The 56276-nt window shown below is 59.0% G+C and carries 60 protein-coding genes and 2 pseudogenes (2 of these 62 running past the window's edge); 10 read left to right on the forward strand and 52 right to left on the reverse strand.

Annotated features, from left to right (window positions below):
• The 7 genes from FY156_00810 to FY156_00840 form a co-directional block, all read right to left on the reverse strand.
• Positions 1-871: the 5' portion of an FAD-binding oxidoreductase gene (locus FY156_00810; protein UXS00131.1), read on the reverse strand. It extends 809 nt beyond the left edge of the window; 871 of the gene's 1680 nt are visible here — the first part of the coding sequence; the start codon lies at positions 869-871; the stop codon falls past the left edge of the window.
• Positions 868-1650, reverse strand: coding sequence for an SDR family oxidoreductase (locus tag FY156_00815; protein ID UXS00132.1), 783 nt, complete (start codon positions 1648-1650; stop codon positions 868-870). Before FY156_00815 ends, FY156_00810 begins: the two co-directional genes overlap by 4 nt.
• A 69-nt stretch (positions 1651-1719) precedes the next feature.
• Positions 1720-2226, reverse strand: coding sequence for a cupin domain-containing protein (locus FY156_00820; GenBank protein ID UXS00133.1), 507 nt, complete (start codon positions 2224-2226; stop codon positions 1720-1722).
• Positions 2227-2235: 9 nt separating this feature from the next.
• A complete protein-coding gene (locus tag FY156_00825; protein UXS00134.1) occupies positions 2236-3432 on the reverse strand; it encodes a hypothetical protein in 1197 nt (398 codons plus the stop codon).
• A 58-nt stretch (positions 3433-3490) separates the two neighbouring features.
• Positions 3491-4945, reverse strand: coding sequence for an FAD-binding oxidoreductase (locus FY156_00830; GenBank protein UXS00135.1), 1455 nt, complete (start codon positions 4943-4945; stop codon positions 3491-3493).
• Positions 4942-5697: a GNAT family N-acetyltransferase gene (locus FY156_00835; protein UXS00136.1), complete on the reverse strand. Its 756-nt coding sequence runs from the start codon at positions 5695-5697 to the stop codon at positions 4942-4944. Before FY156_00835 ends, FY156_00830 begins: the two co-directional genes overlap by 4 nt.
• Before the next feature lie 943 nt (positions 5698-6640).
• The gene (locus FY156_00840) at positions 6641-7243 is read right to left on the reverse strand and encodes a TetR/AcrR family transcriptional regulator (GenBank protein ID UXS00137.1); all 603 of its coding nucleotides are present in this window, start codon (positions 7241-7243) and stop codon (positions 6641-6643) included.
• Between the two features lie 159 nt (positions 7244-7402).
• On the opposite strand from FY156_00840, the gene FY156_00845 reads away from it, so the two are divergent.
• Positions 7403-8329, forward strand: a complete 927-nt coding sequence (locus tag FY156_00845; GenBank protein ID UXS00138.1) for a zinc-binding dehydrogenase — start codon at positions 7403-7405, stop codon at positions 8327-8329.
• Positions 8330-8703: 374 nt separating this feature from the next.
• Here the strand turns inward: FY156_00845 and FY156_00850 are convergent.
• The 26 genes and pseudogenes from FY156_00850 to FY156_00975 form a co-directional block, all read right to left on the reverse strand.
• Positions 8704-8898 (reverse strand): annotated as a pseudogene (locus tag FY156_00850) (hypothetical protein).
• Positions 8899-8967: 69 nt separating this feature from the next.
• Positions 8968-9159 (reverse strand): annotated as a pseudogene (locus FY156_00855) (hypothetical protein).
• A 303-nt stretch (positions 9160-9462) separates the two neighbouring features.
• Positions 9463-11736 carry a DEAD/DEAH box helicase gene (locus FY156_00860; protein UXS00139.1) on the reverse strand — a complete coding sequence of 758 codons (2274 nt, stop codon included), beginning with the start codon at positions 11734-11736 and terminating at the stop codon, positions 9463-9465.
• A gap of 102 nt (positions 11737-11838) precedes the next feature.
• A complete protein-coding gene (locus tag FY156_00865) occupies positions 11839-12150 on the reverse strand; it encodes a hypothetical protein (protein ID UXS00140.1) in 312 nt (103 codons plus the stop codon).
• A 125-nt stretch (positions 12151-12275) separates the two neighbouring features.
• Entirely contained in the window at positions 12276-12581 is a 306-nt protein-coding gene (locus FY156_00870) for a hypothetical protein (GenBank protein UXS00141.1), read from the reverse strand.
• Between the two features lie 88 nt (positions 12582-12669).
• On the reverse strand, positions 12670-12996 hold the full coding sequence (locus FY156_00875; protein UXS00142.1) for a methyltransferase: 327 nt from the start codon (positions 12994-12996) through the stop codon (positions 12670-12672).
• A 74-nt stretch (positions 12997-13070) separates the two neighbouring features.
• On the reverse strand, positions 13071-14177 hold the full coding sequence (locus tag FY156_00880; GenBank protein ID UXS00143.1) for a class I SAM-dependent methyltransferase: 1107 nt from the start codon (positions 14175-14177) through the stop codon (positions 13071-13073).
• Between the two features lie 65 nt (positions 14178-14242).
• Complete coding sequence (locus FY156_00885; protein ID UXS00144.1) at positions 14243-14893, reverse strand: hypothetical protein; 651 nt, start codon at positions 14891-14893, stop codon at positions 14243-14245.
• A gap of 136 nt (positions 14894-15029) precedes the next feature.
• Positions 15030-15857: a DUF945 domain-containing protein gene (locus tag FY156_00890; protein ID UXS00145.1), complete on the reverse strand. Its 828-nt coding sequence runs from the start codon at positions 15855-15857 to the stop codon at positions 15030-15032.
• Between the two features lie 116 nt (positions 15858-15973).
• On the reverse strand, positions 15974-16369 hold the full coding sequence (locus FY156_00895; protein UXS00146.1) for a hypothetical protein: 396 nt from the start codon (positions 16367-16369) through the stop codon (positions 15974-15976).
• A gap of 79 nt (positions 16370-16448) precedes the next feature.
• A complete protein-coding gene (locus FY156_00900) occupies positions 16449-16790 on the reverse strand; it encodes a hypothetical protein (GenBank protein ID UXS00147.1) in 342 nt (113 codons plus the stop codon).
• A 77-nt stretch (positions 16791-16867) separates the two neighbouring features.
• Positions 16868-17479, reverse strand: a complete 612-nt coding sequence (locus tag FY156_00905; GenBank protein UXS00148.1) for a DUF3275 family protein — start codon at positions 17477-17479, stop codon at positions 16868-16870.
• Between the two features lie 56 nt (positions 17480-17535).
• On the reverse strand, positions 17536-18084 hold the full coding sequence (locus FY156_00910; protein UXS00149.1) for a DUF3577 domain-containing protein: 549 nt from the start codon (positions 18082-18084) through the stop codon (positions 17536-17538).
• Between the two features lie 409 nt (positions 18085-18493).
• Positions 18494-18835, reverse strand: a complete 342-nt coding sequence (locus FY156_00915) for a hypothetical protein (GenBank protein UXS00150.1) — start codon at positions 18833-18835, stop codon at positions 18494-18496.
• A gap of 103 nt (positions 18836-18938) precedes the next feature.
• The gene (locus tag FY156_00920; protein ID UXS00151.1) at positions 18939-19304 is read right to left on the reverse strand and encodes a DUF3085 domain-containing protein; all 366 of its coding nucleotides are present in this window, start codon (positions 19302-19304) and stop codon (positions 18939-18941) included.
• A 102-nt stretch (positions 19305-19406) separates the two neighbouring features.
• A complete protein-coding gene (locus FY156_00925; protein UXS00152.1) occupies positions 19407-19625 on the reverse strand; it encodes a hypothetical protein in 219 nt (72 codons plus the stop codon).
• Complete coding sequence (locus FY156_00930) at positions 19622-20434, reverse strand: GTPase (GenBank protein UXS00153.1); 813 nt, start codon at positions 20432-20434, stop codon at positions 19622-19624. Before FY156_00930 ends, FY156_00925 begins: the two co-directional genes overlap by 4 nt.
• 254 nt (positions 20435-20688) lie before the next feature.
• Positions 20689-21714 (reverse strand): hypothetical protein, encoded by a 1026-nt coding sequence (locus FY156_00935; protein UXS00154.1) that lies wholly within the window; start codon positions 21712-21714, stop codon positions 20689-20691.
• Between the two features lie 91 nt (positions 21715-21805).
• Positions 21806-22519 carry an ABC transporter substrate-binding protein gene (locus FY156_00940; GenBank protein UXS00155.1) on the reverse strand — a complete coding sequence of 238 codons (714 nt, stop codon included), beginning with the start codon at positions 22517-22519 and terminating at the stop codon, positions 21806-21808.
• 87 nt (positions 22520-22606) lie between these two features.
• On the reverse strand, positions 22607-23281 hold the full coding sequence (locus tag FY156_00945) for a hypothetical protein (GenBank protein ID UXS00156.1): 675 nt from the start codon (positions 23279-23281) through the stop codon (positions 22607-22609).
• A 136-nt stretch (positions 23282-23417) separates the two neighbouring features.
• Entirely contained in the window at positions 23418-23810 is a 393-nt protein-coding gene (locus tag FY156_00950; protein UXS02971.1) for a hypothetical protein, read from the reverse strand.
• 31 nt (positions 23811-23841) lie between these two features.
• Complete coding sequence (locus FY156_00955) at positions 23842-24087, reverse strand: hypothetical protein (protein UXS00157.1); 246 nt, start codon at positions 24085-24087, stop codon at positions 23842-23844.
• Positions 24088-24422: 335 nt separating this feature from the next.
• Complete coding sequence (locus FY156_00960) at positions 24423-24707, reverse strand: HigA family addiction module antidote protein (protein UXS00158.1); 285 nt, start codon at positions 24705-24707, stop codon at positions 24423-24425.
• Between the two features lie 9 nt (positions 24708-24716).
• On the reverse strand, positions 24717-24995 hold the full coding sequence (locus FY156_00965) for a Killer protein (protein ID UXS00159.1): 279 nt from the start codon (positions 24993-24995) through the stop codon (positions 24717-24719).
• Between the two features lie 135 nt (positions 24996-25130).
• Positions 25131-25688 carry a hypothetical protein gene (locus tag FY156_00970; GenBank protein UXS00160.1) on the reverse strand — a complete coding sequence of 186 codons (558 nt, stop codon included), beginning with the start codon at positions 25686-25688 and terminating at the stop codon, positions 25131-25133.
• A 324-nt stretch (positions 25689-26012) separates the two neighbouring features.
• Positions 26013-27581 (reverse strand): ATP-binding protein, encoded by a 1569-nt coding sequence (locus tag FY156_00975; GenBank protein UXS00161.1) that lies wholly within the window; start codon positions 27579-27581, stop codon positions 26013-26015.
• Positions 27582-27671: 90 nt separating this feature from the next.
• Between FY156_00975 and FY156_00980 the strand changes: the two genes are divergently transcribed.
• From FY156_00980 to FY156_01010, 7 genes are all read left to right on the forward strand, one after another.
• Positions 27672-27821, forward strand: coding sequence for a hypothetical protein (locus FY156_00980; protein UXS00162.1), 150 nt, complete (start codon positions 27672-27674; stop codon positions 27819-27821).
• Between the two features lie 161 nt (positions 27822-27982).
• Entirely contained in the window at positions 27983-28261 is a 279-nt protein-coding gene (locus FY156_00985) for a DUF1778 domain-containing protein (protein UXS00163.1), read from the forward strand.
• On the forward strand, positions 28261-28776 hold the full coding sequence (locus FY156_00990) for a GNAT family N-acetyltransferase (protein ID UXS00164.1): 516 nt from the start codon (positions 28261-28263) through the stop codon (positions 28774-28776). The genes FY156_00985 and FY156_00990 overlap by 1 nt, the downstream gene beginning before the upstream one ends.
• A gap of 167 nt (positions 28777-28943) precedes the next feature.
• Positions 28944-29780, forward strand: coding sequence for an AraC family transcriptional regulator (locus tag FY156_00995; GenBank protein UXS00165.1), 837 nt, complete (start codon positions 28944-28946; stop codon positions 29778-29780).
• 294 nt (positions 29781-30074) lie between these two features.
• Positions 30075-30806, forward strand: a complete 732-nt coding sequence (locus FY156_01000) for an AzlC family ABC transporter permease (protein UXS00166.1) — start codon at positions 30075-30077, stop codon at positions 30804-30806.
• Positions 30803-31114 (forward strand): AzlD domain-containing protein, encoded by a 312-nt coding sequence (locus FY156_01005; protein UXS00167.1) that lies wholly within the window; start codon positions 30803-30805, stop codon positions 31112-31114. Before FY156_01000 ends, FY156_01005 begins: the two co-directional genes overlap by 4 nt.
• Before the next feature lie 306 nt (positions 31115-31420).
• Entirely contained in the window at positions 31421-32296 is an 876-nt protein-coding gene (locus FY156_01010; GenBank protein UXS02972.1) for a hypothetical protein, read from the forward strand.
• Positions 32297-32325: 29 nt separating this feature from the next.
• On the opposite strand, the gene FY156_01015 is transcribed toward FY156_01010, so the two are convergent.
• The 18 genes from FY156_01015 to FY156_01100 all read right to left on the reverse strand — a co-directional run bounded on the left by FY156_01015 (position 32326) and on the right by FY156_01100 (position 54416).
• A complete protein-coding gene (locus tag FY156_01015) occupies positions 32326-34101 on the reverse strand; it encodes a DNA cytosine methyltransferase (protein ID UXS00168.1) in 1776 nt (591 codons plus the stop codon).
• Between the two features lie 550 nt (positions 34102-34651).
• Positions 34652-36673 (reverse strand): DNA topoisomerase III, encoded by a 2022-nt coding sequence (locus FY156_01020; protein UXS00169.1) that lies wholly within the window; start codon positions 36671-36673, stop codon positions 34652-34654.
• 407 nt (positions 36674-37080) lie between these two features.
• On the reverse strand, positions 37081-37524 hold the full coding sequence (locus tag FY156_01025) for a single-stranded DNA-binding protein (GenBank protein UXS00170.1): 444 nt from the start codon (positions 37522-37524) through the stop codon (positions 37081-37083).
• Between the two features lie 43 nt (positions 37525-37567).
• Positions 37568-38527 (reverse strand): site-specific DNA-methyltransferase, encoded by a 960-nt coding sequence (locus FY156_01030; GenBank protein UXS00171.1) that lies wholly within the window; start codon positions 38525-38527, stop codon positions 37568-37570.
• A complete protein-coding gene (locus tag FY156_01035; protein ID UXS00172.1) occupies positions 38524-39054 on the reverse strand; it encodes a DUF3158 family protein in 531 nt (176 codons plus the stop codon). The genes FY156_01030 and FY156_01035 overlap by 4 nt, the downstream gene beginning before the upstream one ends.
• The gene (locus tag FY156_01040) at positions 39051-39872 is read right to left on the reverse strand and encodes a TIGR03761 family integrating conjugative element protein (protein ID UXS00173.1); all 822 of its coding nucleotides are present in this window, start codon (positions 39870-39872) and stop codon (positions 39051-39053) included. Before FY156_01040 ends, FY156_01035 begins: the two co-directional genes overlap by 4 nt.
• A gap of 502 nt (positions 39873-40374) precedes the next feature.
• Positions 40375-41565, reverse strand: coding sequence for a hypothetical protein (locus FY156_01045; protein UXS00174.1), 1191 nt, complete (start codon positions 41563-41565; stop codon positions 40375-40377).
• Positions 41566-41567: 2 nt separating this feature from the next.
• Entirely contained in the window at positions 41568-42128 is a 561-nt protein-coding gene (locus FY156_01050; GenBank protein UXS00175.1) for a DUF2857 domain-containing protein, read from the reverse strand.
• Between the two features lie 11 nt (positions 42129-42139).
• A complete protein-coding gene (locus FY156_01055; GenBank protein UXS00176.1) occupies positions 42140-43864 on the reverse strand; it encodes a ParB N-terminal domain-containing protein in 1725 nt (574 codons plus the stop codon).
• Positions 43857-44114, reverse strand: coding sequence for a type II toxin-antitoxin system HicA family toxin (locus tag FY156_01060; GenBank protein ID UXS00177.1), 258 nt, complete (start codon positions 44112-44114; stop codon positions 43857-43859). Before FY156_01060 ends, FY156_01055 begins: the two co-directional genes overlap by 8 nt.
• Positions 44098-44961, reverse strand: coding sequence for a ParA family protein (locus FY156_01065; GenBank protein ID UXS00178.1), 864 nt, complete (start codon positions 44959-44961; stop codon positions 44098-44100). The genes FY156_01060 and FY156_01065 overlap by 17 nt, the downstream gene beginning before the upstream one ends.
• Positions 44962-44998: 37 nt before the next feature.
• Entirely contained in the window at positions 44999-45211 is a 213-nt protein-coding gene (locus tag FY156_01070) for an AlpA family phage regulatory protein (GenBank protein ID UXS00179.1), read from the reverse strand.
• A 480-nt stretch (positions 45212-45691) separates the two neighbouring features.
• Positions 45692-46591, reverse strand: coding sequence for a LysR family transcriptional regulator (locus FY156_01075; GenBank protein ID UXS00180.1), 900 nt, complete (start codon positions 46589-46591; stop codon positions 45692-45694).
• Positions 46592-47373: 782 nt separating this feature from the next.
• Positions 47374-49377: a CocE/NonD family hydrolase gene (locus tag FY156_01080; protein UXS00181.1), complete on the reverse strand. Its 2004-nt coding sequence runs from the start codon at positions 49375-49377 to the stop codon at positions 47374-47376.
• Positions 49378-49478: 101 nt separating this feature from the next.
• Complete coding sequence (locus FY156_01085; protein UXS00182.1) at positions 49479-51089, reverse strand: ABC transporter ATP-binding protein; 1611 nt, start codon at positions 51087-51089, stop codon at positions 49479-49481.
• Positions 51086-51910: an ABC transporter permease gene (locus tag FY156_01090; protein ID UXS00183.1), complete on the reverse strand. Its 825-nt coding sequence runs from the start codon at positions 51908-51910 to the stop codon at positions 51086-51088. Before FY156_01090 ends, FY156_01085 begins: the two co-directional genes overlap by 4 nt.
• Entirely contained in the window at positions 51907-52854 is a 948-nt protein-coding gene (locus FY156_01095; protein ID UXS00184.1) for an ABC transporter permease, read from the reverse strand. The genes FY156_01090 and FY156_01095 overlap by 4 nt, the downstream gene beginning before the upstream one ends.
• Positions 52854-54416 carry an ABC transporter substrate-binding protein gene (locus FY156_01100; protein UXS00185.1) on the reverse strand — a complete coding sequence of 521 codons (1563 nt, stop codon included), beginning with the start codon at positions 54414-54416 and terminating at the stop codon, positions 52854-52856. The genes FY156_01095 and FY156_01100 overlap by 1 nt, the downstream gene beginning before the upstream one ends.
• A gap of 236 nt (positions 54417-54652) precedes the next feature.
• Here FY156_01100 and FY156_01105 point away from each other — a divergent pair, with 236 nt between their 5' ends.
• Positions 54653-54919 (forward strand): cyclic nucleotide-binding protein, encoded by a 267-nt coding sequence (locus tag FY156_01105; protein ID UXS00186.1) that lies wholly within the window; start codon positions 54653-54655, stop codon positions 54917-54919.
• Positions 54920-54925: 6 nt separating this feature from the next.
• Here the strand turns inward: FY156_01105 and FY156_01110 are convergent, their stop codons facing one another.
• Positions 54926-55816, reverse strand: coding sequence for a LysR family transcriptional regulator (locus FY156_01110; GenBank protein ID UXS00187.1), 891 nt, complete (start codon positions 55814-55816; stop codon positions 54926-54928).
• Between the two features lie 321 nt (positions 55817-56137).
• Between FY156_01110 and FY156_01115 the strand changes: the two genes are divergently transcribed.
• Positions 56138-56276, forward strand: the 5' portion of a protein-coding gene (locus FY156_01115; protein UXS02973.1) for a transporter substrate-binding domain-containing protein. The gene runs 623 nt beyond the window's last position; only the first 139 of its 762 coding nucleotides appear in the window; it begins with the start codon at positions 56138-56140; its stop codon lies beyond the right edge, outside the window.

The raw sequence follows: 56276 nt of genomic DNA on the forward strand, positions 1-56276 counted from the left end.
TCGTTAGGAGCCGCTTGAAACGATTCTCGTCGAGTGCATTCCAAGCAAAATCGATGGCTCGTACGAGAACCGTACTTGGTGGTTCTACAAGTCCGCGCTCGGTGTTTGGAGTGTGGAACCAGTAGCGAGTGACAATTCCGAAGTTACCGCCACCGCCGCCGGTGTGAGCCCACCATAGATCATAAGCAGGATCACTAGGATCATTTGTCGCGATAGTTGTATTGACGTTTCCACGAGCATCTACATGAGTTATCTCGACTGCACGTAGGTGGTCTACGACCAGGCCAAATTGGCGGGAGAGAAATCCGTATCCACCGCCTGCAACATGCCCGCCTACACCAACACTGTGGCATACACCACCAGGAAGGGTGACACGATGATTTCGATAAAGGGAGTCGAATACTTCGAATAGTCGTGCCCCTGCACCGACAACATAGGCATTTCGATCAGAGTCGAAATCAACGATGTTTAACGGCGAAAGATCGAACAACATACGAATTCCATCGTGCGCAATGAAATCGGATGCACAGTGTCCCCCACTGCGCACCCCCACACCGAAACCTCTATTAACAGCCTCTTGCAGGCCTCGTGCCGCATCATCGGCATTCCGCACGAGCTTAACGACATCTGGGTGTCCTACGAACCTGTTGTTGATACCCGACTGGAAGGCTGAGTATCGAGGGTCGTTGGGATAGATTTCTTTGGCGTCGACCGTGGGAGCTATGAAGTTCTCTCGTCTAGGTTGAGACAGAGCGGACCCCGCTGCTGTGATGCCTACACCGAGAGCTGCACCGGCGGCTCCCACAAGAACCGTTCTGCGTGTGACCAGATTGTCCAGTATGCCGTTTAAACCTACGGAATCTTTGCTCATGTGTTCGTACCTCCATCGACAGCGAGAGTGGTGCCGGTGATGTAGGAGGCCTCATTGCTAGCTAGGAAAACAGCAACGCGCGCAATTTCGGACGGCTCGCCATATCGGCCCAGAATCGTACTGGCCCGCTGAAAGTCAGAGGACGGCCCATTTTGGGGGTTCATATCAGTGTCAATTGAGCCGGGAGCAATCTCATTGACCCGAATCCCCCGGGCCGCCATATCGCGGGCGAGGCCTCGGGTGAATCCGGTGATAGCAGCTTTGCTGGTCGCGTATGAACTGAATCCTGCCGTCGGTACGCGTGAACCGAGGCAACTGCCAATGTTGATGATCGAGCCTCCCCGGGGAATGTGTTGAACGACGGTCTGTGTTACGAGGAACGGACCAACGATATTTGTCTGGAATGTTCGCGTGAGGATTTCAGGCGAGATCTCGGTGAACTCGGGCGCGCTCATGTCGGCATATCCGGCGTTGTTCACGAGTACATCGACAGTGCCCCCCAATGCCGTGATCGCCTCGTTGATTGCAAGAGCAATGGTGTCTGCGCGCTCCAAATCCAGATGAACGGCGTGAGCCTGACAACTCGGGGAATTACGTTCAATGTGACGAACAGTGTCCTCGGCTTCCTTCTGTCCATTCCGGTATGTGATCGCTACGTTGTAACCCGCAAGCGCGAATTGCGCGGCGATGGCCGCCCCGATCCCGCGATTGCCGCCGGTGATGAGGGCTGTCCTACCTATAGTGGTGGCGGCAGTCTCGGGGCGTATGGTTTGAGTCATATTTTCACTCCTTTCCTAGTTCGGGTTCGTTGACGTTGTGAGGCGCCCTCCAAGGGCGAATTTTCAGTTTTATCGGCCCGTCTGCGGTGCTGGATGAAGGCTGTATCGCAATCCGATTTCCGCTGCTCTGGCGTTTTCTTCACCAGTAGCTATGGGAATGGGGTAAGCCGCTTTGGCCGGTGTGCCTGCTTCTCTGAAGAACTCCTCTGTTCCGGACGGAGTGAAGAGAAATTGCAGATGAGCCGGTGTAGTGGTGTGGTTCAGAAAGTGGTGTACTGTCCCGGGAGGAATGACAGCAGCATCACCTGCGGCCGCTGTTTCGTGGCGTCCATCCAGTTCGACAGTTATGGCTCCGTCCAAAACAACGATGATTTCCAGCGCATCGACATGAATGTGCGGGGGCGGTCCACCACCCGGCGGCACCCAAGCGTCGGTCACAGAGATCACTCCGCCGGTTACCGCTCCCGGCACGGTTATGGTGTAAACGTCACTACTGAGCCAGACCTGCGTGGCCTCGTTCTGTCGAAGGATCTGTGGTGTCCGAGTCCCAACTCCGTCATTGTTCTTCGTGGTCATCGTGTGCCCCTAGATGATTGGACCGGAGGCTTCGCCCCCGAGGATGCGATTACCAGCAAGGTCAAGAAGTGACTCTTGCCCGACCGCGTGCTGGGCCATGACGTTGAGGTCGCTCAGTCGAGCGCCGAGATCCCCTACTGCCGTGTAGACGGCTTGGGCGCCGAGGAGGTCGCCGGCTGCAATCACGAGGGAGCGAGACGTCTGGAATGAGCGTTGGCGGATCGCCGCAGTAGCGACAAGAGCGGCGTTCCGCTCGTCCGGAGTAGTGCCCGCTTCCTTATAGATATTCCACGCGGATTGCAGTGTGCTGTAGACGGCAGACCGGAGCGCAACCAGTTCGGCGGTGAGTCGTCCGATTGTGTTCAGCACACGGTCGTTGGGATGCTCTCTGGCAGAGCGCAGCTCAGCTGTTTTCCTGCCAACTTCTGAGGCAACTGCCGAGATGGCGCCCACGGCGACGCCAAGTGGGATGCCAGCCATCTTTCGCACAATGGCGTCGTGTGGCCGGTTCAGTGGGCCTTCGACTTTAGGGTCAAGCAGCGTGATGGTGCGTTCGAGTCGGACGATCACGTTGTCAGCGCGGTAATGCTGACTGCCCGAACCTTGCAAGCCCCAAGTGTTCCAAGATTCCTCAATCTTTATATCCGCTTTGTCCAGAATGACGATCCGCCAGGTCCAGTCGTCGGAACCCTCTTTGGTCGCGAAACGGACACCACCGAGAATGACGTCGGCGTGGTCGATACCAGACCCGAATTGCCATCGGCCGTTGACCCGGCAGGTGCCGTTACCCAGGTCGATGGCTGACCCTTGCGGATGAATCCATCCTGCGCTGATAATCCCGGCATGCGGAAATATCTCGGTACGGATCGCAGGCGATAGGAAACCTTGGTAGATTCCAGAATCCATACCGATCATCACGCACCACGCGATGCTAGCGTCGATCGTGGCAAGTTCTTCAAGTGCGCGTGCTTGTGCCGCTGATGTCAGTCCCTTACCTCCCCGCTCGACATTAAGTGCGAGGTCGAACAACCCACCGGAGCGCAAGAGTTCTACACATGCCAGTGGAAGGCGTGCCTTTAGTCGTGCTTCACTTCCATAGCGACGTAGCTGGTCGGCATGGTTTCGAATCCATGCCAGAACTGAAATCAAGCGCTCGTCATCAGCGAAGAAGTAGTCGTCTTGCTGCTGCAAGATCGTATTCAGCATAGGGTTCCTCTCCAGCCCGGTTGAGGGTCTATTAGGTGGCGCGAGTTGGCCAACGTCTTCATCGTGAGTCATTTGCCGAGCTCCTCGTTGCATTCGGTTGCTCGGGGACTTTGTGTTCTGGCTCACGAGAGATTTCTGCATCCAGAATGCGCGTATCTGCCACGTAGCGGTTGGGAGCTAGTACGCCGCAGGGATCGAGCAAGCGTTTGACTTGTTGGGCGATTACGGCGTCAAGGCCTCGGCCGCGATCGGCGTAATCGGCACGTTCATGCCGGCTGTCCACCCGGTAGGGCACATAGCCGGCGGTGACGAGTTCAGAAACGATACGATCGAAGGCAGTATGGGCTGCTGCGGAACCTTGCGTATCACGGTGGAAAGAGATGGCGACTACGAGATCGACTGTGTCATGGTCGAGTACGTTGACGGTTGTGCCCGCACGGGCAGTGCTCCCGACAACACCCTCTCGGACGATTCGGATCGCCTTCTCCACGTCGTCTCCACGCATCGGGACGAAAGGCAACGCAAATATCCAGCCGTTGCCGTGCTCGTCGGCCTCCTCTGTGGAGGCGTTCAACGCGTTGCGGACGATAGTCTCGCTGCTGCGTGTGTCACCGTCATAGAGACGGGCGACAGCTGACATCAGTGGATCATCGGTAACAAGCTCTTTCGACACACGTTGTGGGTCGACATCTTTGAGGGTGTGCCAGAGCACTTCAAGTTTGGCTTTGGCGATCGGCACGGGGCCGTCTATGCAAGTGTGGATAGCAATCCGCGCCTCGCGCGCACCATAGATAGCACTCGATTCTTGGTCGTAAATCTTCGTGACGCCACTGAGTACGCCATCTCGTATGAGGTCTCGCAAGTGGTCGATGATCGTGCGAATGGTCCCTGGTTCGACCGTGAAAGTGACGACTTCCCGCTGTGATGGCTTGGGCCGCAGACGTATGGTGGCGGCAGTAACGATGCCAAAGTTTGACTGGGTGAATAAGTGGAGAGCCGATGGGCCGAGCCCCCAGGGGTTGGCGGCTAGAGAGCCGACCCCTGGCCACCAACCTACAGTACCGACTCGCCCGTCGGGCAGGACGACCTCGATTCCGAGTAAGTCATGGGTTCGCTGCCCATGCAGACCAACGCCCCGGTCCATGATGTTGCCAATGATCGAGGTCTTGGAACTGGATGCCGTGCAGTTCAAGTATCGGCTGCTTCCCAGGAGAGCAGTAGTCAGTTGCTCCTGAGTTACTCCTGCCTCGATGACGGCATATCCCCTGTCTACCTCAATTTCCCGGATAGAGTTCAGGCGGTACAGACTAATTAAGTCGGTCACTGGGCCGGGGGATGACGCCGAGCCTAGTCCCCAGTTGTAACCACTTGATACTACTCTCAGCGGTCGGCTTGGTACTTGGGAGCGAGACTTGATGATTTGCTGAACCTCGTGCAAGGCGGTGGGCTCAAGAATCTCTCCCGGCGCCGAGTATTTGAATTCGCTGACATTGCTGCCCGTGAGGTGGCTCATGGCTGATACCTCCAGACACGTAGGTGGTCTGCCTTGAGTGCTACATACGAGTGCTCGTCGTCGAAGGACCCATCAGCGTTGCGCAATCGAGATCGTCGAACGGACTCTAGGCGGTAGCCTGCCTTTAGGGCTGTAGATACGGAAGCGGCATTGCCCGGCTTGATGCCAAGTTCGATCCTCTGAACGCTGGAAATGCTGAAGGCCCACTGTGTGAATAGTCTCAGGGCGTATGTGGCGTAGCCTTTTCCACGATGAGCGCTTATCGTCGCGTATCCGACATCCAAAACCCCGGGCGGAACCAGGCGACGGATCGATAGCATCATCAGAGCCGGCCCATTGAAATCGCCACGTCCGATCAAGAACGTCGAATCTCCGAGTCTCCAGCCCGCATACGCACCGACGATCTTGGACTCCAGTGCAGCCAACGAAGTTGGCGGGAAGATCGCGTGGCGCCGGACTTCATCGTCACGATCATTCTCAGACAGGCTGCCGGCATCGCCCAGAACTGGGTAGGTCAGGACTAGACCATCGCCGCCAATGCAGCCTCCCGACAGAGGCGGGAGAAAAGTTTGCGGTTCAACAATACGTTGTTCTTTTAAGTCAGAAGAGGCTGCCGCTGCCGCCCAGCACTGGCCCCCAACGTACTTCCAGCCTTGAGTAATCAACTGCTCAATCTGACCGTGATCTCGGTAGTCAACCACACGTGTGGCTAGATCACTGTCTCCTTGGATGGGATATTCCTGCAATGCCATAGGTTGCCTCCGATCAACTTGATGTCTCTGATCAACTCGATGTCTCCAGGCGGTTCCTAGCCCACTCTGAGTAGAACCAGCAGAACCGAAATCCTCGTTGCTTCGTATTGTACTCTAGAATACAAAAAATCCATGTGCAACTGAAACAACCCAGTTTTTTCGTGGGTCTTTCACTTGGATGCCCCACATGGCTCTCTCGGCTGGGCGAATATTTCTTTTGAAAACAATGGTCTTATCGGGGTTGTCTATGCAGGCAGAACACTGTCGATTGGTGTGATGTGCTCGTGCCACACTGGCAATTCCATGTCAGTGGATGGCCGAGCATCTGGTAGATGGCGTGTGTCCAGCGAACAATGAACTGGATTTTAAAATTCAAAAATCGTAGACTTCGCCGACTGAGCTATGAGGCCTGGCGTGGGCTGCTTGGCGGGCCGGGAGGCGACCACGTAAAGTTGGTTCAGCGAGCGGCGATGCGGGATTACCCGCCGACTGGCTGGTGTGAGTCCCACATGATTGCAAGCTGCCCTATGGTCGTCAGCTGTGGACGAGCGTGGTCAGCGGCGAGCAGCCAAGCCGAGTCGTTCTGGCCTATAGGTTGGGGGCAGCGTGTGTGTGGTCATACGCGAACTGACATCGCCGGTTTCAGTCGGTGAAAGTCCGATCGGGGCAAAAGAATCAGGTCCCTTAGCCTGGGAGACGGCGGAGGAACCCTCTGACACAATGATTAGAAATGAGCTAGCGCGGATGCAACCGCAGCCTGAGTGCTCAGGCTTTGGGCAGTGCCTATGTGCGGTACTGCCTCCAATGAGGCGCTCCCACCCAGTCGCGATCTGATGGGCGAACGCACGGCCTTCCTGATGACGTCCACGATAGTGGCGTGACTTATACCAGCAATGAGCCTCCCGCTAACACGGGAGGTTCATTCTTAGCATGATGATGTGGATCAGACCAGCGTCGCCGCGAGGCTCATTCGCGCGACCCTGAGCAACTGCGCCGGCTCTGCACCGGTCTGGGCGGTTACCCGCAGGCCCGAAATTACGGTGACAATCAGCGTAGCCACGTCTTCGGGCGACGACTCGGGGCGTACGCTGCCGTCGAGCTGCCCAATCTTCGCGGCCTGTGTCAGCAGAGAGATACGACGATCCAGATCACGGTCTAGAATCGATTGCACCCGGGGGTCGCTCTGCCGCATATCGGGAGACATGAACGTATGCACTGTCATGCACCCAGCTGCATGGCCCTCCTTGTGTGCCGCGAACTCTTCCGCAACAACCATTTCAACGATCCGCCACAGCCTCGTACCGCCATCAAGTTCCGCATTGGTGAGTACCGTCTCCTGCCGTAGCGACACGACTTCGGCGTATCGCTGCAACGCTTGCACAAACAGTTCTTCCTTCGAGGTGAACGTGTTGTACAGACTGCTGCGGCGCACGCCTGCTGCTTCGCACAGTTTCTCTGTGGAAGTGTTGGCGAAGCCGTGAACGCGGAACTCTGCCGCCGCAGAGTCCAACACCGCCTCTGTATCGAACGAACGTGGTCTACCCATGCATTGATCTTAGCATATTTCGGATTATAATATACAGAATTTTGCGGTTGTCGATAGTATCCGTTTAAGCTCGCCCAAGCGAGAACGCGAATGGCATGTTTGGACTTGCCACCGGGTGGGACGCGGCAACTCCGCACTGTTGCAAGGAGGTGGTTCGTAATGCAGGCCCTAATTTTCCACAACGGCCGGTTCGAGATGACAGAAGTCTCGGCTCCGCATCCAGCCTCAGCTGAGGCTGTTCTTGTTGATGTTGAATTTATCTCACTCAATCGTGGAGAAACCACGGTTCCGTGGGGCCAGGACGAAGTCATCGGCTGGGACGCGTGTGGGACAGTTGCGCAGACTAGTGCTGACGGGCACGGTCCCGCGGTTGGAACTCGGGTGGTGACTTGGGGATACTCCGGAGCTTGGGCGCAGAATCGGATGGTTTCCCACCGAAATCTCGCTGTCGTTCCTTCCGGAATCACGGGTGCAACTGCCGCTGCATTGCCTGTCGCCGGACTTACGGCACTCCATGCGGTTAAGGCTGCAGCTGTAGCTTCAGGTTCGCGGATCGCGGTTACGGGAGCTACCGGTGGCGTGGGACATCTTGCCGTCCAACTCGCCGCTAATACGGGGGCTCACGTTCTTGCAATCACTCGTGATCCACATCGCGCTGCGGCTTTGAATGATGCCTTCGCAGGCAAGAACATTACGGTGGCCACGGTCGAGCAAGCGAAGCAAGAGGAAATTGACGTAATCATCGATACCGTGGGTGGTCCAATCCTAGCAACTCTCATGGACAAGCTGAGCGGTGGAGGAAAAGTGATTTTGGTGGGAGCCGCTTCCGCTCAGTCCACGGAAATCGACACGGCCACACTCATCGCGAAACACATCAATTTGCTTAGCGTCGTGATCCCCACACCGGTCGGTGGCGACTTAGCTACGTTGCTTGAGCTCGTTAGGCTTGGCCAATTGACTGTGAACACTGTCGATGGGGGAGCATGGACACGATTGACTTCTGAGGTTCCAACCGGCGCGTTGGGCTTGGGCAAGACCGTTTTTCATATGACAGCCCTGGAGGCGGATACCATCCGCAAATTGTGACCAGCTTGATTGGGAATGATACGGCACTGATCGCATCAATGTTCCTCTGCCGTGCTGTCTCCTTCTGGTGTGGCGGAAAAGCCGCCCTTGAAGTGGAACAGGCGGCGAAAAGTTGCCATGCCACCGTGCTACGTCCGTATGAGAGCATCCAGACCGGACTACGGCGCGTTCCTCGACACTTTCTGCGAAACAACGATCCTCTTCGCCGTCAGCAACCTGCACGTCTGCGTCGTTTCTGCACAGCCGAGAGGGTGATTTTCGCGACCAACTTCCGAAGCTCTGTGCCACAACACAGAAAAAGGCCCCGAATCGGGGCCTAATGAGGTTGATGCGCCGTTACCGCATCAATCCTTATGGACAGAGCCTAGCTTTTGCGCGGCGGACAGGATGGCGTCCTGTTCTGTCGCATCGAAGCAGACGAATGGCTCTTCATATCCGGCTTCTTCGGCTAGGTCTTTGGCCTTGTCGTAATGAACACCCAGGTCAAACTCCTCCTGGGTGATCTTGACGCTGAAGATCGGCATGTCGGACATGCCGGAAGCGTTGACGCAGGCGACCGCGATCCGCATCTCGAATTCAGCATGATCCGGAGGATCGGCCGATACAGCAACAGTGGCCTGTGCTTCGAGATCATCGCCGTCATCCATGTCCATGCGTTCACGCATTTCGGAGACGAATGCTTCGGGGGGCATCAGACCGTAACGCACAATGCGCACGGGGATGTCTTCCGCGTCGAGGTTTCCGTCCTCGATACGCTGTCGCATGAAGGCGGCGATCTCGGCTTCGTGTGCTTCACTGACGACTGCCGAGGGCGAAAGGGAAGCGTCGATTGACCAGGTGTCCACTTCCGCGGCGGTCTCGCCGGTCAACATGCCTTCGCCGATAGCGCGCTCGCACAGGCCGCGCAGGCGTTCCAGCATTTCCGATGCGGGCTCTCCGTTGAGCAGATAGATCACGTCCAGCGTCAGGCGAGCGTTGACGATTTCGGACGTAGCTTGGGTGTTGGTGTTCATGGAAATCTCCTTGCGATGAAAAAGAACACAGTCATGCCCACGAAGAACGCGGGCATGACTGCAAGGTGGAAGAAACGAGAAGGCCGGCGACCCGATGGGACGCCGGCATGGGGAGTTGAATCAGGCGGCGACAAGTTGCCTTGCCATCGCCACTTCTACGGAATCGCCATCCGTGTTGAGGGCATCCAGACCGGACTCCGGCACGTCTCCTGACGTGCTCTGCGAGACGAGGATCTTCTTGGCCATTAGCGACAGGCACGTCATTTGCGACGTGGCCGCATAGCCGAGATAGATGACCTTCACGGCCAGCTTCTGGCCGATCCGCCATGACCGGCGCGAGGCCTGCTGAAGCGTGTAAACGTTCCATCCCGACTGCATGAAAACAATCGTTGGGAACTCCAGCAGATCCAGGCCCGTCTTGACCAGTTCGGGATTGGTCAGCAGCACATCAATGCCACGGTCGAGCTGCTCGGCGATCCAGTCTTCGCGTCGTGAGGTATCCACGCTTGCGCGCAGCACCGCGACCTTCAGGCCTTCCTGCTCCAGCAGAACCTTCAGCCTCGACGTGGTGTCCCGCGTCCCGGTGTAGACGGTATAGGCCAGGACCTTGCGGCCCTCGGCTTTCTCTGCCTTGCAGATGTCGATCAGTTCACGCTCTTTCGGCGTGATTTCCAGCTCGTTGAACTGCGACGGTGTGAACGCCAGCAATTCCCGCGTGCGGGGATGCGTGACCGTCTCGGGACGGAAGCACGTGTCTGGCCAGGCCAGAAGCACGTTGAGGACCACGCCAAGAAGCGTCGTATCCCGCTTGCGCAGGGCTTCCTTGAGAGCTGCCGTGAGGCGGCCGGCCAGGTCACGATAAGCGATGGCCTGATCGGCCTCCATCGCGACCTCACGAAACTCCTCCTCGTAGGGAGGAAGCACGTTGCCGCCAATGTCCCTGAGTTTCAGGAACACGGTGAACGGCAGCACGCATCGCAGGATGCCCTTCGGCCCGAAGCCAGGCGCTTTGACGGTGCGCACCGTGATCTTGGTGCCCCTGGCCGTCTTGTGCGCCGTGCCGGTGCTTTCGGAATAGATGTCCTTCAAAACGCCGTGTTCGCGCATGAAGGCCATCGCCGCCGACGTCATGCTGCCAGTCCTGGAGGGCCGGTAGCCGTCTTCGATCATCCGCCCCGTCAGCGTCCGGAACAGCAGCGCGAACAAATCGTCCGCGTAGCCGCCCATCAGCGTGCCGGTCAGCAGCAGGGTCCTGCGAGCCTTGGCGGCAAGCACGCCCATCGCCTGTCCCTGTGCGGAACCCGACCCCTTGTACTCATGGCCTTCGTCACACACGAGGAGATCGAAAAAGCCCTGCGGAAGATACCGTTTGATGAACTCACTGGCTTGATAGCCACCTTCACCAAAGCCAAATTCCATGGAGGCCATTGCACGTTCCATGCGCTGGGCCTGCCGGTCGGAGAAGACAAGATCACCGTTCTCATCCATCAGGTTGATGAACTCGAACAGGTTGTCGCCCAGGAGAGATACCAGGAACGACTCGCCGAACTTCTTCATCAGCCGCTGGGCCGTGGCCTCCCCGATGGTGGGAATACGCTTGAGCGCCTTGATCACTGCCGAGGACTGGTCGGTGGATGAAAGAGACCGCGGGCGCATCAACGTCCACAGCGCGGATGCGCAATGGCTGCACTTGCGCCGCGACTCCTCGGCCTCGAGCTCGATCGTGTTGACCGGCTCGCCATCGAGATCGGTGATGACGTGACCGCAATGCGGGCATGCGCCGACGAAGCCGCCAGGCGTGCGGCGACGGGTGAACACGGGCTTCCAGTGGAAGCCCATGCGCATCCTGACCCTGCCAAGAACAAAGAACTCCTGGCCGGTGGCCGGTACGCCGAGTTGCTCGCGCAACTTCAGCAACTTGACCAGCGTGTCGGGGCCGTTGAGCACCCACACTTTTGCACCGGGGATGGTTTCGAGGATTTCCCGCCGCCACTTGTAGACCAGGTGCGGCGGCGACAGGACCAGCGTGCGGCGGTAGCCTTCGGCGTTGAGCACTGCGGCGACGGCAATTGCCATCAGCGTCTTGCCCGTTCCCATTTCCGCGTTGATGATTGCGGCACGTTCACCACGATCGATCAGCAACTCGCTGACAGCGTGGATGACTTCGGCCTGCGCGGGGAACGGCTGCCGCTTGAGACGCGACAGAACCCCTTGCCGATGTGGGCGCGCTTCCCCGGTGTAGACCGGAGGATTGGCGCGGTTGAGGCTTTCCAGCAGTTCGTCACCGAATTCGGAAACGAAATCGTTGAGGCTGATGGTCAGAGGTGAGGACTCTGCTTCAGGCAAATCGCCCTGCACGGCAGAATCGGGGATGGTTTCAAGATCGAGGGACATGGTGATGCTCCAAAGAAAACGGGGCATGCACCTCCCCCTGTGGGGCGATGGACATGCCCCTGGGTGGGAAGATGAGAAGTGGCGGCAGCCGCCGGATGAAGATCAGTATTCGTCGGGCAACAGCAGCGTGGTGACGCTGCGATCCCATTCGGTGATGATCCAGAGTTTCAGGTCAGGCTCGACCTGGTACGACGAAAACAGGCGGTCCTCGCCGGTGCGCAAGGCAGTATCATTGGACTGCCAGTCGCTGTCGTCGAGATCGCCCCAGTCGGCACCGAGATGGCGCGCGAGATAAGGACCTGGATTGAGCCGACCCTCGCGGACCAGTTCATCGACGCCGCAGGTCATGACCAGGTGCCCAGTCAGGAATCGCGGTTGCGGGACAACGCTAACGAAAAGTGCTTCGTGTGCCATGGTGGTGACTCCATAAGAAATGAAGGGCCATGGCACCCGATCGGGGTGAATGGCCCCGTTGGGTGGATGATGCAGGCGACAGAGGTTACTGGGCTGCCGCGGTGAAGGAACGACGCATTGGTGCGTCAGGATTCGGAAGGCAGCATGACATGCGTTGCGCTGCGGTCTGCTTCGGTGAAGATGCGAATGGTGAGTTCGCGGGTGACGATGTAAAGCGAACCGAGAGGCTCACCGGACGTCAGGGCGGCATTGTTTTCCTGCCACCTGAGATCCGTCACATCGCCCCAGTCGCCACGGATGTGACGCTGGAAGTAAGGCATCGGATCGAGCCGGCCTTCCCGCATGAGACGGTCTACGCCTTCGCTGAAAATCAATGCGCCGATCGGAAACAGCAAACGGCGGCGATCACTGGACCTTTCGTTGGATGTCATCGTTTTTCTCCTGATTGTTGAGCAGGGTCATGACACCCTGGCGGGGCAGCATGACCCCATTGGGTGAGAAAACTGACGATGTTGGTCGTCAGAGGGGCCCGTTTTCCTCGGGCAGTTGGATCACGGTCTGGCTGTGGTCCGCGTTGGTGGTCACCAGCAGGGACAGCCGCGGCGTCACCTGGTAGCGCGAAGTCACTGCGCCTTCGGAGCGAAGAGCGGCATCGTTCGCGCGTCGTTCGGTGTCGTCGAGATCGCCCCAATCACCACGCAGGTGGCGATGCAGGAAACGATGGGGATCAAGCAGCCCCGTGCTGTCCAGCCATTGCACCCTGGCGCTGAGCGTCAGGGCACCACTGGAGAACAGAGGAATGGAGGCCGGCGCGGTGCGCTGGCGTGGGAACAGTTTGAAGGACATGGATTGCTCCTGTTGCGTTGATGAAAAGGCGAAGCCAGCACCTGACCAGGCGTTGGTTTTCGGGGGATGAGGGATCAGCGGATGGTCAGCACTTCTCCCCGAGTGGGGGAGCCGGGTGTCATGTCCCATGCGCGAATGACCGGCACGAACTTGTCTGTGAGGATGCGCGTTTCAGCGATCGAGCCGTCGTCGCGTTCGTTGTATTCGACCGCGGCGGACTTCTCTTTGTGGGTATCGCCTTTGACGACCATCACCTTGCCGGATCTGGAGTGCACGACACCCGAAATCGCACCGGCTGCGAGCGCCAGGGCGAGATGCCAGTGAGACAAGGCACGGGCCGGCGGCCGCAACGATTGCTGCGAAGCGCCGAGGTGCGTATCGAGGGAAGGCCACAGCCCTTGCAGGCGATGAACTTCGGCCGCGAATTGCTCCGGCTCCATGGTGACCCGGTAGAACTGTTCCGGCTCGGCCTGTGTGGTCGGGACGGAATACGGGAGGAACGGCCATTCGGCTGGCAGCTCTTCCGCTTCGATATCGCCTGACCCGATCTGCAGCAGCCGGTTGCGGATGGCTTTGGCATCGCTCGCCAGATCGCGCTGGCGTGAGCGAGTGCCGAAGATCACCACCTGCCTGAACTGCTGCTCGACCGCACGATAGATGCGCAGTCCGGTGAAATGGCGTGTCAGCCAGCCCACCATTTCGGCATCCAGCGTGTAGCTGGGAATGATGAAAACGAGCACGCCACCGTACTGCAACAGCGGCAGGACGCGCTGATAGAACAGTTTCTCCAGCCTGGCGCGGCCCTGTCCCTGGTAGCCAATGTTGCCATCGGCATCCCTGGACAGATCCCCATAGGGGGGATTGAGCCACATCAGTCCGAAGCTCTGCCGGCTGATCAGCGTATCCATCAGGTCGCTGTGCAGGCAATGGTCGACAAGCCCTCGGGCATGTCTGGCGCGCTCTTCGTCGAACTCGACGGCATAAGCTGACACCAGATCACGGCCAAGCGCATGCGCAGCTTCGGCGATGGCAACGCCTTCGCCCGCGCAAGGGTCGATGATGGCGACTTGACCAGCGGCCGGCGCCAGCGCGTTGAGCGCCCGTTCCAGCGTGGGTTCGTCTGTTGGGTAATACCCTGATTTCGCAAAATTGCGGGCAAGCCTGGGGAACATGAGAGCCATGTGAATCTCCTGATTCTGGTTGGGAAAATGAGGGGCATGCAGCTTGTGCATGCCTTTGCGAGACTTCAGGCGACGCGCCGTAAAGGCATGCCGGAAGCCAGTTCATGCGCCGTGGCGCTGAGGGTGCCGTTACGGATCAGATCGCCGAGTGCCCTGGTGAGCACAGGGACATCCAGTGCCAGGCGATGCCCTTCCAGCGGCCCGTAAGCCATGGGAAGACGTGCCAGCATGGATTGCTCCGTCAGGAGTTCCAGCACGATGTCGCGCCAGTGATCGAGCAGTGGCAATGGGCAGGTTTCCTGTACCAGGGTCCACAAGCGATCAAGCCGGTGGCCTGAGTCCCTGGGCAACAGCGTCAGCGCGCTGGCGTTAGCCTTGTCGGGCTTGACGCAGCGCTGGTCGAAGAGCCACAGGTTGACCATCGAGCCGAACAGCGTGCGGCGGAAAAGGCGCGTGGAGCGCTTCTCCAGCCTGTCGACGTTACCGACGAAAACCGGCACGGAGCCGCCTGCGTCGGTGATGAGGTGGAATTGATCCAGACCATCGTCGTCACGACCCAGCGTGAGCCGGGCCAGAAACTGCTGAATGGCTGTATCTCGTGCCCATACGGACAGGAATATCAGGTTGCCGCCTTCGTCGCCGATGTAGCCGTCGGCCATCAGGTCGGGGCATTCGTCAATGCGAAGAAGCGGTTGCGAAGATGTTGTATCGGGCATGGTCGTGTCCTTTGAAAGGTCCAGGGACAGCACCAGCCCGTGAGGCTGGTACAGCCCCTGGGGGTGAGGAATGCTCCGTCAGGAGCGATGGGTGAAAGCCGCAGGCGTTGCCCGAAATGGGCGTAGTCCGCGAAGATCAGCTTTTGAGTTGCCGCAGACCTTCGGCCAGCAGCCACAGCGCGCGATTGAGGCGGACGTTCTGATCGATGCCTTGCACAGCGCGCGTGCGTTGATGACGGCCAGTGGCAGTCCGACCGGACAAACCTCCTTTGACGAGGTTTTCCTGTACCCGGTTGAACACCGACCACAGATCCGGGCGATTGTCATCGAACCGGCGTGTCGCCAGAACCTGGCTTTCAGTGATCGGCAGCACCTTGCTTTCGCTGTCATATTTGAGCGTCAGGGCCGACCTTGCGAAGACTTCCGCCTCGCCATCATCGAGCGTGATCGCTCGCATGGCTTCGCGGGAGTCCTGCACCTGGTCGAATCCGCTCAGGACCTCGTAGGCGCCTTCGATTACATGGTCAGTGACATTGCCCTTGTGGGGCACACGAACGTCACCGACGATATCGCCGCACACCAGACCGTTCTGGCACACGAAACGGAACATGCCGGCCAGCATTTGATAGCTGCTGGTGCCATCATGCGAATTAAGCAGGATGATCTCATTCGCCTCTTTGCCGTTGATCTGGCTTGCATGGCGAAGGCGGAGCATGTGTTTCGTGAACTCGCGACGGTCTTCATGACGCACGCGGGTCTGGCACACCATGAAGGGCTCGAACCCTTCATTGCGTAGTTTCGCCAGAACGGCGGATGTCGGTATGTAGCTGTACCGTTCGGAGCGGCTTCCATGCGGTGTATCCGCGAAGATGGAGGGAGCGACTGCGCGAATCTGGTCATCCGACAGCGGATGATCTGCACGCAGAATCGGGGAACGTGATGCGAAACGAGATGCGAGTTGCATGTCTATCTCCTTGAGGATTGGGCAAGCGGCATCGACGGCCGGCACAAGGCCGGACGCGCGCGCATGCGTGGAAAACCTGCAATGCAGGGGCAGTCCGAGGACTGGTGTGAGGAATTTCAGGCGACTGGAACGGCAGATGCCGAACGCGCTATACGCCTGTGATCGTGGTACGCCCGTACACCCGCTCGCCATTCCGGCGATTGAGTGGGTGCGCGTTCCAGATAGCTGAGCGGGCAGCTGTAGTAGTAGGGATGAACGGATTCATCCATCGACTTGTAGCCCCACTCGTTGCGGTAGCGTTGCAGTAGCGTGCAGCCGATGTAGGTGAAGGATTCACCGGCAGCGAGGTTGAGCCTGTTCGGCTCTTTCGCCGTTACTTTGACCACAGACCACAACACGTTGCCGCGAAGGGTATAGGCCAGAGTTTCGACATATGCGGCCTGGCAATCCTGCGACTGCACCAGATGATGGATCAGTTCGCTACGTGAGCGACGGGAAAAAAGCCAACCCATGAGAAGGTCTCCTGAAGAAATTAACGGGGACCTTCCCGGCGGGAAAGACGCCCGTCGGGGATAAAAGAACGTGGGCTTTTCAGCGCCCCAGTTCGGTGAATGAACCGTCTGCCTGATGCCTGACGAAGCGGTTGCCGACATTCCTCTCGGCGTCGGACAGGACCTCTCTGAACAGGCTCTCCGGCACGATGATCTGAAAATGCCGCAAGACCTCGCGGTAGTAGTCCAGGTCATGACCGAAAGGATCGGTCTCGTGCATATTGCTGTACAGGAAGCGGTCATCCTCGACCTGCATGGCGTCATCGATCAGCTTTGCAGGCTTTTCGATGGTCAGGAAAAAATATTGCATCGGCCGATCCCAGCCGAGCACAACGATGATGGGAAATCCCTTGCGGGACGTGTCGAAGCAGTGCCGACTCATGATGAAGCTCCTCGTTTGAAATCATCGGAAGCTTGCCCATCGGGGAAGCGCCCCGATGGGTGATGGATCAAGGTCGATCAGGCGCTGGCGAGGTGCCAGTCCTGGGAGAGCGGTTCAAACCGATAGCCCATCGCATCGAGCCGGTCGCGCTGCTGACGCAGGACGCGGCGGTCGACGGTTGCGTCGAGTTTCACGGTTTCGCTCAACGGCCAGAGCATGCCGAACAGTGCGGCATCGTCTTCCTCGGCCGAGGCGTTGGAGGATGATGCAGCCGCTGGTTCGCTGCCGAACGGCGTGGTGTCGACCAGTGGATCGCGCGTGCTGCGGGCCTTCGTCCTGGCTGGAGGCCTGGCCGCGGCCGCAGGTGCCTGCGTTTCCTCATCAATGGGATCGACCTCCTGCGGACTCAGCCGCTGGGCTTCATCCTTGCTCAGTCGATCGATGTTCGAGAGGGTCATCCCGCCCAGGTGGGCGCGGATTTCGATGACCATCCGCCCACTGGTGTTGTAGGTAGAGGGTCTGATTTCGGTGATGACGAAATCACCGTCGTATTTGCCTTCGTCATACTGGTCCAGCTCGGCATTCTTGATGACGAACTCACCAATGCTGGTCGAAAGGCGGCCGACATTGAAGTCGCCATTCCTGCCGTGGATGGTCTTGATGGCCAACTGGCCCGGGAGGGTAATCATGGAGTGCTCCTGGTGATGATGAAAAGAACAAGGCCCCTGTGAGGGGGCCTTGCGGATCAGAACGACTCGGCCAGTGCCGGTGCTTGCGCATCAGCGGCTTCGTCGGCAGGTTCGGCGATCGGCTCGGATACTTCCGGAACCGGCTTTTCCTGCGGAGCAGGAGCAGATGCAGCGGATTGTTCCGCAGCATCCTGTTCGGACTCGGCCGGCTTGGGTTCGGCCTTGTACTTCAGGACGCCATCGACCTTGATCCAGCTGACGAACAGCAGGCGGGCCTTCAGGCTGACACCCTGTTCACCGGCGCGCTTCCCCTTGGAATAGGTGAAGGTGTCGGTCCACAGGTCGCCCAGGCGGAACCCGATCATCACTTTCTTCTCTGCCTCGACGGCATCGATGCAGCGACGGATCAGGTGCTGGGCATCGGTGCCCGAAACGCGCGTATCAAAACGCACGTACGAGACATCGTCGCTCGGACCATTGAGCGCTGCGATATCGCAGGCCAGGAACGGCTCACCTTTCTTCGGCTTCACTTCGCGGATGCGATTGAGATAGCCGAGGCCAGTGATGTGCAGGTCGAAAAAGGACTTTTCGGTAGAAGTGGTCATGGTGAATCTCCAGACTTGAGGACAAGAATGCGGAGACACACCGACCCCGTACGGGAGGTGTGTAACCCCCGCGCGGGTTGATGGATCGTGAGATCCGGCAACAACTAGGTTGGCATCACCGCCGATTGCTCGACGGTCGTTCGCGCTGGGATGCCGAGTGCGAACTGGTGTGATCACGCGGACGGAACCGCGCCGTAGCCTTGAAGATCAATGGCTACCTGGGCATGTTGCTGACCGGGGTCAGCGCAACATGGCGGTAGCGTGGCATCCACTGCGCCGGCCGGCTATCCGGAATCGGTACTGGTTCGCAGCCCTATTGTTCGGTCGAGGCACTTGAGCGGGTCTCGCGTGCGGAACTCCGAACAAAAAAAAGCCCCCCATCAGGGGGCTTCGCTGGATCAGTGTGGTGTCATGAACCGCAACCGGCCGGGCAACATCCCAGCTCGATTCCGTGTGTGCAGTAGCCGTTCTCGGCATTCCAGTCGTCGGTTTCCTGCCTCTCGGCAGGTGTTGCGTAATCCCAGTCCTGCGCGATCTGCAGAGCTTGTGTCCGTTGGCTTTCGGGCAGTCGATCTACGTGTCGTTCAATCTCCGAACTGAAGCGTTCGACGTAATAGTCGTGAGACAGTCCGCAGCCGTTGTGGGCTTGCACGGCGACCTTCTCGCAGACAGCCCGCCAGGCGGTTTCATCAAACGAGATGCCGGTATCGCTGATAGGCTGTGAGGATGTGCTGCTGGTGATTGCTGGCATGATGAATATCTCCAGAAAGAAACCGGAGTCCTCCCACGCAGGGACAGGACCCCGGCGGGTGGATGAAACGTCGCTGCTGCGTACAGAGCGACCGGTTCGTCGTTCAGTCGTCGCCCTGGGTGGGTGAAACGACTTGCAGGAACAGTTGTGTCGGCGTGGCGGATAGTTCGAGATCGTCCTCGCTGCTCAGGATGCGTGCGAACACGCTGTCCCGCAGTTCGAAATGCTCTGCGAAATCATCGCCACCCAACTCGGTTCGGGCGCGTTCCCACCAATCATCGAACGGGTCGATGTCAGGGTTGCAGCCGATGGCGTAGGCCAGCAGCTTCTGACGCCCCTCTGGCGTTCGCTCACCTCGCTCGGCAAGGAAGTAGACGCCGTGGTCCTTTACCAGGACGACGCGGCATTTGTTCGCCTCGGCCTCGGCGAGCACGGGGCGCAGGTCGGCACCTTTGAAACGTAGTGACATGGACGGAATCTCCTGTGTGGAATAGAGAAGGCTCCCCAACCTTCTGGATGGGGAGCCGCTGCGGTACATGACCGGTTGATGGAAGGACTGGCGGTCTTGAGGTCAGCCGTAGAACTGTTGAGCCTCAAGCCAGGGAACGAGCCGCGCGTCGTGGCCGACCGATATCGGAAGCATCGCGTCACGGGCCTCATCGGTCGTGAAACACGTCGCATGGTCGAGGGGGACCCAGCCGAACTCGTTGGACCAGAAGCCAGCACTGTCGCTGACGGCCGACTCGTTGGGCGAATACACCACCCAGGAGTCGCTGGCCGTGAAAGTCACGCAAGCACCGCCTGGCGTCGCCGGGCGGGCTTGGCGTCGATCACGCTCACGTCGATCAGGCGCCAGCGCCCATCGTCGATGAGCCGCTCCAGCACTTCGCCGAGCATGTCGAAATACACCTCGTCGTGCCGATCGACCAGTTCGCCATCGCGATGCAGTTCCACCACGTAGGTGTCACCCGCGCGGTCATAGAGGATCGTCACCCGGCCCTCGAACTTTCCGGTTGAAACCGCGAAGCTGATTGCCGGAGGCGTCTCGATGATGCTGGACGGCTTCGGATCGACCCAGGTGAAGTCACGGGCACCAGCATCGACCAGCATGTGGGTGATACGCCGGAAACCATCGGGCGCCGGCATTTCTTCCAACTGCTGGATGAGCTGGCCCAGTTCCAGGCACTGTGGCTCGGGGATGGGCAGCTTGGCCGGCGCGGAACCAAGGACGTGCGTCTTGACCGTGTAAGGAATGCCGTCAGACGTCATCTCGGTACGTTCTTCCGGGGTGTCAGCGCGCAGGCCGTCGAAACGGCGCCGTGCGTAGGGTTGAACATGCACCTTGGCCCCTTCGTTCGGGACAGAGGACACCAGATTGCGGTCGAGCACCGCGAATTCGGTGGGCTTGACCTTGACAACAATGGCATCGCCACTGGCCGCGACCACTTTGCCGTCGAAGGCATCGGGATCAATGGCGAAGCCGAATGCAGATATCTGCGGCTGATCATCGAATACGCGATACTTGAAGCCTCGTGCGTTACGAGGCACGTGACCTGCGACCAGCGAAGGCATCAGGGACTTGATGAGGGAACGGTCCATTGGGATCTCCTTGAGGAAAAGCAAGGGATTCCCGCCACAAGGGAGGGGTCCCTTGTGGGTTGAGTGAGTGGCGCGGTATGCGCCGATAGAACAGGCCAACCAGTGCAATACAGCACCGCAGTCTCGAAGGTCTCGACTGCCTGGGCATGCAGCCGGCAACGCCAGCAAACATGTGGTCAGGTTGATCCATGACGGTGGAAATTGTTAGCGCCTATCGGGGCCAACACTTCACCGTATTCGGGTGTCGTTATCGGTCAGCGATCTTCGTCCCGCAGGTGTTTCCGGCGAGCCCGCATCCAGGGGAATAGCAGGCATGCGACAAATCCCCCGACGCCGCCGGCGAGCAGAAGCCGGGCCTGGCCATCCCAGGGCTGCGGCAATATCAGGCTCAATGCCAGTCCGCCCAGGCATATCGCGCCTGCGCAGGCGAGCCATCTCCATCGCACCTTCAGCGGGCCTGCGGCCAGAATTTCAAAGAGATTGAGTTCGGTGAACGTTTCTTCGGCGTTGTTTTTCAGGATACGGATGCGAAGCTGCTCCAGGTCGACGTCCTGACCGATCTCCAGGCGAGGCAACCTCTGCTGAAGCACCTCGGCGATCATATGAGGCGAAGGCAGATCCTGCGGCCAGCGGCTGGCGGGAGCCACTCCATAGGCCGTCAACAGTGCGTGGGTGAGTTGTGGCAGCAACAAGCGCCTTGCCCGGTGCTTGTCCAGTACGCACCAAAGCTCTTCCCTACCCGAGATCGCCAGATGGTAGAGAGCCAGCCGTTCAGCGGCAGGGTAATCCACGGTTGTCACCAACGCAGGCATTTCGGTTGCGCCGCCGGAGCGCAGGAAATGGACCCGGTTTTTGCCTTCGTGGGCGAACCACAGTCCCAGTGGCGCGATCTCAAACACAATGGCCTGGTCGCGGTCGCCGGGCAGAGAGCGGTCATCGTCTAGCAGATAGTCGGCAAGCGCGGTGACGGAGCGGCTTGACGATGATGGCTGTCGCCACCGCCAGGACTCACCCAGCAAACGATCGAGAGGGACGCGGGCACGTCGGGGATGAAGCGAGTGCGCCAGGTCCAGAAACGGCACCACAGCCCTGGTGAAGGCGGAGACATCGATCGCGGAGCTTGCAGCATTGCGCAGCTCGGGAGGAACAAGGACTGATGAGGCTGGCGATTTCAACGCGGCGTCCAGTGCGTCTTTCGCCGCCACGATGTTCCTGACGGCACCCCACAGCATTCTCTCGGCAGAAGTCGCTGCTGTCTTTATTCCGGTCTCCGATGCCATCGTCGCAAAGTTGTCCTGAAATTAGGAGTTCAATTGACGACAACTATAAAGAAAAAGAGCCTCACTTGGAGGCTCAAAATTCAACTCGTACTTACTCTTCATATTGAGGCAGGTCGTCCAGGGCCGGAGCATCAGCATCAAAGATCAGGATGCGGATATCGGCCAGTGCGGCCAGATGAATGGTGTCGGCCAGAGCTTCCGGCATACCTTTTTCCAGATGCTCCTGCCGCAATTGCTCTGCGGTTATGCCCTCCACGTGCAACAGGTTTTCATCTGTCCACGGTGTCGCAATCAGTTTGATGCCGATCGCCGGGCTATATGGGATGCGGAATGCGATGAACCGGAACCCGGTCGGTGTGGCGATATCTGCCAACTCGGCCAGATAGTGGAAAGATTCCTCGGTAATATGCGCTGTGCTGATCTCCCAGCACCGGCTATAAAATCCGGTGTCGAAACTCAGCCGATGGATCACTTCCTGCGCAGCTTCCCGAGAATAGCAGTCGCCTACGTGAACGGGATGGCCGAAGTCATCGCCGGTAATGGCGTAGACAACCGTTCGTACCAGGCCGGAAGTCTGGCATTGTGCCTCCAGGTCTTCCGGTATTTCCTGGCCCTCGGTGATCAGCGCATAATCGCTGGACAGAAGGCAGGGGAACTGTGCGATCTGATCGTCAGGCAGATGCGCCTGACTGGGATGCAAAGGCCGCCAGATCAGCGGGCTATCGTCTTCGTGGCTGATGCAAAGTGTTCGGACAAAATGCAGGTTCTGATAGCCGCGAATAAAAGGATTGAGTGTCTGGGACATGGGATTTCTCCAGCGAGTTAAGCGGAGCGACCCCGCCGGGGATAACGCCCCGGTGGGTGGATAAGATGCGTAGTTTGTGTCGAAAGCTCAGTCCTGACCTTGGAGCAGGCTTTCTGCCACGCGCTTCCGCAGTGCTTTGCGGCTATTCGAATCCTGGATGCCGGCAAGAAAACCTGCCGTTGCAAAAGTGATGCGAGCGGCTGCTTCAGTGATATTTCCCTCCTGCAAAGCCCGGTGCAGATCCTTTCCGAGTCTCAGCATCTGGGGCGTGTCGCTGAACAGGGAGATCTCCCGGCTGATGAAGCATGCGTGACCACCAAACTCGAACAGCCGCGGCTTGCTGCAATACCAGCAACCCTCGAACTGAATAGAGACAAGGTTATGGCCATCGTCGAAGCAAGATGCGATGAAGAACAAGACTTCAAGGTCTGCATCTCCTTCGAACGAATGATGCTCAAGCAGGTTTTCGAAAGCTTCGTCCTGATCGGCATGGAAGTGTGCGGCCAGTTTTTCCAGGACAACGACAATTGTGGCCTCTGCTTCTGCATTCGGCGAAATGCCTAGCTGCTCGGCCAGACCAGTCAGACCTTCCAGCACATCATCCCATTGCGGATCATTGGTTTCGGCAATCCTGGCGATGTAAGCACGACCGCTGCCTGGATAGTTGGCGTCGAGATGGAAGGCGCCGAACAGCGCGACGATGACAGGCGTCACGCGCTCCAGCGATAGAAGACCGGTCGCTTCGTAGTAGTTGTTTGCCATGATGATGGCTCCCTTTGAAAAAAGAGCGGAGCCATGCCCCAGCGGACATGAGCATCCGCGTGGGAAGAACAGTGAGAAGCCCCAACCAGGGTCGAGGCGTCCCTCATGAGGTTGGTTGGGGAACGATGAAACCGGCTTACCAGCCGCTGTAATTGAGCACCAACTGCGCGATCACCTGCCTGCGTTCCAGATCGAGCCCGCCAAGATCAGCGAGCCCCTCGAAGCCGATACGCTTGAGCATCGCGGCACCCTCGCGGGCGTTGTAGAAGCTGACCATTGTCGAAAGGAAAAGCCGCTGTCCGCCGCTCAGGACACCCAGGGCATCGTTGAGCAGCAGCAAGTTGGGCCGTAGATCCCATTTACTGGTGGCATTCAGAAATCCCTCGCGGGTGCCGTTGCCGAACCACTCGACGCCGGCGATTTCCACGCCACGTTTCCAGGCGTGAAAGAACGCAGCGGGCGCCAGTAAGAAATGGGCTTCCTCACGTGCGATCTGATCGATCACATCTTCGGGGAGAGAAATACTCAGGTTCATGACTATGACTCCTGTGGGCAAACGATCAGGGATGCGAACGCTGTTCCCACTGACCTGTTTCCAGGGCCGTGGTGGCTGCTTCACTGCTGGGGAAATACTCGACGGACTCGCGTGAAACGGGACCTTCTTCATCGGTTGTGCCGATGTAATAACCGGCGGCGCTTCTCAGCACGCGCAGGGGAAGGCGTTTGCCTGTCCAGTGCAGAGCCAGGCGGCCTGTGGCGTCGGCTTGCAGGCTGCCCCTGGCCTGGGGATGGGACACGAAGGACATGGTGTTCTCCTGATGGTGGTGGAAAGCACCACATCCCTTCGGGAATGGAGGCTTCCCGTGGTTTGTGGAAAAAGCATCGACGCCGGAATGGCGTGCGTCCGCGAAGATGATGCGAGGCGGACTGGTGGGTCGACGCGGAGAATTCCGCGGCACAGCCGGCAAGACCCTGGCTGCTGGCATGGCGCTGACAACATCAGCAACACATGCGGCAAAGCATTGAGCAGGACGCCCCCCTCGTCATGCCGGAATGAGATACCGGCCAGCCCCCGATAGGCGACGCGAGCAAAAAAAAGCCCCGCAAAAAATGCGAGGCTTCGTGATGGTGTTGAGAATTTTCAGGCGATCTGCAGACGGGCGATCGGGGGGTGTTCCCGGTGTACAGCTTGCCAAAGATCGTATGCGGCCTGCTCGGCAAGATACTGGCGAGCGCTACCGAGTCCTGCAAGTTCGAGGCGATGGGCAAGATCGGCGGAGATTGCCGCATGTCCATTCAGGACAGTGGACAATTGCCCCCGCGAATACCCGATGTGCCTGGCCAGTGCGGCCACACTCATGTTGATGGCGGGCAGCACGTCTTCGCGCAGGGCTTCCCCCGGATGGGGAGGGTTGTGCATAGGCATCATGGCCTCCTAGTGATAATCAAGATAGTCGACAAGCTCCACATCGGAACCGTCGAAGCGAAAAATGACGCGCCAGTTGCCCGACACTGCGACCGACCAGAAACCGTCGAGCTTCCCCTTGAGAGGATGCAGTCGGTTGCCGGGACGATCCATATCGTTGGGAGCCTGGGCGACATCCAGGGAAGCCAGCAGGCGCCGCAGGCGGGCGATGTGATCGGCACGAACGCCCGATGTATCGCCACGCTGGTGCAGAGCCCGTAGCCCCTTGTGCCTGAAGCTCCGGATCATGTTGATGAGAGTGTAAGGTGTGGCCTTACGGTTTTCAAGAGGGGTTGGACCAATTGCATGGAAATCTCCTGTTCAAATAGGACCCTATGGGACTGAAGGATCGGTGTTCTCGCGGCTATGACCGCCAGCGGGCAGTCAGGACGCAACATCGTTGCCGGTGTGCTTTTTCCAGAGTGCGAAAGCCTCATCAGGGGCGAGCTCGGCGAGGATGACGATTGGCTGCTTTTGCGCAGCCCGCAGCCTGGCGAAGTAGGCAGGTCTGTCGGTGACGGTCTTGAGCTTGGCGCCCTTGAGGAACAGTAACTTGCCGTCCTTGACGAACAGCACCTTGTTGCCGATATCACGATTGAAGGCGGCACGGATTTTCTTGTCCGCGTGCATCGTGTTGGCAAGGTCATCGACCAGGTAATCCAGCGTGATCTGGATGGTGAATTTGCGGGAGCTATCCAGGGGATCGTCATAGTCGGTGACGACTGCCGGCAGGCTTGCGGCAAATTGCTCAGCTTCGGAGAGCTTCGACTGTTTGCCGTCGCGGGAACGGACGAAGGTCATGCCACCGTGGCCGTCATTACTGGCATCGGCGACAGGCTCGCCGTCGAACAACACGACAGCGGTGAAGCAAAGTGTTTCCTCGCTGGCGAAGTCGGCAACCTTGAGGCTTTTCAGGGTGATGCGCTGTTGATGAATGGTCATGGGAATTTCCTTTGGAATGAGGCGGGAACAGCCACATCCCGGCAGGACGCAGCGTGTGTCCCGAAGGGGTTGAGGAAGAATTTGCATCAACGCCGGTTATGGCGTGCATCCGCGGACCTGATGCGAAGCGGACTGGTTCGGTCGGCGCGTGGGAACCGCGGCGCAGCCTGGACGACCGTAGCTGCTGGCATGGTGCTGAATCATCAGCAACGCATGAGAAGGAGCGTGGCGTTTCCGGGAGGCTTCGTCCTGCTTCAATCGGAATGCTGACGCCGCCCTATTGCCAAAAAAAACGCTCCCGAAGGAGCGTTTGTGAGAAATGGATCAACCGGTGATCGTCTGCAACTTTCCTTCATCATCGAAGACCAGCCGTACCGTCGCACCGGCCAGCCTGGACTGCGGCGTGTAGCGCAGCGTGTCCGGAAGCAGGGCACCGATGACGTGAACGGGGTCCTGCGAGCAGCCGACGGCGATGAAAGTGCTGATGGTCCGGCCATCCTCCTCTTCGCTGGCCTCCTCGTAGCGGTCATTAAAGATATAGTCCGAGACCAGGCGGGTGACGGAATATGCCTCCGTGGTGAGGTAGAGCGTGTCGGCCCTGCGCACTGCGGCTACCGGATACTCGCCGGGCTCACCTTCCAGGCTGACGCATAGACCTTCGACCAATACCAGGGAGACCGAGCCGTCTGCCAGGACAGTGTGACGGTCTTCATACAGCGTGGCTGCATGCTGGATCACCACCTGCGCGGAGTCGATCGTTCTGACCATGGACATCAGCCAGTGCCCCGCATCCAGCCGCGTCTCCTCCAGCAAAAAGCCTTCGCGAGCGCTCAGATAGACCTCGGCAGCAGTTTCATCATTGTCCTCGCCGTTGGCGATGCGCCAGACGCCAGCCTCGTTCAATGCCTCGCTGGCCGATATGCCGGTGCGCAGATAGCGTTCCCAGAAGCGGACATATCCGGGGGGAACACCGTGCCAGTCACGGAACCATGCCAGCGGAACAAAGTGGATATCGTTCAGCAGGTCTGCATTGGATGAGGAAAGGCACCTTTCGGCATACTGCTCGATGAACTCGCTGGCCGGCAACCGCTCCCTGGTTTCGATCAATGCCTGGCGGTAAGCCTGATTGATCGCGTCCCTGATGCGAACACACTCGTCAGCTTCATTGAGAAGATGCTGCCGATCGGGAAGCCGGGCGATCATGTCGTCGCGCAACACTACTACGTGATGTTTTGACACTCTGGGAGAAAGCCCGATGGGAAGTCCCTGCAAGAAGCTCTGCCACTGGACGCACGATGCCTCCAGGTTGAGCAGAATCCGGCCGACAGGCGTTTCGCGCCAAGGCAATGACGGATCGGTCAGTGGTCGAGCCAGTTCCATGCCATTGAGGAAGACAGGCACCGGAAAGGCTTCGCACAACCTCTTGAGCTGCTGTTCCGCCCAAACCGGCAGATTGACGCCGGCAGTCGGAGATTGCACGCCGTCGAGACGAATCTCCGTGCCGATACGAGGCTTTTCGGCGTAGACCTCAATGCCGTCGCCGCGGATGATGGTCGCGGTGCTGGCACTGAACGCCTGCGTGCCCGAATGCACCGACAGATGCCTGGAAAAATACAAGGTTGAAAGCACGCCCATACCGAAGGCGTTCTCGCGCGCCTGTAGTTCCGGGTCCCAGCCGGATTCGGCGATGTGAATGAGAGATTGCAGGTCGGCGATGCCGGAACCATCGTCGCAGACAGTGATCGCGTCGTCGTCCACGGTGATGTGGACGTGCTTCGCGCCGGCTCGCCGTGCATTCTGCAGCAGCTCGCCGAGCATGGATTGAGGATTGAAGGCATGTCGAAGATTGGAAATCAGACGGTGCTGGTTCGTTTTGAGACGAATAGTGCCCATGGGGGCCTCCTGACAGTCATGCGCCGTAATGGGCGCGAAGGATGAAAGCGCGAGCGAAGACATGCCGCGGCTGGCCGGTAGGCGCCGGGCATGAATTGGAAGAGCGTGATCGCGCGGGGACGAGATGCATCGACGCCGGCTGTGGCGTGCGTCCGCGAGAATGATGCGAAGCGGACTGGATCGGTCTACGTGGTTGTTCCACGGCGCAGCCTGAAGACCTGGCTGCTGGCATGGCGCTGATCGGGATCAGCAACGCATACGGCAAGACTTACAGCGAAGGACGCTTATGTCCCGCTCCAATCCGCGAACAGCAGCTACCTCGTTACCGTCATGGTCGGACTGGAGTTTGTACGCCTGTTGTGCTAACATGGCGTACAATTTCAACTCACGGAGGCACTCCTATGGGGACTTCAGCAACGAAAACCGCACGGTTCGGACTCCGCGCAACGCCGCAGCAAGAAGCTGTGCTGCGAAGGGCGGCCGACGTCGCGCATAAGTCGATGACGGACTTCATCCTCGACAGCGCCTATCAGGTGGCGGAGCAGACGCTTCTTGACCAGCGCCTGTTCGTGGTCTCGGGCAGCCAGTCGCATGCGCTTCTGGATTTGCTGGATCGGCCAGCACAGGACAATGCAGGGCTCAAGGATCTGTTCTCACGCACTGCACCGTGGAGTAGCTGATGGCATTGACGGGGCCATCAGCTCTGGCCGCATTTCATGTGGTCGATGAATTCGATTGCGGAAAACACAGTTTGAACGACTGGCTGGTTCGGCATGCCCGGCAGTCGCAGTCCAGCGGCTCTGCGAAAACTTATGTCGTAGCCGACGACCAGCGGGTCGTTGGGTATTTCAGCCTGACCGTAGGCCAGATCGATACGCTCGAAGCGCCCGACCGTGTGCGAAAAGGCATGGGGAGCTATCCCGTTCCCGTTGTCATTCTGGCGCGGTTGGCTGTCGACCAGCGGATGCACGGGCACGAAATTGGTGTGGGGCTGCTGCAGGAAGCCATTCGTCGCACGGTCATCATTTCGGAGCAAGCTGGAGTGCGGGCCATGCTGACGCACCCGATTGATGATGAGGCTGCGCGCTTCTACCTGCGCTTCGGCTTCGAGGCATCACCCGTACGGGAGCAGCAGTTATTGCTGTTGCTAAAGGATGCACGCAAGCTCCTGTTGCCTCAGACCGGGCATACCTGATCAGCGACGACTAGCACGGGTACGCTCGCGTACTCCCGGTCAACTGGTGCGCGCGCGTGCCGCAACACAAGTCTGTTGAATGCCCCTGAATCGCATCCATCGCGACCACGCGGCGCATTTTTCTGATGCCAGGATCAGCAATTTTGTACAAAAAAGGAGATCGCCGGATGGCAGGAAAAAAACGGATCGAGGAGAAAGCCCGGTATCGTCACCTTAGCGAACTGGGCGGTCTGGAGATGCTTCAGGCGCGTTATGTTCGCCAGCGCTTTCCGCGGCACGTACATGAGACCTACTGCATAGGCGTGATCGAGGACGGAGCCCAGCGGTTCTATCGCTCCGGAGGGGAGCATGTGGCTCCCAGGGGAGACATCATTCTCGTCAATGCCGATGATGTGCATACCGGATGCTCCGAACTGGAAAACGGCTGGGCTTACAGGGCCATTTATCCTCATCCCGATTTGTTCCGGTCTATATCCAGGGATATTCGCCAGCCGGAGGGTAGTGTTCCGTGGTTTCCTGACGCGGTGCTGCATGATCCGGGCCTGGCGCAGCAGCTTATGATGACCTTTACGTTGCTTGCGCAGCCGGGAAATACGCTGTTCAAGGAAACGATGCTGATGTCATCGCTGACCTGGCTAATGATGCGTCATGGCAAAACGCGGCTGACACCGCGTGAACTGCCATCCGCAGAGCACCGCGTCATGGCGATCAAAGAACTCATAGACAGTTGCCCTGAAAGGGATGTGTCCCTGCTTGAGCTCGCCGAAATAGCCGGATTGAGCCCGTGGCACTTCCTGCGGCAGTTCAAATCGGTTGTCGGCATCCCGCCGCACGCTTACCTCGTTCAGGCTCGGGTCCGGAAGGCAAAAGAGTTGCTGTTGAAAGGGCATCCCATTGCCACTGTGTCCACCCTATGCGGCTTTACGGATCAAAGCCACCTCAGCCGCCACTTCAAGGGGTCGGTAGGCATCACGCCGGGCGAGTTTGTACGAGGCTTTTCGTAATTGTTTCGGTCGGCGAGCTTGTTGCAAAAAATAGGATGAGGGAAAGACTACCCCGGTAGCGTCAGACCTCATTTCCGCCGTTCCGTGCGGAAGAAAACCAGCTGCATGTCCTGACGCCGGGAACATCCAGTCGGGCGCTTTTCTGCGTGGCAATTTGCTGCTCCGTAACCAGCCGCTAAACCTGCTGGAAGTTCAGGCGCGACCGCGGATGTGATGAGCAAATTCATCCAATACCCCGCCATTCCATGTTGTTAGCCTCAGTCAACTTCAAACTTTCTGACTGACAAGCAAGCAATGGAAAAAATAATACCTGATGAACACTCATCACGGCATCAGCATACATGGCGACGGGATTTCCTCACCGGTGTCGTAGAGATGCTGCCGCTATGCGTGTCCGTGATTCCATGGGGAATACTCGCGGGCTCGATGGCGGTTCAATCCGGTCTCGACTTTTGGCAGAGCGTCGGCATGTCTGCGATTTTCTTTGCCGGCGCGGCCCAACTGGTCACTTTGGGACTGCTGATGTCGGGAGCAAATGCGCTCACGATCATCATTTCGGTGTTTTTTATCACATCGCAGCATCTCATTTACGGCCTGAACCTCCGGCGGTTTGTTTCCACTCTTCATCTGAGGTTCCGGTTGCCAATAGGTTTCTTGCTGACCGATGAATTATTTGCGTTGAGCAGCAAGGAGGATCGGAAGCGTGATCTGTCGGCCAGTTATTTGCTGGGCGCAGGAATTACGTTCTATATCGGTTGGGTTGTGTTCAGCCTTATGGGTATCGCGATGGCGACATCCATTCCAAACCTCGATCAATACCACCTAGACTTTTCAATCATCGCGACCTTCATCACGATCGTCGTGCCAATGATCAAGAACATCAGCACGCTCGTCGGCGTCATTTCCTCGCTCCTGCTTTCCATGCTGCTCACCTATCTGGACGTGGAAGGTGCAATTGTGATCGCAGGCTGCGCCAGCATGATGGTTTCAGTCTTTGTGTCCCGTATCGCGAAGGAGCGGCAATGACCTGGGCTCTCTTATTGACCTTGGCGGCAATTGTCTTCGTCAATCGTTACGTTTTTCTCGACCCAAATACCCCGGTGAAAATGCCGCAGGTGTTCCATGACGCTTTGCGGTATTCCGCGCCGTGCCTGCTAACGGCCATTTGCGGGCCGATCATTCTAATGGAGAACGATATCGTCAGAGCGTTCCCGGGTAATCCGTATTTCCTGGGATCAATCTGCGCTGTGGTGATCGCCATCTTCATCCGGCAGATGGTGGTCTCGGTACTCACGAGTTTGCTGGTGTTCTACGTACTCGTTTATGTGTTGTAACTGAAGAAATCCAAGGGAGGCGCCATGGAGACATTAATAAAGGGATATGATGAATCTACAGAAATAAGAAGATCTTACGAAAGACTGCCGTTTCAAGGAGTATGGACGTGGTTGACGGGAAAGGAAATTCTCAATCGGGATCAACTCTGGCGCTCAAGCTCTGCGGAAATGGTTTTGTGGTCGTTGGCCTGGGTTGCCATAGGTGTTTTCCTGACCGCATTTTCGCTTCGTGGCAGTCTTAATGTTGCTGTTGCGGTCGCGCTGTATTCCGTCGGCGTGATATTTTCCGCATCAGGCGCACGATACGTGGTCGCAACGATCATTCATCACGGCGTTCACGGACATTTATTCAGGAATAAGCTTGTAAATAAAGTTCTGTGTGAAATCCTGTCAACGATATTCATCGTGCAGCCGTATGAACCGTATCGCAGGTTCCATGTCTACGAACACCACGGCAAGGACTTCTCTACATTTCAGGACAAGGATCTGGCCGCTATCTACAAGCTCGGCTTCACTCCGGGGAAAAGCAAGAGAGCGCTATACAGAAATCTCCTCCTGACGCTGATCAATCCATCTTTCCATCTGTCATACCTGTGGGGTCGGGTCCGGTCCAACTACGCCGATGTGGCTCTTTACCGCCGCGTCATGTCGCTGGTGTGGACGGCGTTCCTGGTCGGCGTCGGGGTGAAATATGGAGCACTGTTCTTCACCCTCGTCATTCTTGTGCCTTTTGTCGTCGTGTACCAGATGGCTTCATTGCTGCACCTGTTAACCGAGCATGTATGGCTGTTACGGAGATCGGACGAGACCGTGCGTGATAGCCATGTGAAGAATTGCCTGGCACGTTTCTGTGGTTCCCGATGCCCGGCCGATTTCTCTCTGGGAAACAGCGGCCGCTGGATAAGATGGGGGCTTGTGCATCTGTTCTTTCATTTGCCATGCAGGATGCTGATCGTCCAGGGATCGTTGGTTTGTCATGATTGGCATCACCGCTTTGGAAGTGCTCGTGAATGGTATGCATATGCCCAGTTGAGGGAGAAGGATGCTCAAAAACTGGCACGCCGGGGAACCTATGACTATGTGGATATCTGGGGGCTGCATCAGTGTCTCGATTACGTATTCACGATGATCAGCAATGCAGACCCGGTAGATATCCATGAGATGGAATACCGTCTCAATTGACGATGAAGTCCGACTGACGGCCCCGGATGTTATGCGTTCATGACCTGGGCAAGCCTTTGCCCGAGCCATGCAACGCAGGGGACCGCCATCGAATTGCCGATCGCTTTGTAGCGCGGCGCATCGGCTGCAGGCTTGCCGCGATATGGCACCAGCGTGTAGTTGTCTGGCATCCCCTGAAGACGCTCGCATTCCAAAGGCATCAGGCGCCGCACGCGCCAGCACGCCCACTGCGCCCAGCCACTTTCGTCTTTTGGGATCAGCTCGCCATGGAAATAAGCCTCCAGCGAGGGCAGCAGGACGTGGGGTTTATCGCTGCCGCCGTCGCTTGCGCGCAGGGCGTCAGCCACGGCGCCGCCCAACTCGGCCGTCGCGCCGCCCTCCCGCCCACGCACAGCGACGGAGCGTGCAACCAGATCCGGGCCGAGGATCGTGTCCGGGTTTTCCTGCCGCTTGCTGTAATGGCTGATCAGCGTGCCGGATATCTCGTAGTTGAAGGTCGCTTGCAGCGTTTTGAAGGCGATCGCCGGCATGACGCCGGCATTCGGATGACTTCCGGCGTGGCCCCCCGCGCGGAGGGTTGGGGCCAGGTTTTCGAGAGCGTCGGCGCCGTAGTCCTTGGCCGTGAAACCCAGGATGGGTGCTTGCTGCCCGCCCGGACTTACCGGTGCGGCGTATCGGGCAGGCGCGTACGCGATCGCGGGAAATCCCTGGCCAGGCTTTCCACCACCAATCGACAGCGCGCCCGCGATTTGCCCGTCACCGCCCTCAAGGCGAACCTCGTTGCGGCTGTTTTGGGAGAAGGCGACAGGCATTCCCGGCAAAGGCGCTTTATGCGTGACGATTGGCACGCCGCGTCCGGTCCCGTCCTCGCTGCTACCTTTGCCGCCGTTGGCGGTGTTCAGGGCGTGCGTCCGCTGCCCGGTGACCGACTGGGCCGCGAAGGTTTCAACCTCGAAATCGCACTTGTGTCCCCGCGCGGTCAGGCAAGCCGCTGTATCTATCGGCCCTTGCCTGTTGCCGCCTCCGAAGCAGACGGTGACGGATACCCGTTCGTAGGCTCCGGCCATAGATCCGGAAAAGCCGCCTGGGCGATGAGAGCTGCTTCCAGGAGAGCCGGCAGTGATTTGCCACGCTTGCTCGCCCGCCGCAGAATCCCCGTGCAGGCGATCGGGCTCAAAAAGTACCTCTGCGGGATCGAATCCATCACGACCACTTGCCACAAGAAACACGCGCTTGCGCCGTTGGGCGACACCGAAATATTGGGCGTCGAGTACCCGCCACGCGACGCGGCGGCGGGGTCCAGACACACAACCTGCGTGCGTCCATTTGGTCCCTGGTGGTTGCAGTTCGCGGCTTTCTCCGGCCAGTGCGCCCAAAAGGCATCCGAAGGCGTTGGATTTGTCGGAGAGGACGCCGGGCACGTTTTCCCAGACGATGACAGAGGGTGGCTGGTGCAACTGCTGGCGGGTTTCATCGATGACATTTGCAAGCTCCGTATATTTCAGGGTGAGCGCGCCGCGCGGGTCGGCGAGGCCTTTCCTCGCACCGGCAACGCTGAAAGCCTGGCAAGGCGTGCCGCCGACAAGAATGTCGGGTGCGGGTGCGGTTCCGGCGAGTACCTGGTCCGCGATACCCGTCATGTCGCCCAGATTCGGAACATCGGGGTAGTGATGGGCAAGCACCGCGTTCGGGAACGGCTCGATTTCCGAAAACCAGGCCGGATGCCAGCCGAGCGGCTGCCAGGCCAGGCTGACGGCCTCGATGCCGCTGCAGACGCTGCCGTACTGAAGGTTGGGATGGTTCATGTCGCATCTCCTGTTCTGGTTGGGGCGCAAGCGCCCATGACCGCGCGATCCGAGGTTCGGCGGGGGCAAGGTGAGGAAGGAGAGGAACAGGGACGCTGGAGGCTGAGCGCCTCCAGCGAAAGACAAGGAAACCACCTGTGGGCTGCCGCAGGGACCGGGCCGTCGTCATAGCCTGTCGCTGAGTCAGCGATCGCACCCGACCCGTTTCGTGGCTGGGGCCGGTATCGTTCGGCGCACATCCGCGCACAAAAGGAACCCGTTGTTTCACCGGCGGGCACCGGAATCGAACACCATCGTCCCCGAAGGGTCTCCTGGCACCTCGCACGCAAGGCGCCAGGAGACCCTTCGGGTCGGACGCAGAAATCGCTGATCAACAGGCTGCGTTTATGCAGCCGGGCAGGAAAACACCTTCATCCCTCCCGGCGACACGAACCGCTGGAGGGGAACATGCCTTTGCAGAAGGCGGAGACATGCTCGGGATACCCCGCCGCTGGCGGGGCAATGCCTGACAACCGCTGGAAATCGCGGTTTGGGCAGGACGTGTCTGACTTCAGGACCTCTTGCGGGGCGCGCGCCGCTTGCGGGCGGGCGGACGTTTGCCACCGGACGATTCGATCGCCACGGTGCCCTTGCAATCGGGATAACGGCTACAGGACCAGAAGACGCCGGTCTTGCCGGTGCGCTGCCGGGTTGCGGCGCCGCACACGGGACAGGCCGGACCCTCCGGAACCTGGATGGCCAGTCTGGTGCTGCCATACTGCTGGATCAGCTGAGTGATCCAGATGGACTGCTTCTCGATGAACGTGTCCAGGGTCAACTGGCCAGCTTCAATCATGTCCAGCGCCTGCTCCCACACGGCGGTCGTGCCGGGATCGGCAATGGCGGACGGTACAGCATCAATGAGCGTGAACGCGGCATCCGAAGCGCGGATGGAGCGGCCTTTCTTGAGCAGATAGCTCCGGCCGAGAAGACCGTTGATAATACTGGCGCGCGTGGCTTCGGTGCCGATCCCCGTGGTCTCCTTGAGTTTCTGTTTCAGCCTCGGGTCCGTCACCAGTTTGGCGACACCTTTCATGGCCTTGACCAGCTCGCCCTGGGTATAGGGCTTGGGCGGCATCGTTTTCAGCGCCTTCAATTCCACCTGCTCGACGCCGCATTGGGTGCCATTGCTCAGCGCGGGCAGGATCTGGCTGCGCTGAGATTGCTCCTCGTCGCCCTCGGGGCTGACCGGACGCCGATCGGCAAGCGCCAGCCGCCAGCCTGGAACGACCACCTGTTTGCCGTTCGCCTGCAGCGACTGGCCGCTCGCGGATAACAGCGCGACGGTCCGGTCGAACTCGTGGTGGGGCATGAACTGCGCGATGAAGTGCGCGCGGATCAGTCCATAGACGGCTCGTTCCTTCTCCGACATGGCCGAAAGATTGCAGGGTTCCAGCGTCGGAATGATGCCGTGGTGCGCCGTCACTTTCGCGTCGTTCCAGACGCGTGAACGCTGATTGCGGTCGAGCTGGTCGATCAACGGGCGCAGGCTGGGATCGGTGGCCACAATGGCATCGAGCACTGTCGGCACTTCGGCAAACATGCTTTCCGGCAGATAGCCGGAATCGCTGCGCGGATAGGTCGTCGCCTTGTGCGTCTCATACAGGGCCTGGGCAATGTCCAGCGTTTCCTGAACGTCGAGGCCGAACTGTCTGGAACAGGTTTCCTGTAGCGTGCCGAGATCGAACGGTAATGGCGGAGCTTCGCGAACGCGCTCGGTTTCCACCGATTGCACCAGCGCCTTGCGGCCATCACGTATTTGATCTGCCGCATGCAACGCCACGGACTGTTGCAGACATCTGCCGGCATCGTCCGTGGAGCCTTCGGGCGGCACCCAACTGGCGGAAAACGATTGGCCCGCATGGGACAGCTGCACGTCGACAGCCCAGTACGGCACTGAAACGAAACGCGCGATCTCCCGATCGCGGTCAACGACCAGCTTCAGCGTCGGTGTCTGCACGCGGCCAACCGACAGCACGCCCTGGTAGCCGGCCTGACGACCAAGCACTGTAAACAGGCGGCTGAGATTCATACCGATCAGCCAGTCCGCACGCGAACGGGCGAGTGCCGAGTAGTACATCGGCAATGTCTCGCTCGACGGTTTCAGAGCATCCAGCGCCTTACGAATGGACGCATCGTTAAGCGCGGACAACCACAGCCGCTGAATGGAGCCGCGGTAGCCGCACAGGTCGATAATCTCGCGGGCGATCATTTCGCCTTCGCGGTCGGCGTCGGTGGCAATCACCAGTTCGGTGGCCTGTCCGAGCAGTTGCTTGACCGTCTTGAACTGCGTGGCAGTCGAGGCCTTGACCTCGCTGCGCCAGCGCTCTGGAATAATGGGAAGCTGTTCGATGGACCAGCGTTTGTACTGTTCCCCGTATGCTTCCGGTGGTGCCGCTTCGACCAGATGCCCGATGCACCAGGTTACGACGATACCGGGTCCGTTGTAGCAGCCGTTACCACGCTGCCTGGCACCCAGCACTCGGGCGATGTCCTTGCCTTGCGAAGGCTTCTCGCACAGATACAGTCGCATGCAGCCTCCCCGAAAAATGGCATGGTGATCGTCGAATGAGCATCAGCATGTCGGGGGTAGCAGCGGCAGGCAGCAAACAAGGGGAACTGGATGCTGACCGGCTTTTTGCGCTCCGGGAGCATCGTTGCGGCAGTGAGTAACGATCGCGGGAAAGGGATGATGTACTGAGGCTTCGCCATCGGTGCGCGCGCGGACCTCAGTGGAAGACAGTGGACTTCGCCGTCAGGGATCGGCCCGAACGTGGCTGCTGCAGGTGCAGGCTGGAACCGTCGCAGGGCGGACGTACTGGCGCATTGAGGGCGCATGTTGATTGCTACAGTCGCCCCCGCAAGACCTGCTCCCTGCGAGAACAGCAAAGATTGAGGGCGGCTGCGGGATGGCGCAGCCGCCCTCGGTGCTGCCTGTTCTTACGCCTTACCCTGCTTTGGCTCCTTCTGCCCCCTGGTCTCCTTCGGCTTCGTCTCCGCTTCGCCCTCGATCTCCTGTGGCTTCGCGCCGAGCGTCACGGCCTCGACCCGATAAGGAAGGATGCCGATCCGCCGCGCCTCGATCTTGAAGGTGACGCGCTCGTTTTCTTCCGCATCCTCCCACTCGTCGCGAACGGCGCGGCCTTCGACCAGAACGCGCATGCCCTTCTGGTACAGGTCCTTCCAGTGCTCGGCATCGCGGTGCCAGATTTCCACGGGGGCCCAGAAGCCACCGCGATCCTCGAACCCATCCTTGGTCGGAACCGGGTTGTCGAAATAGACATTCAGGCGAAGAAGCCTGCGCGGCTCGTCGTTCCCGTTCGGAAACTCCCGATAGTCTGGCGCAGAACCGATATTGCCCTCGCCGTAGTAGTGCGTGCTCATAGTGAAACTCCTTGCTGGTGGGAAATACCTGAACCGATGGGCATCAGTGCAGGTGTTGCAGGTCGATGAACGACCGGTTCAATTCGCAGCCGATGAAATGCCGTTGCAGGCGTAGTGCTGCCACGGCAGTCGTGCCGCTGCCCATGAATGGATCGAGTACGGTGTCGCTGATGCGGGAGCCGGCGAGAATGCAGGGCGTCACAAGCGTGTCGGGGAACACCGCGAAATGCCCCCCGCGGAATGGTTTGCTGGCGATGGTCCAGACATCCCGCCTGTTGCGGGTGCTGCGCGCGCCGATCTTGTGAAGGCTGCCGCGCAGGTTTGCGTTGCTGCCGGAAGCGCGTTCGCCGGGCGGTGCGCTGACCGGGCGGATGTTTCCGGGGCCGCGTGAATCGGCTGAGGGTTCGCGGATTGCGTCCTGATCGAAGTAGTAGCGGCGATTCTTGGCGAGCAGAAACAGGTATTCATGCGACCGGGTGCAGCGGTCAGAGACGCTTTCCGGCATCGGATTGGGTTTGGCCCACACGATGTCCTGGCGCAGATACCAACCGTCCCGCCGCAAGGCGAAAGCAAGCGCCCAGGGAATGCCCATCATGTCCTTGGGTTTGAGCCCGTCGCCGGTTCGCATGCCTCCGGCGCCCTGTTGGGCAGCGGCGTGTTTGGGGCCGCCGCGGGTACTCGGTGCCTGCCATGTCCGGGTCGCGGCGTAGGTGTCGCCGATGACGATCCACAAAGTTCCGTCATCGGCCAGCACCTCGCGAACTGCGCGGAATACTTCAACCAGATCGCGGATATACGCGCGGGCCGTGACCTCCCGCCCGATCTCCAGGTGCTTTTCCGGATGGCCGTCCTGCAGGTAGCTGCGCAGGCCGAAGTACGGTGGACTGGTCACGCACATCTGCACCCGCACGCCGTCCTCGTGCATTCGCTTCAACAACTGGCGGCAATCCCCGGCGTGGGTGCGGTCGAGCCAGTGTGCTGCATCAGCGGCAGGCCCGTTCATGAGGATGGCCCGTCAGTCGATGGACCAGTACCGGTCCCGCCGCCGGCCCTGCGCTGGTGAACGGCCTGCGCGGACGCCAACTTGCTGGCGCATTCCATACCTTGCCGGGCAATGGTGTGGCACAGGCTGATCTGCATGTTGATCACGATGCGCTGCTGTTCCAGTGCAAGGAGGTCGTCAATCAGGCCGGCCGGCGTGGCGGGGCTCGCAACCAGTTCCTCCCACAGCGCCACACCCATGCTGGAACGATCGAGGTTGCGCCAACGGAGGAAGGTCGTTCCTGCGCCAGTGTTCTGTTGGGCCAGTTGAACGGGGAGCAGGTTGAAGGGGTGGCTGCGGGCCTGCGCCAGCACCCTGCGCTGCGCCAGGCCAATCAGGTCGTCCCGCAGCGCTGTGCTCTGGCTGGCCCAGGTCGCGAGCTCCCCATTACCTTTAAAGGGTTTCAAAAGGCCTTTTAGGTAGGCTGCGTGTTCCAGCTTCTGGAAGTCAGTCTGTTCCAGCGCTTCGAAGCGGATCGTGTCGCTCATGATGAGGCATCCTCTTCGTCCGACGACGCGGATGCCTCATCGCCGGCCCCCTCATCGGAAGCGGCTGGCGCAGTCTCTTCGGTATCGCTGGCCGGGGCGACTGCCGGGGTTGCGGATCGGGCTGTCGCCGACGCCAGTGGCGAACGCCGGATGAGCGGCGGTGCGAAGCGGGAGCGGCGCTCGCCTTCGAGCACGTCCTGCGGCAACTCACCATATTTCTCGACGGCTGCGCGTGCTGCGGCGTTGTTGGCAGCGAAATCGTCACGTTTCGTGCCGGAGTAGCGGTACTGCTGCGCCAGGCTGAACAGGCTGCGCAGGGAGTGCGCACCTTCGCCCAACCAGCGTTCAAGCGTGCTGCGATCGATCAGGGCGGTGTGATGCGCCAGGATCAGGCGACGGGCAAGATCGTCATAGTCGGCCAGAAGGTAGACCGCCATGAAGCCCAACTGGGAGGAGACGAACAGCGGCAGCTTGACGGGCTGCACGTTGAGATTTTCACCGAGGCTGAGCGCCTGCGGAATGTCGGCCAGCGCCTGGTCCACCTGCTCGCGCAGGGTTTGAAGCTGCTCCTTGGTCGTGCTGAGCTTGTCCTCGATGCGCAGCATCCACCAGTCCGAATAGGGGTCGTCCTGCTCGGCTCCGCGCTTCAGCTTGTTCATGATGGCGACAAAGCCGTTGAGGCCGATGATGCCGGGCTTGCCTTCGGATGGCGTGCGCCCGTGCCAGATGCGCGACGCATGGTGGGTGTGCAGCGTCAGCGACATCGCGCTGCGCAAGGACCCAAGGTTCAATTGCAGAGATTCTGTTTCGTTGGCCATGTTGACGACTCCCGGTATTGGAACGAGAGGCCAGCATCGCCATTGGCCGGAAGGCCGTCAGTCATCAAACCGCACCGAGGCAGCGCCTGTTTGTGGGCAGGTGGCGGCACGACCGGGCAGTTCCGGAACCGGGAATCTGTTCGCGGAAGGGAGGGACCCGAAATCTGCCGGCATCGGGAAGGCTGTGTGTTGCGCTATACCCGGGGTATAGGCGTCCACAGCTCTCAATGGACGTTCGGCTTCGTCAGCCAGGGCAACGGCCTGCGTGCCGTGGCCGGAAGGCAGTGTGTTGCGCTATACCCAGGGTATAGGCGTCCATGGCTCTCGGTGGACGCTCAATTGTTGAGCCGCCGTAGAGTGCATGCTGACCTGTGGGGGAAGGCTTCATGTTCCGCTATACCCGGGGTATAGGCGACTATGGAACTGAGTGGAACCTTACATCATGGTCGACGGCGGCGATTGGCCTGGCATGGGCACGACCGCGCGTTAATAGATGCAAGCTCTAGGACAAACGAAGCATTGAGCGGAGCCGGGCGATATGGGCCTGCGCCACTTCCGGATCTACGGGTTGTCGTGGTGGCTCGGGTTTTGCGCCATTCGCATCGGGTGGCGTTCTCTGCCCGGCCCACGCACGGAACTCGCCGCGCATGGCTTTCTGGATAATGCCAAACAGGTAGCCGGCCGGATTGCGCACGCTGCTCGCGCGGCAGCGGGCATCCCATTCATCGAGAACAGCCTGATGCAGGTCGGGATCGACCGGCTGCAATGCGGCCAATGCGCCCGATTGCTGTTCTGCCTTGAGCGACATGAAGCGCTCGGGAAGACGAAGCATGCCCAACCCACGCGGTACTGTACGTACTTCTTTTATTTCTTTTTCTTTACGTACTGTACTATCGGTCTTCGGAATCCGAAGTGAGCCGGTTTTCCGCGTTTTTCCGCCCACTTCGGATTCCGAAGAGGGTGTGTCACGATTCCGAAGAAGGTCGGTTTCACCGTCTTCGGAATCGTAATTATCCCCAGGCTGTGGATAAGTCCTGGCTTCGGTCCATCCCTGCGCGGCCAGACGCTGCGATATCACCTGCAACCGGCTCGGCAGTTCTCTTCCGCTGAGCAGCGGGTCGTCGATCATTTCCCTGAGCGTATGGACGCCGACGCGCTGGATGGATTTGCTGGCATGGGCCAGCGACTGGCTGACCAGTTCCAGATAATCGACATCGAGCTGGATGGCTTCGTAGGGAGTGAGAGGTTCGTCGTGCAGGACATAAAGGTTGCCCTGGATGCGTCCTGTCCTGGGGTCGCGCCGGCGCCTTACCAGGCTGATCCAGCGTGTGAGCCGTAGCAGGGTCAGGGCGCGGGCGACCGTTTCATGTGAGGCTCTGGTGGCGCACGGCATCGAAGCCAGCCAGGGCGCAAGCTGGTCGTAGGTCGGTAGAGCGGTGATGCCATCGTCATTGAGCAACAACCGGAACACCTGCCACGCATTGCGTTCCAGCGGCGTCAGGCGATTGTCCGTGAGCAAGGCGCGTGGCACGGAGTCATGGCGATTGCCGCTGAAAATGAAACCGTCATTCTGGCGGGCTGGGGCTGTCTGGACAGGTGCTGGTGGCGGTTGCTGAACCTGCATCCGCTGAAGAGCCTGATCGAAGAGGTCGCCCAGCGATACGGGACCGCTTGATCGGCGTGGGCTGTCCATGCTCAAACCAGCCCTTCATCGATCCACCTGCCGATGGCGCTCCAGATGACTGAGATGGGAAGCCCCATGCTTTCGGCAAGGTCTGCGGCGATGCCAAGCATCGCCGTTTCGTCGGTCAGCGCCACACCGCGCTCTTTCACGGTTTCCGACCAGCGATTCCACAAATCGCAATCCTGCTCTTCTGTGAGGACAGGGTGGCGCCCCTTGCGCTTGGGGAGCCCGAGGACGCCGCGGCGCACAGCGATTTCCTGATGGGTCAGTCCATAAAAACGACTGATCAGTTCAGTGCTGGCGCCCAGGGTCAACAGGCGATCAATGACGTGGATTTCCTTTTGAACATTGTCCCATTGGTGCAGCAGGCGTTGCACGACATCCCGATTGACTGTCACAGAGCACCAGGAGACCAGGGCATTGGCCAGCACGCTGGCCATGGCGGGATGCTTGAGCGCATCGAGATCCTCATCCTCGAATCCCATGGATTTGGCCCTCCTTAGCTGACCGTTGCGAAGGTCATGCAGGGCCTGCGCGATCACTGCCTGATTGAGAGGATGGGGATTCGACATGGCGCCTCCCCTCATGACCCGGGCATGGCGCCGTCGCCACCCATGATGCCTGCCTCGATTTCCAGCAGGCGGCGCGCGAGCCGGACCAGCCGGAACAGTTTCACCAGGCCGTTGTCGCTCAGGACATGGGACTGGTTCCGGGGCGGTGTGATCGACGGTGCCAATCCCAGGAGCAGGACGCCCAAATCTCCAGCCAGTCGTGAAGTGTCGATACGTGCCGGAGAGGAACTGGCCGACAGATAAGGCGCGCTCAGGACGTGCAACAACGTCAGAATTGCACCGGGGTGCGCCATTGTTCCGGCAGAGTCCGAACGCTCGATACGGGACGCGCATGAAAAGCCGATGCCATCATCGGACGGCACGATATGCTCTCCCACGCCGGCTTCACTGGCGATTTCCAGTGCGAACTGCGCAATATGCGTACGCAGGCGTTCGGGTTCGTCCAGTCCAGCGTCGATGTGCCATACGTCCGAGATCGGATAAAGGCCGCCGACCTGCACGGGAATGGCTTGGAGGACGTTGCTTTCGAAGTCGTTGTGCGCCTCTCCAGTATGGTCGGCAATGAGCCGCTGGATCGACTGGAGGCGATCGGTCGTTGGCGCAGGAGAGACGATGTGCTCCTGCAGCAGCGCAGACCGTTGGTTTTCATCCTCCGGCTGATCGTCAGATGCGGGAGGCTGCGCCGGGGCTGGCTTCGTCTGCGTGCGGGACTCTGGTGCCGGCGCTGGTGTCTCACCAGTTCGCGGCGCTGTGGGTGTGGGCGGAGAAAGCTGCGTCGGCGCGGTCTGCGGCGAGGTTGCGACGGAAGGCGTAACCGTCGGTGCCGCGACAGGTTCACTGGTCAGAATTTGCCAGCGTTTTTCGGAGTCGACGATTTCGAGGGCGAGCGTGTCATAGACCACACCGAGCAGGTCGGCCATCTGGCCGATCAGTTCGTCCTGAACGCGCTGGATGTTGAAGTTGCCGGGTGTCCCGTCGAAGACGGCAAGAACGTCCTGGAACAGTGTGGCGAAATCAACATCCACCTGTCTGGCTGCGGCGCGGGCCTCCCAGATTCTGGCGCCCGCCCGCCGCAAGCCGGTGAGTTGCTCGACCTGGTGGCGCCCCAGCCCTCCATAGAGAACGTTCGGGATCGCCGGCAGCAGGTACTGGATGGCCTCCTGCATGCGACTGATGTGGGGCTGAGGCACAGGATAGCCATCGGCTTTGAGTCGTCTGGCAAGCTCCGATTGCGACAGCGACTTGCCATCTTCCTGCTCATAGAGCTCGCGTACTTTCTCGACGCCGAGGGCGCGCTCGATGAACGACAGGCTGCCGTGCAGTTCGTTCTCTGCGAGGTGCCCGGTCAGAGCAACAATCTCGCCGCGCTCGGGCCAGGGGCGGAACAGGCAACCGATACGGAAGAACCGCTCATCCCTGGTCTCGGCCCACAATTCACGCAATATGGCCAGCCGGGTGTTGCCGCCGTTGCGGATGATGTAGTGGTCTGAACCCGGCCTTCGGGTGATGGGCGGCGGTGCATCCAGGCCGCGTTCGCGGATCGAGGCCTTGATTTCATCATAGAGCGGGTTGCGGGTAAGGCGCGGATCAAGCTCGTACGGACGCAACTCATCAAGGGTTACGACCATCGGGGTGTCTGCGACCGGATCGGTCAATGCGCCGGCCACCGGACCTGTGCGGCCGAACCCGTCGCTCATCAACTTGGCAGCCATTTCCTGTTCGGAGATATCAGCCATGGCCGGTCTCCTTTCCAGCAGGCTGGGCTTCGGCGCTCTGGCGCTTCGCGCGGCGCAACATGGCGCGGGCGTTGCGCCCGGCGCGGTGATCGCTGGCCGTCGAACTCGTGAATATCGGCGGCAATCCCGGTTTGAGGAATTTGAGATGACCGCCTGCGGTGCGGGAAACGGTCCATCCTTCGCTCAGTGCAAATTCAATGAGAGGCAGGAGTTGCTTGTGGCCTCGTGCAAGCTCATGGGCGTTCGACATGAGAATGTCTCCTCCCGATCTTGCCTGTGACCAGACCGAAGCGCTCATGCCAGTGCGGGCATAACTCGGTCGCCAGAGCCCGAACGATGTCCAGTGCGGCAGGGGCAATCCTGCCTGTCGGACGCCGGTACTCGACGCGATGAGCAGGCATGCTCTGCGTTGCCGCTCGCGGGAAGGCTTCGATTGCCGGGACCTCAGTATCCAGAACCTGGACGCCCGTCTGCTCACGGAAGATCCGCCGCAATGTCTGTCGGATCAGGCGGGCATTGGATGAGACGGCCGGCACCCGATTGATCAGCAGCTGCAATGGTGGCGGTTCAATGCCGAGATGGCGATATGGGGCGATATCCTGGATGAGCTGCAGGGTGCCGCGCCGCATTTCCCGGGCGGCGAGAATTTCGGGCGTGACCGGCGAAACCGCCAACCTGGATGCCAGCACGGCCATTTCGAGAAGCACGCTGCGGGAACCCTGGGTGTCGATCAAAACCAGGTCATAGTGCGGCTCGAACGCCGGCAGGAGGTTGCGCAGCCGCAATCTGCCATCCGGTGCATGCAACAGCAGGGTGTTCAACTGGTGATGCTGATCGTTGGACAGAATGACGTCCAGGCGTTCGACGGCCGTACGAGAGGCCAACTGCGAAATGTCGCGCTCGTTGAATGCCAGCAACTCGTAGATGCCGCCGGGTGCGCGATGAGCCAGCTCGTAGTACGACGAAAGCGTGGGCTGTATGTCGAGATCGAGAAGCAGCACCCGCAGTCCGGCGTCGGCGATGAAGCCTCCGAGATTTGCGGCGATTGTCGTTTTACCGACCCCGCCTTTTGTAGAGATGACAGAAATCACCTGCATGACGTGCTCCTCTTCGTGAAGGAAATGGGGAGCAGGGTCAGACGCGCTCTTTAAGGCGGTCGGTGATCCATTGGTCGATCTCGGCGGAATCCCAGCCCACGGCGCGAACGCCAAGTCGCATGGCCTTGGGAAACTTGCCCTCTTTCATGAGGCTGTAGATGTGGGCGCGTTTGAAGCCCGTCTTTGCCTCAACTTCTGCGCGACGCAGTATGCGCCGCTCCGGTGCCGGAGCGGGGTTCTGTTGAAACATGATGGTCACTCCTTGATGCTCGGTGGATCTTCTTGGGTCTGAACCGCATTAGAAGAGCGCCACCGTCAGAACACATCAAACAATAGGATCGTGCTGACCACCGCATTCATGGGTTGTAATTAACCTGGTGATATTTCAGAACTCATCGCTGCCAACTCGATCCCTGGAAATGCCAATATTCTGAAATGTGACAGCTTGATAAAGGGGAAGGACAGCGGATATCACTCTGCTTATTTATTGTGCAGAGAAGATCTGGCGTTTTTTGTCCTGAAGGTGACCCAAAAAGTCCGACAAAATGTTCAGGCAGGTCTTGACATGCGGGTGCTGCGCTTCCGTCCTTGAAATGACGTGGCTTATGTCAAGTGCCTGCCTTGCTCCTGGCTTCCTGCTACTGACGGAAGTGACTTTTTTGGTCGGGTGGCGGACAAAAAAAGCATGACGCCATTGATGGTGTCATGCCTTACGGTGCAGTCCTGAACATCAGCTGATACCGCTTCTGCCAATTTCTTGTGCTCGCTTTATGAAGCGCTCCAGTTCCTTGGAAGCGGTCTTCTCCGGCACCACAATGAACGTCGCTGTATTGGGAACCTCGTCCGCAATCGGTCTGATGATGACATCCGGGTGGCTGTAGAGCGCAATCTGCGACTCCAGTCCTATCCCAATGCCGTATCCCGCTGCGACGAGCATGATCATCGGTTCGTGACCTGAAACATACTCTGCAACAGACGGTGAGGGCAATGCGCCATCATTAAACCAGCGACGAATGACATTATGTCCACCTGCGCATCGTTCTGGATGGCAAAGAATCAAGGGATAGCGGAGGGCTTCGCCAACGGGGACCTTATCGAAGGAGAGCAACGGATGGTGGGTGGGGATGGCAATCGCAGGGCGCTCGGCCCAGACCATCTCCTTCACGCATCCATTGGTGGCTTCGCCATCTACTGTGAAGCCAACGTCAATCTGATCATGACGAAGAGCCTGGAGCATTTCGTTGACCGTCATTTCGGCGATCCGGACCTCGGTACGAGGCTCTTCCTCGCGGCAACGGGCGAGCAATTGTGTGAGACGCGGTTGGGCGAGGCTATCGGCCAGGCCTATTCGCAGTCTGCCGCGGTAGCCCTGTGAGGCTGAGTTGACGCGGGTCTGGGCGTTGTCCATGAAAGCGAGCATGCGGCGCGCTTCTTCACGGAAAACCTCTCCAGGCCAGGTCAGCCGTATCCGTCCTTTGGCACGGTCGAGAAGCCTGACGCCAAGCTGGGTCTCCAGCTCCTTGATGGCGCGTGACAGCGGCGAGGGTTCGATGTGGACCCTTGCAGCAGCGCGAGCGAAGCTCTGCTCTTCGGCGACGATCAGAAAATAGTGCAGGTGTCGTATCCTCATGGTGTGTCTTCCTTTGGTTGTTGGAATGCTTCTCCGGCAGCGGACAGAACACTGTTATTCGAGCTTGAAAACGAACCGGAAAGAACACCATGTCGTGAAGGCCTCCCATGCTTGGGTACTTCCATCATTGACGCCCGATCGTTGCTCATGCCTGCACATAGGACCAACGAATCGGCCTGCCTCCTGGACGATCGTACGACGGTTGATCGTCGTTGCCACGAGGCGAAGGTTCACGTGCATACGCAGTCACCAGTCGACCATTGATCTGGTGTTCGCGAACGGCAAGGCTCGTGCAGAGGGCCTGTCTTGGGCAGGCCCTGCGTGTCGCGTTCAGAAGCGCGGCTTTGTGGGGCGGGCGGGCGCTTGCCTGGCTTGTGCTCTGCCCGGTTGATAGCGGACCGGGCTGGTTGTATGAGCGTAGCTTGTACCGGGCGTTCTTGGCACGATCACCCTGATTGGTGCTGAGGGCTCTGGGGGAGACACCAGATGTTGATGGACGTCAGCAGCCTGCGGTAGAAAAAAAGTTGGCACAACACTTGCCATCGCGAAAGAATAAGTCCATAATCGTGTCCATTCCTGTTGCGGGAAAAACGAAAACTCTTTTCTAATCAAAGAGTTATGGACAAGGTTCTGGTCCCTTCACCCGCTCCAGCATCTTTTCACTGAAATCAACAAGCAAAAAAGCGCTGATTTCTCAGCGCTTTTGTTTGTCCGCGGTCACCCGGAATGGCAACCAGATGCCATTCCGAGTTTCGCGTTCTGGCTTCGGAGCACCCTGGCCGTCAGATCAGGTCGCGAGCGAAGCGCTCGTCCCACGCTTTCGTTTTAACGGCAACGCCATTTTCGAATGCCGACAGTTCCCCCGTCAGGTAGAAGTTGTCTTTGTCCGAGCGCATTTCGGTCCGGCTCTCGATCCTGATGCGCCATCCATCCCGGCCCATTTCATAGGTCTGGGTCAGAACGTATTTTGCGGAGAGTGGGTCGTTGTCGCGGATGGTCAGTTCCCGGCGCAGGCTGTGGCTGAGTTCGGTATCGATTTCGTCGAACCGCAGCACGCCCTCGCCGAACAGTCCCCCCACGCCTTCCGTGACATAGGTGTTGATACCCGTCTCGTGATCCTGTTCGGTCCAACGGCGGACCGAGCCGGGATCAACCTGCGTGATGGGTGTTGAGGGACCATGGGCGGGCGCCTCAAACCGGACGGGCATACCGTCTCCTGCAGCCCGCACCGGCAGGTCGAGCGCGCTTTCCGCAACGGAAACGCTCAGTGTGGCGTCGAAAGGCGATGTCCAGACCATCGGCCAGTAAGCAGTTGCGATGGCAAGCTGCAACTTGTGACCCTTCGCAAAGCGATATCCGCAGTCATTGAGCTTGATCGCGACATCATAAAATCTGCCGGGCTCGAGCGCTTCCGGATTTTCGTGGCTGTCGCGGTGCGTCAGATTGAACACCTGATAGCTGACGCGCGTGACACGTCCATCCGGCAAGACATCGTTCAGGCGCAGGGAAATCTGCGCAACGGGGCTATCGGCGGAAATGCGCAGCCGTGCAATCGGTGCACCGAGAATGTCGAGGTCGTCTTCGAGGCACGTTGTTTCGAAAACCAGTGCACCACCATTGTCCAGCCGTTGATCGGTCGGATGTTCACCCGGGCAGCCGGTTGCCATCCATTCGCCGCCGGCCTTGCCGTGGCTTTGGGGCGAACGGATGTTGAGAACCGCAGGTTTGCCTGCGGCGTTGCCGAGTTCCTTGCCGGCACCAAGATAAAGTGACCTGGTGGAGATTTGCGGTGAAGGCCATGCTGCTTCGCCCACCCAACGGCCTTGTGTCGTCGTTCGTGTCCCGGTCGGCTCGATCGTATCGCTTACGAAAGCGCGCATCATCGGCTCGTCCATGACGCCGGTGTCCTTGCCCTTCAGCCAATGATCCCACCAGCGTGTTGCTTCCTGCAAGAAACCGATCGCCGGACCGGGAACACCGTCCTGCGGATAGATGTGGCCCCATGGACCGATGATGCCGCGTCGCGGAACCTGAAGGTTTTCGAGAAGCCTGGAGATGGGGTTGGTGTAGCTGTCTGCCCAGGCGCCAATGGCAAGGACCGGGCACTGGATCGCGCTCCAGTCCTCGCAGACCGAGCCGTGTTTCCAGTACTCGTCGTAACGCTGATGTTCGAGCCACAGCGCAGGGAAGAAAGGCAGTTTTTCCAGCCTCTCGATCCAGCGGTCACGCCATGCGTCGCCAACGATCTTCGGGTCGAGCGGGCGGCTCTGATAGGCAAGCATGATGGTTCCCCACCACAGATTGTCGTTCAGCAACAAGCCACCCATGTAGTGGATGTCGTCCGTATAGCGGTTGTCGGTCGAGTAGGCGGTAATGATGGCTTTCAGGGCCGGTGGACGTCGGGCGGCAATCTGCAGGCTGTTGAAACCGCCCCAACTCTTTCCCATCATGCCGACATTGCCATTGCACCAGGGCTGGCGGGAAATCCAGTCGATGACTTCCAGAGCATCGTCCTGTTCCTGCTTCAGATATTCATCGGCCATGTGGCCATCGGATTCACCTGTGCCGCGCATGTCCACACGGATGGCGGCGTAGCCCTGGCTGGCAAAATAACCATGCATCGGCTCGTCACGTCCGCGCGTTCCGTCACGCTTGCGGTAAGGGATATATTCGAGAACGGCAGGCACCGGCGATTGCTCGGCGTCTTCTGGCAGCCAAAGGCGCGCACCAAGGCGCACGCCATCGCTCATGGGAATCCAGATGTGTTCTTCAACATGCACGGTCATTTGGGAGATTCCAGTCAGGTCATTCGGTGCGGGTATCACCGCACGGGGCATTAACAACAAGGAGGAGGTGGCTCACATGCAGCGATGAGCCACCATTGAGATCAGGCGGAAACACCGCGTTTTGCCAGCACGCCATCCAGCCAGTCGCGGCGCAGTTCCGGAACCGAGGTGATGAGCTGTTCGGTATAGGGTTGGTAAGGCGGCGCAAAAACCTGCTCGGTCGTACCGGTTTCGACAATACGGCCGTGCTGCATCACCATTGTCCTGTCAGCAAGCCTGCGCACCACGCCGAGATCGTGGGTGATGAACAGGTAGGAAACACCGAGTTCATCCTGCAAGGAGCGCAAAAGCTTGAGAATTTCCTCCGCCACCAGAGGATCAAGTGCAGATGTCACCTCATCGCATATGATCAGGTTGGGCCGGGCGGCAAGTGCGCGGGCAATACAGACGCGCTGCTTCTGTCCGCCGGAGAGCGCTTTTGGCAGGCGCTCTGCAAAGTCCCGTGGCAGGCCAATGAGGTCCAGCAATCGATTGACTTCGGACGTGCGTTCGTCGTCGTTCATTCCGAAATAAAACGACATCGGACGGCCGATGATCTCGCCCACGGTATGACGTGGATTGAGTGCCACATCGGGAAGCTGATAGACAAGCTGGATGCGTCGCAACTCCTCGCGGGAGCGCTTGGTGTAACTATCGGCAAGCCGGTGCCCGGTGAGTGAGATGACGCCGGACGAGTGTGGCGGCAGGCCGGCAATGACGCGGGCCAGCGTGGATTTTCCGGAACCGGATTCCCCCACAACAGCCAGTGTTTCGCCCTTGCGAATTTCGCACTGAATGTTGTCCAGCACCTTCTTGCGGCCGTAGTAAGCTGTGACGTCGCGGGCTTCGAGCAGAACTTCTCCACCCTTGTGATGAACGCCTTCACCCGACATGCTGGCTTCGCGTTCGGACACGAGACGGCGTGTGTAGTCTTCCTGCGGCTGCTCCAGAACCTGCTCCGCAGAGCCAGCCTCTACCTTTTTTCCATGACGCAAAACCATGATGCTGTCGGCGATCTGCGCGACGACGGCAAGGTCATGTGTGATGTAAAGCGCGGCTGTATCATAACGCTGGATGAGGCTGCGCAGCAGCGCAAGCACTTCGATCTGCGTTGTGACATCAAGCGCCGTGGTCGGCTCGTCCAGCACGAGAATGTCAGGCCGGCAAGACATCGCCATCGCCACCATCGCACGCTGCAATTGACCACCCGATACCTGATGCGGATAACGGCTGCCAAAGTTCTGGTAGTCGGGAAGCTGCAACGCCTGCAACAATTCCAGCATCCAGGCCTGAGCTTCCTGCCTGTTCATGATGCCGTGATAGAGCGGCCCTTCCATGATCTGTTCGCCGATCTTCATGGCTGGGTTGAAGGCAGCGGCAGCACTTTGTGCCACATAGGCAATACGTGCGCCACGTACCGCTTCGCGACCGGCACGGTCGACCGTCATCAGGGATACGCCGTTGACGATGATTTCGCCCCCGACGATGCGGCAGCCATTGCGGCCATATCCCATTGCTGCAAGGCCGATTGTGGATTTTCCGGCGCCGGATTCGCCGATCAGACCTTTGACCTCGCCGCGTTTGAGGTCGAGATCGATACCGTCAACCAGGATGGCGCCATTGGGAGCGGCAACTTTCAGGCCGCGAATTTGCAAAACCTTGTTTTCGCTCATCGGTCGGCTCCCTGAATTGCACTGCGGCCAGCAAGCAGCCAGTCCACGACAAGATTGACGCCGATGGTGAGAATGGCGATGGCGGCGGCCGGGTAAAGCGGAGCATAGAGGCCGTACAGAATGGCTTGCTGGTTATCCTTCACCATGCCGCCCCAGTCGGCGAACGGGGGCTGAATGCCAAGGCCCAGGAACGACAGGCCGGCCACGAACAGGAAGGTGAAGCAGAAGCGCAGGCCGAATTCCGCAATCAGCGGCGGAAGGGCGTTGGGGAGTATTTCCTTGAACACCAGCCAGAACAGGCCTTCGCCGCGCAGACGCGCCGTCTCGGCATATTCCAGAACATTGATGCCCTGGGCCACGATACGCGCCAGACGAAACACGCGCGTGGAGTCCAGAAGCGCAATCGTCACGATCAGGACGGGAATGGACGAGCCAAGCGCCTGAAGCACAACCAGCGCCGAAATCAGCACCGGTATGCACATTACCGTGTCGACGATGCGCGAAAGGACCATATCCAGCCAGCCGCCGAAAATCGCGGCGATGAAACCGAGCGTGATGCCGATGCTGAAGGACAGCAGCGAAGCGGCCAGCGACACGCCGATAGACATTTGTGCGCCAGCCAAAAGACGCGAAAGCATATCGCGACCGTTCTGATCGAGGCCGAACCAATGGGCGGCGGACGGTGGATCGAACGGCGATCCAACAATTTCCTCCTGTCCGAATGGCGCAATATGCGGGCCAGCGACAAACAGGATGATGTTGAGCGAGATGATGAAAAGACCGACCCATGCGGTCGGGGTGATGGAACGCAGCATTTTCATCGGGGATGCCTCAAGCGCGGATTGAGCGCGATTGCCGAAACATCGGCGATGATGTTCAAAATGACATAGGCTGCGCCGAACACGAGGGCTGCGGCCTGAACCAGTGGAAGGTCACGTTTTGAAACGGCGTCGACCATGAAGCGGCCAAGGCCGTTATAGTTGAAGATGGCCTCCACCAGCACGACGCCGGTAATAAGATAGGCGATGTTGAACGAGACAACGTTGACGATCGGTGCTGCGGCATTGGGAAGCGCATGGCGAAGAACCGCACGTTTTGTCCGCAATCCCTTGAGATAGGCTGTTTCGACATAGGCCTGATCCATGACCGCGAGAACTGCGGTGCGGGTCATACGCAGCATTTGTGCTACCGTGACCAGGACCAGGGTAAGGGCCGGAAGCGTGGTAGCTTTGAGCCAATCCGCAAAGCCCATGCCCGGATAGGTGTCTGCGAGACTTGGCAAGAGATTGTAGTGAACGGAAACGAAGAGGATCAGCAGAAGCCCAAGAAAATATTCCGGGAGAGAGACAAAGCCGAGAGCCGCGATATTGATGACACGATCAAACAGGCTGCCACGCCAGATGGCGCTGAACAAACCGAGGAGAACGGCGATCGGAACGGAAACGGCTGCGGCATAAAGCGCCAGCGCCATCGTGTTCCAGAACCGTGGCCAGAGAAGATCGGCGACGGGCTGACGGTTTGCGAGTGAGTTGCCGAGGTCGCCGGTTACGAAACCGCCAAGCCAGGAGAGATAGCGTTGCAGAATGGGCTGGTCGAGACCGAGATCGGCGCGCAACACGGCGAGGGATTCAGGCGTCGCATTTTGTCCGAGTATTGCTGACGCCACATCACCGGGAAGAAGCTGTGTGCCGGCGAAAATAAGCGCCGACACCAGCAGAAGCGTCAAAATACCCAAAGCAACGCGCTTCAGGATAAGCTTAGTCATTATGCGTCCAACCACACCTTTTCAGCGAGACGGGCACCCATGAAGTTGAACATCGGATGCGTGGTCACGCCCTTCAGTTTTTTGGATGTTGCATCGAGGTAATCGCCGAACATCGGGATCATGGCGCCGCCCTCATTGGAGATGAGCGCTTGCAGCTCGGCGTAGATTTCCTTGCGCTTTGCATCGTCGAGCAGCGCACGTGCCTCGGTGAGCTTCTTGTCGAAGGTTTCGTTCTTCCAGTGCGTATCGTTCTGCGCTGAGGTTGACTGGTAGGCGATGGTCAGCATCTGGTCGGCTGTCGGGCGGCCGCCCCAGTAAGACATGCAGAATGGTGCCTTCATCCAGACATTGTCCCAATAGCCGTCGGCAGGTTCGCGCTTGATCGAAACGTCGATACCGCCCTTTGCCGCGCTCGTCCGGAAGATCGCTGCGGCATCCACCGCGCCAGAAAAGGCTGCGTCAGAAGAGGAGATTTCGATTTTCAGCGTGTCGAGACCAGCCTGCTTCAGATAAAACTTGGCTTTCTCTGGATCATAGGGACGCTGCGGCAAATCTGCGGCGTGGAAACGATCGGAACTTGGTATCGGATGGTCGTTGCCGATGCGGCCGTAGCCACGCAGAGCGGTCTTCAAAAGCTGTTCGCGATCGATGGCGTGCTTGATGGCGAGACGGATATTGTTGTCCGTATAGGGTGCCTGCGTGCAATCCATCAGGAATGTGAAGTGCTGGCCGCTGGCCGATTGTACGATGTTGAGATTGGGGTTGCGGCGCAGCAGATCGACTGTCTTGAAGTCGAGCTGGTTGATGGCGTGAACCTGTCCCGACATCATGGCATTCGTACGTGCGGCAATGTCGTTGATGACGATCACTTCGACAGCGTCAACGTGAGCGGCATTGGCTTTCCAGTAGTTTGGATTGCGGGTAAAGCGTGAGCGGACGCCAGGGTCATAGCTTTCGAACACGAAGGGTCCGGTGCCGACTGGCTTGTTGAAATCCGTCCAACCTTCCGGAACGATAAGGAAGTGATAGTCGGAAAGAATGTAGGGGAGGTCGGCGTTGCCGCTTTCCAGCACAATCTTGATCTCGCTGTTGGAGACTTTCTCGACCGCCTTGAGAGCAGAGGCAACGGAGCGTGCTGCAGATGTGGTGTCTCCACGGTGCAGGTTGATAGAGTAGATAACGTCTTCCACCGTCAGCGTCTTGCCATTGTGGAACGTAACACCTTGGCGCAGCTTGAAGGTCCACTCCACTGCGCCCGGCTGGGCTTCCCAGCTTTCGAACAGTTCCGGCACGGCGTTATTGTTCGCGTCGATCTCGACAAGGCCGTTCATGATCATGAACGCCTGATTGACGGGAACCCAATCCTTCAGAATGCGCGGGTCCAGATTGTCTGTCGTGCTGCCGCCGCCAATACCAAGCTTCAGGACGCCACCCTTTTTCGGAGTTTCCGCGCTTTGCGCATTGGCGTTGGTGATGAAGCCGGCGGAAAGTGCCGTCAGACTGGCCGCGCCAGCAAGGAAACGTCGCCGATCAAGCGAAAAGGAAAAAGGGGAGGATGTCATATTGGGGGTTCCCTGTTTTTATCGGGGCCAGAGGAGGCTCGGCTGGGGGACTGGCCTATCGTACTCGGCGGTTCGGCACTAGGTCTCGAGCGGGATACAGGGGTATGATTTTTGTGCATGGGGCCATGAAATCTGAGCGCGTCCGCTTGTTCGAGAAGCGGAGTAAAGGGGCGTGGCCGGACCAGATCCGGTTTACCCAAGCCCGCCGAGCGGGCGCGTTTATGGAGTGAACACAAATGGGGCTTGCGGACATTGTCGGCCTTGCGGGAGCCTTTTTTTATCTCTTTGCCTATGCCCTGTTGCAGTTACGCGTTCTCACCATTGATGACGGGCGCTACACGCTTCTTAACGTTCTGGGCGGCGTATCGCTGATCTATTCGCTGATATGGAATTTTAATCTCGGCTCCCTGATCTCGCAGGTCGCCTGGCTTCTGTTCACTATCATCGGCTACGCGCGCTTCATGCTGGATCGCCGTCGCAAGGCACCTCCGGCACAGGCCTGACGATTGTCAGCGCGCGGTTTGCTGATTGTTGGCAATGAGCCAGTCTGAAACCTCGCGCACAATCCTTCGCTGGTGGCGATCGGCCGGCCGCATCAGGTAAAATTTGCCTTCTGAGCGCATTGTATGGGAATGGACCGGGACAAGGACCCCACTATCAAGCTGATCGCGGATCAGCCATGTCCATCCAAGTGTTGCGCCAAGCCCTTGCGACGCCGCCGCAACACAGAGGCCGTAGTCTCCCAGCTTCCACTGAATTGCGTCCTGCGGTGGCGACAATTGTGATGACCGCCACCAGTCACGCCAGTCCTGCCATTCTCGCATGGAATCTTCGATCGAGATCAGAACCGGCGCTTTCTGTTCCATGAGGTTGGCCATGCCTGCCGCTGACACGGGAATGACCTCTTCCTGGCCGAGTTCGGAAAGCCAGACGCCAATTGGTCGTTCCCTGCGATAGAAGATAGCAAGATCGAATTCGTCCAGACGCAAATGGGCCACGTCATCGGTGACGCGCAACCGCAGTTCGATGCCGGGGATGTCGCGTTTCAGGGTCTGAAGGCGCGGCATGAACCATTGATCGGCAATCCCGCGCGAACAGGCGATGGTGATCTGGCTGGGGCCGGTCCAGGAGCGTACGCCGTCCGTGACGCTTGCGATGTCGAGGATGAGCCGCGAAACGTCGATCGAGTAGTTCTCTCCGATGGTTGTTAATCGCACACCTGTCGGCACACGCTCGAAGAGTTTGGAGCCGATAAACGCTTCAAGTTTGCTGATCTGGCGGCTGACAGCGCTTTGCGTCAGACCAAGCTCATTACCCGCCCTGGAGAAACTGCCCAGCCGCGATGCAGCCTCGAAAACAACAAGCGCCTCCAATGGCGGCAATCTAAATGACGGTTGCATCCCGGTTCCCACAAAACAGTCTGCGCTCCGATACACCTACGCCATAAACTCTTCAATTTTTTTGGAATTCGATGCTGTGGTAATCACGCAATTTCCTCGTCCAAAAGGGTCGTCGGACATGATTCTCGTGTATAGTCGCCGACAAATTTGCATCCTGCCGCTATCATCATGGTAGCGCTGCCGTGACCTAAGCGGATTATTGAGATGAGAATGCCGGTTATGAGATCAAACCCTGGACGACTTTGCATCGCGGCAATTTTCGCGATTCTGGCTGGCGGCACGGGTGTTTCACCGGCACAGGGCCTGTCGGATGGTGGCAAGATGCCGGTGCTTTTCGATGCGCAGGAGCGGTTTGCCGGCGGCGATCTGTCTTCGGTGCCGCGTATCCGGTTCTTGATGTCTGTCGATTTTCCGCCCTTCAATTTTACCGATCAGGAAGGGCGGCTCGCAGGTTTTCATG

The sequence above is a fragment of the Agrobacterium tumefaciens genome, assembly GCA_025559845.1.
Lineage (GTDB): Bacteria > Pseudomonadota > Alphaproteobacteria > Rhizobiales > Rhizobiaceae > Agrobacterium.

Excerpts from the sequence above, each read along its gene's own strand:
- FY156_00815 (UXS00132.1), bottom strand. The coding sequence starts at position 1,650 with ATGACTCAAACCATACGCCCCGAGACTGCCGCCACCACTATAGGTAGG.
- FY156_00820 (UXS00133.1), bottom strand. The coding sequence starts at position 2,226 with ATGACCACGAAGAACAATGACGGAGTTGGGACTCGGACACCACAGATC.
- FY156_00825 (UXS00134.1), bottom strand. The coding sequence starts at position 3,432 with ATGCTGAATACGATCTTGCAGCAGCAAGACGACTACTTCTTCGCTGAT.
- FY156_00830 (UXS00135.1), bottom strand. The coding sequence starts at position 4,945 with ATGAGCCACCTCACGGGCAGCAATGTCAGCGAATTCAAATACTCGGCG.
- FY156_00835 (UXS00136.1), bottom strand. The coding sequence starts at position 5,697 with ATGGCATTGCAGGAATATCCCATCCAAGGAGACAGTGATCTAGCCACA.
- FY156_00840 (UXS00137.1), bottom strand. The coding sequence starts at position 7,243 with ATGGGTAGACCACGTTCGTTCGATACAGAGGCGGTGTTGGACTCTGCG.
- FY156_00845 (UXS00138.1), top strand. The coding sequence starts at position 7,403 with ATGCAGGCCCTAATTTTCCACAACGGCCGGTTCGAGATGACAGAAGTC.
- FY156_00860 (UXS00139.1), bottom strand. The coding sequence starts at position 11,736 with ATGTCCCTCGATCTTGAAACCATCCCCGATTCTGCCGTGCAGGGCGAT.
- FY156_00865 (UXS00140.1), bottom strand. The coding sequence starts at position 12,150 with ATGGCACACGAAGCACTTTTCGTTAGCGTTGTCCCGCAACCGCGATTC.
- FY156_00870 (UXS00141.1), bottom strand. The coding sequence starts at position 12,581 with ATGACATCCAACGAAAGGTCCAGTGATCGCCGCCGTTTGCTGTTTCCG.
- FY156_00875 (UXS00142.1), bottom strand. The coding sequence starts at position 12,996 with ATGTCCTTCAAACTGTTCCCACGCCAGCGCACCGCGCCGGCCTCCATT.
- FY156_00880 (UXS00143.1), bottom strand. The coding sequence starts at position 14,177 with ATGGCTCTCATGTTCCCCAGGCTTGCCCGCAATTTTGCGAAATCAGGG.
- FY156_00885 (UXS00144.1), bottom strand. The coding sequence starts at position 14,893 with ATGCCCGATACAACATCTTCGCAACCGCTTCTTCGCATTGACGAATGC.
- FY156_00890 (UXS00145.1), bottom strand. The coding sequence starts at position 15,857 with ATGCAACTCGCATCTCGTTTCGCATCACGTTCCCCGATTCTGCGTGCA.
- FY156_00895 (UXS00146.1), bottom strand. The coding sequence starts at position 16,369 with ATGGGTTGGCTTTTTTCCCGTCGCTCACGTAGCGAACTGATCCATCAT.
- FY156_00900 (UXS00147.1), bottom strand. The coding sequence starts at position 16,790 with ATGAGTCGGCACTGCTTCGACACGTCCCGCAAGGGATTTCCCATCATC.
- FY156_00905 (UXS00148.1), bottom strand. The coding sequence starts at position 17,479 with ATGATTACCCTCCCGGGCCAGTTGGCCATCAAGACCATCCACGGCAGG.
- FY156_00910 (UXS00149.1), bottom strand. The coding sequence starts at position 18,084 with ATGACCACTTCTACCGAAAAGTCCTTTTTCGACCTGCACATCACTGGC.
- FY156_00915 (UXS00150.1), bottom strand. The coding sequence starts at position 18,835 with ATGCCAGCAATCACCAGCAGCACATCCTCACAGCCTATCAGCGATACC.
- FY156_00920 (UXS00151.1), bottom strand. The coding sequence starts at position 19,304 with ATGTCACTACGTTTCAAAGGTGCCGACCTGCGCCCCGTGCTCGCCGAG.
- FY156_00930 (UXS00153.1), bottom strand. The coding sequence starts at position 20,434 with ATGGACCGTTCCCTCATCAAGTCCCTGATGCCTTCGCTGGTCGCAGGT.
- FY156_00935 (UXS00154.1), bottom strand. The coding sequence starts at position 21,714 with ATGGCATCGGAGACCGGAATAAAGACAGCAGCGACTTCTGCCGAGAGA.
- FY156_00940 (UXS00155.1), bottom strand. The coding sequence starts at position 22,519 with ATGTCCCAGACACTCAATCCTTTTATTCGCGGCTATCAGAACCTGCAT.
- FY156_00945 (UXS00156.1), bottom strand. The coding sequence starts at position 23,281 with ATGGCAAACAACTACTACGAAGCGACCGGTCTTCTATCGCTGGAGCGC.
- FY156_00955 (UXS00157.1), bottom strand. The coding sequence starts at position 24,087 with ATGTCCTTCGTGTCCCATCCCCAGGCCAGGGGCAGCCTGCAAGCCGAC.
- FY156_00960 (UXS00158.1), bottom strand. The coding sequence starts at position 24,707 with ATGCCTATGCACAACCCTCCCCATCCGGGGGAAGCCCTGCGCGAAGAC.
- FY156_00965 (UXS00159.1), bottom strand. The coding sequence starts at position 24,995 with ATGATCCGGAGCTTCAGGCACAAGGGGCTACGGGCTCTGCACCAGCGT.
- FY156_00970 (UXS00160.1), bottom strand. The coding sequence starts at position 25,688 with ATGACCATTCATCAACAGCGCATCACCCTGAAAAGCCTCAAGGTTGCC.
- FY156_00975 (UXS00161.1), bottom strand. The coding sequence starts at position 27,581 with ATGGGCACTATTCGTCTCAAAACGAACCAGCACCGTCTGATTTCCAAT.
- FY156_00980 (UXS00162.1), top strand. The coding sequence starts at position 27,672 with ATGAATTGGAAGAGCGTGATCGCGCGGGGACGAGATGCATCGACGCCG.
- FY156_00985 (UXS00163.1), top strand. The coding sequence starts at position 27,983 with ATGGGGACTTCAGCAACGAAAACCGCACGGTTCGGACTCCGCGCAACG.
- FY156_00990 (UXS00164.1), top strand. The coding sequence starts at position 28,261 with ATGGCATTGACGGGGCCATCAGCTCTGGCCGCATTTCATGTGGTCGAT.
- FY156_00995 (UXS00165.1), top strand. The coding sequence starts at position 28,944 with ATGGCAGGAAAAAAACGGATCGAGGAGAAAGCCCGGTATCGTCACCTT.
- FY156_01000 (UXS00166.1), top strand. The coding sequence starts at position 30,075 with ATGGAAAAAATAATACCTGATGAACACTCATCACGGCATCAGCATACA.
- FY156_01005 (UXS00167.1), top strand. The coding sequence starts at position 30,803 with ATGACCTGGGCTCTCTTATTGACCTTGGCGGCAATTGTCTTCGTCAAT.
- FY156_01015 (UXS00168.1), bottom strand. The coding sequence starts at position 34,101 with ATGAACCATCCCAACCTTCAGTACGGCAGCGTCTGCAGCGGCATCGAG.
- FY156_01020 (UXS00169.1), bottom strand. The coding sequence starts at position 36,673 with ATGCGACTGTATCTGTGCGAGAAGCCTTCGCAAGGCAAGGACATCGCC.
- FY156_01025 (UXS00170.1), bottom strand. The coding sequence starts at position 37,524 with ATGAGCACGCACTACTACGGCGAGGGCAATATCGGTTCTGCGCCAGAC.
- FY156_01030 (UXS00171.1), bottom strand. The coding sequence starts at position 38,527 with ATGAACGGGCCTGCCGCTGATGCAGCACACTGGCTCGACCGCACCCAC.
- FY156_01035 (UXS00172.1), bottom strand. The coding sequence starts at position 39,054 with ATGAGCGACACGATCCGCTTCGAAGCGCTGGAACAGACTGACTTCCAG.
- FY156_01040 (UXS00173.1), bottom strand. The coding sequence starts at position 39,872 with ATGGCCAACGAAACAGAATCTCTGCAATTGAACCTTGGGTCCTTGCGC.
- FY156_01045 (UXS00174.1), bottom strand. The coding sequence starts at position 41,565 with ATGGACAGCCCACGCCGATCAAGCGGTCCCGTATCGCTGGGCGACCTC.
- FY156_01050 (UXS00175.1), bottom strand. The coding sequence starts at position 42,128 with ATGTCGAATCCCCATCCTCTCAATCAGGCAGTGATCGCGCAGGCCCTG.
- FY156_01055 (UXS00176.1), bottom strand. The coding sequence starts at position 43,864 with ATGGCTGATATCTCCGAACAGGAAATGGCTGCCAAGTTGATGAGCGAC.
- FY156_01060 (UXS00177.1), bottom strand. The coding sequence starts at position 44,114 with ATGTCGAACGCCCATGAGCTTGCACGAGGCCACAAGCAACTCCTGCCT.
- FY156_01065 (UXS00178.1), bottom strand. The coding sequence starts at position 44,961 with ATGCAGGTGATTTCTGTCATCTCTACAAAAGGCGGGGTCGGTAAAACG.
- FY156_01070 (UXS00179.1), bottom strand. The coding sequence starts at position 45,211 with ATGTTTCAACAGAACCCCGCTCCGGCACCGGAGCGGCGCATACTGCGT.
- FY156_01075 (UXS00180.1), bottom strand. The coding sequence starts at position 46,591 with ATGAGGATACGACACCTGCACTATTTTCTGATCGTCGCCGAAGAGCAG.
- FY156_01080 (UXS00181.1), bottom strand. The coding sequence starts at position 49,377 with ATGACCGTGCATGTTGAAGAACACATCTGGATTCCCATGAGCGATGGC.
- FY156_01085 (UXS00182.1), bottom strand. The coding sequence starts at position 51,089 with ATGAGCGAAAACAAGGTTTTGCAAATTCGCGGCCTGAAAGTTGCCGCT.
- FY156_01090 (UXS00183.1), bottom strand. The coding sequence starts at position 51,910 with ATGAAAATGCTGCGTTCCATCACCCCGACCGCATGGGTCGGTCTTTTC.
- FY156_01095 (UXS00184.1), bottom strand. The coding sequence starts at position 52,854 with ATGACTAAGCTTATCCTGAAGCGCGTTGCTTTGGGTATTTTGACGCTT.
- FY156_01100 (UXS00185.1), bottom strand. The coding sequence starts at position 54,416 with ATGACATCCTCCCCTTTTTCCTTTTCGCTTGATCGGCGACGTTTCCTT.
- FY156_01105 (UXS00186.1), top strand. The coding sequence starts at position 54,653 with ATGGGGCTTGCGGACATTGTCGGCCTTGCGGGAGCCTTTTTTTATCTC.
- FY156_01110 (UXS00187.1), bottom strand. The coding sequence starts at position 55,816 with ATGCAACCGTCATTTAGATTGCCGCCATTGGAGGCGCTTGTTGTTTTC.